The 54,764-nt window shown below is 59.9% G+C and carries 45 protein-coding genes; 14 read left to right on the top strand and 31 right to left on the bottom strand.

Going from position 1 to position 54,764, the window contains the following annotated elements:
- Window positions 1-181: 181 nt before the first annotated feature.
- The 8 genes from JNM42_RS00265 to JNM42_RS00230 all read right to left on the bottom strand — a co-directional run bounded on the left by JNM42_RS00265 (window position 182) and on the right by JNM42_RS00230 (window position 8,926).
- Entirely contained in the window at window positions 182-517 is a 336-nt protein-coding gene (locus JNM42_RS00265) for a hypothetical protein (protein ID WP_294264371.1), read from the bottom strand.
- On the bottom strand, window positions 514-3,141 hold the full coding sequence (alaS, locus tag JNM42_RS00260; RefSeq protein ID WP_294264369.1) for an alanine--tRNA ligase: 2,628 nt from the start codon (window positions 3,139-3,141) through the stop codon (window positions 514-516). Before alaS ends, JNM42_RS00265 begins: the two co-directional genes overlap by 4 nt.
- Window positions 3,142-3,525: 384 nt before the next feature.
- Window positions 3,526-4,827, bottom strand: coding sequence for a mechanosensitive ion channel domain-containing protein (locus JNM42_RS00255; protein WP_294264367.1), 1,302 nt, complete (start codon window positions 4,825-4,827; stop codon window positions 3,526-3,528).
- Window positions 4,824-6,104, bottom strand: a complete 1,281-nt coding sequence (locus JNM42_RS00250; RefSeq protein ID WP_294264365.1) for an RsmB/NOP family class I SAM-dependent RNA methyltransferase — start codon at window positions 6,102-6,104, stop codon at window positions 4,824-4,826. Before JNM42_RS00250 ends, JNM42_RS00255 begins: the two co-directional genes overlap by 4 nt.
- A complete protein-coding gene (locus JNM42_RS00245) occupies window positions 6,104-7,114 on the bottom strand; it encodes a DUF3108 domain-containing protein (protein WP_294264361.1) in 1,011 nt (336 codons plus the stop codon). The genes JNM42_RS00250 and JNM42_RS00245 overlap by 1 nt, the downstream gene beginning before the upstream one ends.
- Window positions 7,115-7,133: 19 nt before the next feature.
- Complete coding sequence (gene purN, locus JNM42_RS00240) at window positions 7,134-7,778, bottom strand: phosphoribosylglycinamide formyltransferase (protein ID WP_294264359.1); 645 nt, start codon at window positions 7,776-7,778, stop codon at window positions 7,134-7,136.
- On the bottom strand, window positions 7,775-8,491 hold the full coding sequence (locus tag JNM42_RS00235) for a hypothetical protein (protein WP_294264355.1): 717 nt from the start codon (window positions 8,489-8,491) through the stop codon (window positions 7,775-7,777). The genes purN and JNM42_RS00235 overlap by 4 nt, the downstream gene beginning before the upstream one ends.
- A gap of 165 nt (window positions 8,492-8,656) precedes the next feature.
- Entirely contained in the window at window positions 8,657-8,926 is a 270-nt protein-coding gene (locus tag JNM42_RS00230; RefSeq protein WP_294264352.1) for a hypothetical protein, read from the bottom strand.
- 15 nt (window positions 8,927-8,941) lie between these two features.
- On the opposite strand from JNM42_RS00230, the gene JNM42_RS00225 reads away from it, so the two are divergent.
- The 5 genes from JNM42_RS00225 (at window position 8,942) to JNM42_RS00205 (ending at window position 17,180) form a co-directional block, all read left to right on the top strand.
- Complete coding sequence (locus JNM42_RS00225) at window positions 8,942-9,871, top strand: carboxysome shell carbonic anhydrase domain-containg protein (protein WP_294264349.1); 930 nt, start codon at window positions 8,942-8,944, stop codon at window positions 9,869-9,871.
- Window positions 9,872-9,881: 10 nt separating this feature from the next.
- Complete coding sequence (locus tag JNM42_RS00220) at window positions 9,882-10,727, top strand: alpha/beta hydrolase (RefSeq protein WP_294264345.1); 846 nt, start codon at window positions 9,882-9,884, stop codon at window positions 10,725-10,727.
- A gap of 428 nt (window positions 10,728-11,155) precedes the next feature.
- Window positions 11,156-11,713 (top strand): hypothetical protein, encoded by a 558-nt coding sequence (locus JNM42_RS00215; RefSeq protein ID WP_294264343.1) that lies wholly within the window; start codon window positions 11,156-11,158, stop codon window positions 11,711-11,713.
- Between the two features lie 114 nt (window positions 11,714-11,827).
- Window positions 11,828-12,937, top strand: coding sequence for a BamA/TamA family outer membrane protein (locus tag JNM42_RS00210; RefSeq protein WP_294264341.1), 1,110 nt, complete (start codon window positions 11,828-11,830; stop codon window positions 12,935-12,937).
- Window positions 12,938-12,947: 10 nt separating this feature from the next.
- Window positions 12,948-17,180 (top strand): translocation/assembly module TamB domain-containing protein, encoded by a 4,233-nt coding sequence (locus JNM42_RS00205; protein WP_294264338.1) that lies wholly within the window; start codon window positions 12,948-12,950, stop codon window positions 17,178-17,180.
- A 153-nt stretch (window positions 17,181-17,333) separates the two neighbouring features.
- On the opposite strand, the gene JNM42_RS00200 is transcribed toward JNM42_RS00205, so the two are convergent.
- From JNM42_RS00200 to JNM42_RS00155, 10 genes are all read right to left on the bottom strand, one after another.
- Window positions 17,334-17,759, bottom strand: a complete 426-nt coding sequence (locus tag JNM42_RS00200) for a type II toxin-antitoxin system VapC family toxin (protein WP_294264335.1) — start codon at window positions 17,757-17,759, stop codon at window positions 17,334-17,336.
- Window positions 17,759-18,007: an AbrB/MazE/SpoVT family DNA-binding domain-containing protein gene (locus JNM42_RS00195; RefSeq protein ID WP_294264332.1), complete on the bottom strand. Its 249-nt coding sequence runs from the start codon at window positions 18,005-18,007 to the stop codon at window positions 17,759-17,761. The genes JNM42_RS00200 and JNM42_RS00195 overlap by 1 nt, the downstream gene beginning before the upstream one ends.
- 122 nt (window positions 18,008-18,129) lie before the next feature.
- Window positions 18,130-19,536 (bottom strand): methyltransferase, encoded by a 1,407-nt coding sequence (locus tag JNM42_RS00190; protein ID WP_294264329.1) that lies wholly within the window; start codon window positions 19,534-19,536, stop codon window positions 18,130-18,132.
- Window positions 19,533-19,871, bottom strand: a complete 339-nt coding sequence (locus tag JNM42_RS00185; protein WP_294264327.1) for a Nif11-like leader peptide family RiPP precursor — start codon at window positions 19,869-19,871, stop codon at window positions 19,533-19,535. The genes JNM42_RS00190 and JNM42_RS00185 overlap by 4 nt, the downstream gene beginning before the upstream one ends.
- Before the next feature lie 166 nt (window positions 19,872-20,037).
- Window positions 20,038-20,211 (bottom strand): hypothetical protein, encoded by a 174-nt coding sequence (locus JNM42_RS00180; protein ID WP_294264325.1) that lies wholly within the window; start codon window positions 20,209-20,211, stop codon window positions 20,038-20,040.
- A gap of 218 nt (window positions 20,212-20,429) precedes the next feature.
- Complete coding sequence (locus JNM42_RS00175) at window positions 20,430-20,603, bottom strand: helix-turn-helix domain-containing protein (protein ID WP_294264322.1); 174 nt, start codon at window positions 20,601-20,603, stop codon at window positions 20,430-20,432.
- A 132-nt stretch (window positions 20,604-20,735) separates the two neighbouring features.
- Complete coding sequence (locus tag JNM42_RS00170) at window positions 20,736-21,791, bottom strand: hypothetical protein (RefSeq protein ID WP_294264318.1); 1,056 nt, start codon at window positions 21,789-21,791, stop codon at window positions 20,736-20,738.
- A gap of 54 nt (window positions 21,792-21,845) precedes the next feature.
- Window positions 21,846-22,817, bottom strand: a complete 972-nt coding sequence (locus tag JNM42_RS00165) for a hypothetical protein (RefSeq protein WP_294264316.1) — start codon at window positions 22,815-22,817, stop codon at window positions 21,846-21,848.
- Window positions 22,818-22,934: 117 nt separating this feature from the next.
- Complete coding sequence (locus JNM42_RS00160) at window positions 22,935-23,132, bottom strand: hypothetical protein (RefSeq protein ID WP_294264314.1); 198 nt, start codon at window positions 23,130-23,132, stop codon at window positions 22,935-22,937.
- Between the two features lie 364 nt (window positions 23,133-23,496).
- On the bottom strand, window positions 23,497-24,138 hold the full coding sequence (locus tag JNM42_RS00155) for a Crp/Fnr family transcriptional regulator (RefSeq protein WP_294264311.1): 642 nt from the start codon (window positions 24,136-24,138) through the stop codon (window positions 23,497-23,499).
- Window positions 24,139-24,528: 390 nt separating this feature from the next.
- Here JNM42_RS00155 and JNM42_RS00150 point away from each other — a divergent pair, with 390 nt between their 5' ends.
- From JNM42_RS00150 to JNM42_RS00130, 5 genes are read left to right on the top strand one after another with little or no spacing between them, the layout of a single operon-like run.
- A complete protein-coding gene (locus JNM42_RS00150; RefSeq protein WP_294264309.1) occupies window positions 24,529-25,059 on the top strand; it encodes a cyclic nucleotide-binding domain-containing protein in 531 nt (176 codons plus the stop codon).
- A 12-nt stretch (window positions 25,060-25,071) separates the two neighbouring features.
- Window positions 25,072-26,685, top strand: coding sequence for a TolC family protein (locus JNM42_RS00145; protein ID WP_294264305.1), 1,614 nt, complete (start codon window positions 25,072-25,074; stop codon window positions 26,683-26,685).
- A gap of 12 nt (window positions 26,686-26,697) precedes the next feature.
- Complete coding sequence (locus JNM42_RS00140) at window positions 26,698-27,963, top strand: NHLP bacteriocin system secretion protein (RefSeq protein ID WP_294264303.1); 1,266 nt, start codon at window positions 26,698-26,700, stop codon at window positions 27,961-27,963.
- Entirely contained in the window at window positions 27,964-30,153 is a 2,190-nt protein-coding gene (locus JNM42_RS00135; protein ID WP_294264300.1) for an NHLP family bacteriocin export ABC transporter peptidase/permease/ATPase subunit, read from the top strand.
- The gene (locus JNM42_RS00130) at window positions 30,150-33,065 is read left to right on the top strand and encodes an NHLP bacteriocin export ABC transporter permease/ATPase subunit (protein ID WP_294264297.1); all 2,916 of its coding nucleotides are present in this window, start codon (window positions 30,150-30,152) and stop codon (window positions 33,063-33,065) included. Before JNM42_RS00135 ends, JNM42_RS00130 begins: the two co-directional genes overlap by 4 nt.
- Before the next feature lie 1,018 nt (window positions 33,066-34,083).
- Here JNM42_RS00130 and JNM42_RS00125 read toward each other — a convergent pair.
- Window positions 34,084-34,647, bottom strand: a complete 564-nt coding sequence (locus tag JNM42_RS00125) for a cob(I)yrinic acid a,c-diamide adenosyltransferase (RefSeq protein ID WP_294264294.1) — start codon at window positions 34,645-34,647, stop codon at window positions 34,084-34,086.
- 301 nt (window positions 34,648-34,948) lie between these two features.
- Here JNM42_RS00125 and JNM42_RS00120 point away from each other — a divergent pair, with 301 nt between their 5' ends.
- Window positions 34,949-35,716, top strand: coding sequence for a protein phosphatase 2C domain-containing protein (locus JNM42_RS00120; RefSeq protein ID WP_294264291.1), 768 nt, complete (start codon window positions 34,949-34,951; stop codon window positions 35,714-35,716).
- Window positions 35,717-35,733: 17 nt separating this feature from the next.
- Here the strand turns inward: JNM42_RS00120 and JNM42_RS00115 are convergent, their stop codons facing one another.
- From JNM42_RS00115 to yihA, 3 genes are all read right to left on the bottom strand, one after another.
- Window positions 35,734-37,194, bottom strand: coding sequence for a DEAD/DEAH box helicase (locus tag JNM42_RS00115; RefSeq protein WP_294264287.1), 1,461 nt, complete (start codon window positions 37,192-37,194; stop codon window positions 35,734-35,736).
- A gap of 196 nt (window positions 37,195-37,390) precedes the next feature.
- Complete coding sequence (gene hemB / locus JNM42_RS00110; protein ID WP_294264285.1) at window positions 37,391-38,401, bottom strand: porphobilinogen synthase; 1,011 nt, start codon at window positions 38,399-38,401, stop codon at window positions 37,391-37,393.
- Between the two features lie 158 nt (window positions 38,402-38,559).
- A complete protein-coding gene (gene yihA / locus JNM42_RS00105; protein WP_294264282.1) occupies window positions 38,560-39,300 on the bottom strand; it encodes a ribosome biogenesis GTP-binding protein YihA/YsxC in 741 nt (246 codons plus the stop codon).
- Here yihA and JNM42_RS00100 point away from each other — a divergent pair.
- A complete protein-coding gene (locus tag JNM42_RS00100) occupies window positions 39,300-40,046 on the top strand; it encodes a c-type cytochrome (protein ID WP_366504385.1) in 747 nt (248 codons plus the stop codon). The genes yihA and JNM42_RS00100 overlap by 1 nt on opposite strands.
- A gap of 66 nt (window positions 40,047-40,112) precedes the next feature.
- Window positions 40,113-40,538, top strand: coding sequence for a CBS domain-containing protein (locus tag JNM42_RS00095; protein ID WP_294264279.1), 426 nt, complete (start codon window positions 40,113-40,115; stop codon window positions 40,536-40,538).
- A gap of 117 nt (window positions 40,539-40,655) precedes the next feature.
- On the opposite strand, the gene gpmI is transcribed toward JNM42_RS00095, so the two are convergent.
- The 3 genes from gpmI to bioB form a co-directional block, all read right to left on the bottom strand.
- On the bottom strand, window positions 40,656-42,308 hold the full coding sequence (gpmI, locus tag JNM42_RS00090) for a 2,3-bisphosphoglycerate-independent phosphoglycerate mutase (protein ID WP_294264277.1): 1,653 nt from the start codon (window positions 42,306-42,308) through the stop codon (window positions 40,656-40,658).
- A gap of 74 nt (window positions 42,309-42,382) precedes the next feature.
- Window positions 42,383-43,279, bottom strand: coding sequence for a malonyl-ACP O-methyltransferase BioC (bioC, locus tag JNM42_RS00085; RefSeq protein WP_294264274.1), 897 nt, complete (start codon window positions 43,277-43,279; stop codon window positions 42,383-42,385).
- A gap of 6 nt (window positions 43,280-43,285) precedes the next feature.
- Complete coding sequence (gene bioB / locus JNM42_RS00080; protein ID WP_294264271.1) at window positions 43,286-44,275, bottom strand: biotin synthase BioB; 990 nt, start codon at window positions 44,273-44,275, stop codon at window positions 43,286-43,288.
- A gap of 82 nt (window positions 44,276-44,357) precedes the next feature.
- On the opposite strand from bioB, the gene JNM42_RS00075 reads away from it, so the two are divergent.
- Entirely contained in the window at window positions 44,358-45,089 is a 732-nt protein-coding gene (locus JNM42_RS00075; protein ID WP_294264266.1) for a ComF family protein, read from the top strand.
- 238 nt (window positions 45,090-45,327) lie between these two features.
- Here the strand turns inward: JNM42_RS00075 and JNM42_RS00070 are convergent, their stop codons facing one another.
- The 6 genes from JNM42_RS00070 to JNM42_RS00045 form a co-directional block, all read right to left on the bottom strand.
- A complete protein-coding gene (locus tag JNM42_RS00070) occupies window positions 45,328-50,001 on the bottom strand; it encodes an NAD-glutamate dehydrogenase (protein WP_294264263.1) in 4,674 nt (1,557 codons plus the stop codon).
- Between the two features lie 171 nt (window positions 50,002-50,172).
- Entirely contained in the window at window positions 50,173-51,369 is a 1,197-nt protein-coding gene (locus tag JNM42_RS00065; protein WP_294264260.1) for a tetratricopeptide repeat protein, read from the bottom strand.
- Between the two features lie 30 nt (window positions 51,370-51,399).
- The gene (locus tag JNM42_RS00060) at window positions 51,400-52,233 is read right to left on the bottom strand and encodes an AAA family ATPase (RefSeq protein WP_294264257.1); all 834 of its coding nucleotides are present in this window, start codon (window positions 52,231-52,233) and stop codon (window positions 51,400-51,402) included.
- Between the two features lie 25 nt (window positions 52,234-52,258).
- The gene (locus tag JNM42_RS00055; RefSeq protein ID WP_294264254.1) at window positions 52,259-54,013 is read right to left on the bottom strand and encodes a secretin N-terminal domain-containing protein; all 1,755 of its coding nucleotides are present in this window, start codon (window positions 54,011-54,013) and stop codon (window positions 52,259-52,261) included.
- Complete coding sequence (locus JNM42_RS00050; RefSeq protein ID WP_294264251.1) at window positions 54,010-54,408, bottom strand: hypothetical protein; 399 nt, start codon at window positions 54,406-54,408, stop codon at window positions 54,010-54,012. Before JNM42_RS00050 ends, JNM42_RS00055 begins: the two co-directional genes overlap by 4 nt.
- Window positions 54,393-54,764: hypothetical protein (locus JNM42_RS00045; RefSeq protein WP_294264249.1), on the bottom strand; the 372-nt coding region annotated here is incomplete at its 5' end. The genes JNM42_RS00045 and JNM42_RS00050, both read right to left, overlap by 16 nt.

Genomic DNA, 54,764 nt, shown 5'->3' with positions numbered 1-54,764 from the left:
GGCAACACCCGATTAACAACCAAGGGCAACGACGCCTACGGCGTCCGCGCTATCCATCCCCGACCAAACTCGACGGCTTCGCCTAACGGTTGCTTCGCAACCAGATCGTTTGGACGAGGCTTTTCGCGCATTTGGGTAATCGGCTTCTGATCTGAATACTCAAAACCACTCGGCACCCGCCTCAGCGCCCCTTGCCGCTCATTGAGCCGCGGTTGTAATCCTTGTCGCCCGGCATGATCGTGCGGCCAATGCCAAACAGCCCGCCCTGCGCTTCAGCGGGTCGGGGCTTGTTTTCCGGATACTGCGCGGCTTGCTCGCTGGCTTTCGCGGCTTTAATGGCGTCGACATACTCCCAACGCCCGTTGGGGTAGAGACGAACCTTGTCGCCCTCAACGGTGATGGCGTCGATCGGTTCGCGCTTCAATTCATCTGCCGCGTGCGCGCCAGTGCACAACAGTGCTGCCGCGCAGCACAAGGGCATCAAATATCGTGCAACAACATTCAGCGCATGCTTCATAGTTTCTGCTCCACCCACGCCTTGACCGAGGCCAGCGCCGCCGGCAGGTTTTCCGGCTGCGTGCCGCCCGCCTGCGCCATGTCCGGCCGGCCGCCGCCCTTGCCGCCGACCTGCTGGGCGACCATGTTGACCAGTTCACCGGCCTTGACCCTGGCCGTCAGGTCGGGCGTCACGCCGGCAATCAGCGTCACCTTGCCCGCCGCCGTCGAGGCCAGGACCACGGCAGCGCTCCCGAGCTTGTCGCGCAGCTTGTCCATCGTTTCGCGCAGGGCGTTGATGTCGGCGCCCTCGATGCTCACCGCAAGCACCCGGGTGGCCAGAGTCGTGCCCTGCACCGCCAGCGCCTGGCTGACCAGATCGTCGCCCTGCGAAGCGGCCAGCCGGCTTTTCAGCGCCGCCAGTTCGCGCTCAAGACGGCGAACCTGATCGAGTATCGCGTTGACGCGCTCATGCACTTCGGCGGGTTGCACCTTGAGCGTGCCGGCGACACCGCCGAGTGCGGTTTCCATTCCCTGCATGTAGGTCAGCGCGTTATCGCCGGTCACCGCTTCGACCCGGCGCACCCCGGCCGCCACGCCGCCCTCGGCGACGATGCTGAAGACGCCGATGTCGCCGGTGCGCTGCACATGCGTTCCGCCGCACAGTTCGCGCGAGGAGCCGATGTCGATGACGCGCACCTCGTCACCGTACTTCTCGCCGAACAGCATCACGGCCCCGAGTTTCTGCGCTTCGGCAATCGGCAGCACGCGGCACTGGCACTCGACATTGGCCAGGATTTCAGCATTGACCAGGTGCTCGACGCGGCGGATTTCTTCGTTGGACATCGGCTTGCTGTGTACGAAGTCGAAGCGGGTCTTGTCCGGATCGACCTGCGAACCCTTCTGCTGCACATGCTCGCCGAGCACTTCGCGCAAGGCCTTGTGCATCAGGTGCGTCGCCGAGTGGTTGCGCATGGTGCGGCGGCGCGCCAGCAGATCGACTCTGGCGTTGACCGCATCGCCGACCTGCAGGCGCCCGGTCTTGAGCACGCCCTGATGGCCGAAGACCGAGGCCTGTATCTTCTGCGTATCCTCGACGGCGAAAATGCCCTGCGCCGACTGTACGCTGCCGCGGTCGCCGACCTGGCCGCCGGATTCTGCGTAGAACGGCGTCTCGTCGAGCACGACGACACCCGCATCGCCTTCCTTAAATTCATCGACCGGGCTGCCTTCCCGGTACAGCGCCAGCACCTTGCCCTTGAATTCGAGCGTCTCGTAACCATGGAAGCCGGTCGCCGGGCCGCTGTACTCCAGCGCCGTCGCCATCCTGAACTTGCCGGCGGCACGCGCCTGATCCTTCTGCCGGTTCATCGCCACGTCGAAGCCGGCGCTATCGACGCTCACGCCGCGTTCGCGGCAGATGTCGGCGGTCAGATCGAGCGGGAAACCGAAGGTGTCGTGCAGCTTGAACGCCGTTTCACCGTTGAATGTTCCCTGGCCTCCCATGGCGGCGAGTTCGCCTTCAAGAATCGCCATGCCGTGTTCGATGGTCGTGAAGAAGCGCTCCTCTTCCTGGCGCAGAACGTCGATGATGCGTTTCTCGCTGGCTACCAGCTCGGGATACGCGCTGCCCATCTCGGCGACCAGATCGGGAACCATGCGGTGAAAGAAGGCTGCACGCGCACCGAGCTTGTAGCCGTGGCGGATGGCGCGCCGGATGATGCGGCGCAGGACGTAGCCGCGCCCTTCGTTGCCAGGGATGACGCCATCGGCCAGCAGGAAGGAACAGGCGCGGATGTGGTCGGCCAGCACGCGCAGCGAGGGGCTGTCCAGGTTAGCAGCGCTGGTCTCGCGTGCCGCCGCGCTGATCAGGCTCTGGAAAAGATCGATCTCGTAATTGCTGTGCACGTGCTGCAGCACGGCCGCGACGCGCTCAAGCCCCATGCCGGTGTCGACCGAGGGCTTGGGCAGCAGGTGCATGACACCGTTCTCGTCGCGGTTGAACTGCATGAAAACATTGTTCCAGATCTCGATGTAGCGGTCGCCGTCCTCATCGGGCGATCCCGGCGGGCCGCCCGCAATGTGCTCGCCGTGATCGTAGAAAATCTCGGTGCACGGGCCGCAGGGGCCGGTATCGCCCATCATCCAGAAGTTGTCGGAGGCGTAGCGCGCCCCCTTGTTGTCGCCGATGCGCACGATGCGCCCGGCCGGGATACCGATCACCTGATTCCAGATGTCATAGGCCTCGTTGTCCTCGGCATAGACCGAAACCCACAGGCGATCCTTCGGCAGTTTGTAGACCTCGGTCAGCAGCTCCCAGGCGTACTTGATCGCATCGAGCTTGAAGTAGTCGCCGAAGGAGAAATTGCCGAGCATCTCGAAGAAGGTGTGATGGCGCGCGGTATAGCCGACGTTCTCCAGATCGTTGTGCTTGCCGCCGGCTCGCACGCACTTCTGCGAAGTCGTTGCGCGTTCGTAAGGCCGCTTGTCGAAGCCGAGGAAGACATCCTTGAACTGGTTCATCCCGGCGTTGGTAAACAGCAGCGTCGGGTCATCGTGCGGAACGAGCGAACTCGAAGCCACGATCTGGTGGCCCTTGGATTCGAAGAATTTGAGGAATTTCTCGCGGATTTCGGCACTTTTCATCGGTCATCGTCCCTGAAGCAGCGTATGGCAAAGGGGGTTGATTTTAGCACCGAATCGGGCACAGGCAGACGGCTCGCAAGACCGTGACAAGGCCTGGCAAGGCAAACTGGCCAGGCCGCACATCCTCCTTCCGGAAAATCCGGCGCATTCGATCCGCGTACGGTGCACCGCTGACGCTTACTGCCGGAGAACGGGCAGTTACATAGCGTCACGCAATCGCCGCACAGGCACAACAGACACACAATCGGCTAATCCCTACCATGAGCACGTTGCTTCAGCTTCCCCAGCTGGCAATGTTTGACCCTCCCTGACCCATCGCCAATGATGGGCCTTTCAATCCCGCGCCGAACCGGTGCGGGATTTTTTTTGCTGCAGATCGTGCGATCAGGCTGAAGCGGGTGCCTCGCCAATCATGCGTACCTCGCGCTGCGGGAAGGGAATCTCGATGCCGTGTTCGCGGAACGACTTCCAGATCGCCAGGTTGATTTGCGAGCGTACATTGCCCGTTCCTTCTTCCGGATCGGCTAGCCAGAAGCCGAGTTCCAGATTGATGCCGCTGTCGGCAAAGTCGGTCAGCAAGACGCCGGGCGCCGGCTCGACCAGCACCCTGGGCTGCTGCCGTGCCGCCTCGACCATCAGGCGCATGGCCTGGTCAAGATCCGTGCTGTAGGCAACCTGGATGGGCAAGGCGACCCGCGCGCGCGTATCGGTAAACGATTGGTTGCGAATGATATTGCTTACCAGATACTCGTTGGGAATAATCACCTCGGTACCGGTCAGGGTACGCAGGACGGTATAGCGCGTAGTTATCTGCGTCACCGTTCCCGAAGTCCTGTCATCGATGTTCACCAGATTGCCCAGGCGGATCGAACGGTCGAGCAGAATGATGAAGCCGCTGACATAATTGCTGGCGATTTTCTGCAAGCCGAGGCCAAGACCCACGGCCAGGGCACCACTGAATACCGAGAGCGTCGTCACGTCGATGCCGACCAGCGAAAGACTGCTGAGCAGCGCAATCACCAGCAGTATCGCCTTGGCCAGCCGCCCCAGGACCACGCGCACATTGGCATCCAGATGCTCGGCCGCCATCAGGCGGCTCTCGATCAGACTGGCGACCCACAGCGCGATCAGCAGCGTGATGCCAACCGTCACCGCGCCATGCATCAGCATCCACAGATTGATCGTCTGCTTGCCGAAACTGAAGCTCACCTGTTCAAAAAGTTCGATCAACGGATCGTCAAGCCCGGTGATGCCAAGCACCATCCAACCCCAGATGGCCGAAGTGATCACCCGCTCGAAGGTTTTGAGGAAGCCACCCTCGGAAAAGACGCAGCGCAGCAGGTAGACCAGGATTCTGACCAGCGCCCATGTGACGAGCAAGGGTCCCGCCAGATAGAGCAGGCTGAGGTGCTCCCAGTGCAAGGCGACAAGTATCTTGCGCAGAATCAGCACGAAGATCAACGCCACCAGGGGAAAAGCAATTCGCTTCAGACTGCCGATGCCGAAGGAGCGTAGCGCACTTTGCCCGGAATGCTGATACTTGTGCTCCTGGCCACGTAGACGGTAAGAAAACCACGCGGAAAAGGCCAGAATCAGCACCAGCGCCAGCGCCACCCAGAAAAACTGGGCGTGTTGCAAATCGCCCCAGATCTGGGTGAGCAGGGCAAACATCTGTTTCTCGGTCATCGACGCTCCATTACGGCGGCAAAAAAGCCATCGGTACCCTGACGATGCGGCAATAGGCGCAAACGCTCACCGCCCTCCCCGTCAGCTGCTTCAGCACCACCCATTTCGATCCCCTGTTTAAGCAGAACCTCGGCCGCGGACTGCGAAACGAACTCCGGATGGGTCGCCAGGAAGGCCGATACGAGCGACTCGTTTTCCGCTTCAAGCAAACTGCATGTGGCATAGACCAGCCTGCCGCCCTGCTTCACCAGAGTCGACGCAGCGTGAAGAATCGCAGCCTGCTTGACGCTCAGTTCGGCGACATTTTCCGGGCTCTGACGCCATTTCAGATCGGGATTTCGGCGCAGCGTTCCCAGCCCGGAGCACGGCGCGTCAACCAGCACGCGATCCAGCTTGCCGGCCAGCCGCTTGATCTTGATGTCCTTCTCGGACTCGATACGTGCCGGATGCACATTCGACAGCCCGGAACGCGCCAGACGCGGCTTCAGCTTGGCCAGCCGCTTTTCGGCGACATCGAAGGCGTAGAGGCGGCCTTGCGAGCGCATCAGGGCACCGAGCAGGAGCGTTTTGCCGCCGGCTCCGGCACAGAAATCGGCGACCATTTCGCCGCGTTTCGGCTGCAATAGAAAGCCGAGCAACTGGCTGCCCTCGTCCTGCACTTCAAAACTGCCGTCGAGAAACAGGGGGTGGCGTGAAATCGAGGGCTTGCCCGCCAGACGGATGCCGAGCGGCGAATATCGGCAAGGCTCTGCCGCCAGCCCGTCGGCGTTGAGCCGGGCCAGCACCTCGGCACGCCCGGCCTTGAGCGGATTGACGCGCAGGTCGAGGGGCGCCGGCTGGCTGAGGCCGCCAGCCAGCGCCTCCAGCTCCGGTGCCGCGTAGTGCGCGCTCAGCGCCTCATACAACCAGTCCGGCAGATCGAGGCGAACGGCCGGCGGCAGATCGTCCAGCCTGACCGCCTTGGCCTGCGCCAGCCACTTGCCCTCGGCTTCGCTCAGCACCGCATCCAGCTCGCGCCGGTTCAAGCCCTGCACGCAGGCCAGCGAAGCGAGCAACAGACGCCGCGATGTCACGTCATCAAAGCAGCGTGCCGATAACGAGCGCTTGCGGCGCAGGACAGAATAAACGCTTTCGGCAACAAAGCCGCGTTCGCTGTGACCGAGTTCGCGATGCTGACGGAAATAGCGCGAGACAACCAGATCGGCGGGGAAGGTCGAGCGTAGCAGCTCGGCCAGCAGTGCTTCGGTATGCTTGAACAGCGTGGGTGTAAAGCGCATCAGGGTGGACTCACTTGAATTTGGGTGGCGACCTGGACGAAACTGTCGCCCTTGCTGTCAACGTGGCGGATTTTAACCGGCAGCAGCAGATAATCGTAAGCCAGCCAGAGTTCGGTCGTATTCACTCCGGGAGCGCGCAGATGAAGCGTACGCATCACACCGGCCGGCACCTCGATTTCCTCGTCGCCCAGCACCTCGATCCGGTATACCCCGTACTTCCTGCCGGTGGCGATGTGCATGGTGCTGCCGGCCTCGGGATGCGCCAGATAGCCGAGCTGGAAATTGAATGACAGCAGATCCTGCGCGCCTAAGGTGAGCGCCTGCTCGGCACGATCGCCGACGCGCACTGTCATGTTTTCCCAATCGAACACAGCCTTCTCCCTGGTCTCCTGGCCATTGCGTCGTATGACAAAGCTTTCCGGCCGCAAACCTTCGGCGGTCAACCAGCCACGGCTTTCCATTTCGATACGATAGGCTTTGATCAGCCACACCAGACCGCTCGTTTCGACCAGCGAAGTCAGGCGGTAGCGGCCATCGGCGATCTCCCATTCGTGCCGGGAAACGCCGATCTCGAAATTCGAATCGCCGCGATCGACGCGGTAGCGAATCAACCCGTGAGGCGGAAGTCGCGATTCAATGGCTGCCGACGGCGCCGAGGCGAGCGGCGGCGCCGCTCCGCTCGCCGGCGCATCTGGCGCAGCCGCTGCGGTCGCTGCCGCCGCCCCCACCGCCGACGCCTCGGGGATGCTCAGCACCGGCGAGGCACTGGCTACTTTTTCCACCTTGCGCGGGGGTTTTGGAGGTTTTGGGGGTTTGGGCGCTTTCGCCGTTACCGGTTGTTGCGGCTGGGCCAGCACATCGGGCGGCGCTTTCGGCATCGGCATCGGCTTCAGTTCGGCCAGCAGCGGAACGCTTTCCGGCTCGGTCGACAGATCGATCTCCGGCCCGAAGAGCGCTGCAACGTGAAGGCTGAGTGAAGCGGCAAGCGCCATCAGCAATGCGAAGGGCATAATAACCTCAGCCTGTGGTTCATGCCGGCGGCGAGATCAGCGCCGTGGCGCCGTCCTGCGGCGCCGAACACAGCACCCGCCCACCGACCATGTGCAGCCGCTCTTCGGCGAGCCAGCGCACGGCCAGCGGATAGACCCGATGCTCCTGCGCCAGCACCCGTGCCGCCAGGCTGGCCTCGTCGTCGCCGTCGAGCACCGGCACTGCCGCCTGCACGATGATCGGGCCATGATCGAGCGTCGGCGTCACAAAATGAACCGTGCAGCCATGCACCCGCACACCCTCGGCCAGCGCACGCCGGTGGGTGTGCAGGCCGGGGAAGGCCGGCAGCAATGAAGGATGGATATTGATCAGACGCCCGGCGAAATGCTGCACGAAGCCGTCACTCAGTATCCGCATGAAACCGGCGAGCAGCACCAGATCCGGCGCAAGGGAATCGATCACACCGGCCAGGGCCGCATCGAAAGCCTCGCGACTGGCAAAAGCGCGGTGATCGACAATGTGCGTGGCAACCCCCCGTGCGGCGGCGGTTGCCAGCCCCGGCGCGTCGCCACGATTGGAGAGCACCGCCGCCACGCGCACCGGCAGTGTCCCTGCCGCGACGGCGTCGAGCAGCGAGCGCATGTTGCTGCCGCGACCGGAGATGAGGATGACGATCGATTTCATTTGATTCCCAGCGCGCCGACCGGCAGGAATATCGCCGTCGCCATGCTTTGCGTAAAACGCGTGATCGCCCGGCCCTGCTTGTCGGCGACCACCTTGGACAGAAAATCCAGCAGGCCGATAACGCGGCCGAACTCACGCTCGAAACTCAGATTGGGGTTATTCGGGTCCAGTTCATTGGTAATCAGCAGCGGCTCGCCGCCGGCATTCTTCGTCGACGACATCTTCCAGATGGCGATCTCGATGTTGCGGGCGCAATTGTAGAGCTTCTGCTCGTTCAGGTCGTCAAGAACGTAAAAATCGTCCTTGTGCTCGAAGGCGGCATAGACCATGCCGAGCAGCCCGGCCATCACGGCCAGCACGCGATCACCCTGATAATTGGAGCTGAAGGCATAGAGCGCTGCCGCACCCTCGCGCCGGCCCTCCAGTTCGGGAAAATCCAGATTACCGGCAAACAGCCGATCAAGAGCGGCCTCCATGCTCGGCTGCCCGGACTTCTTCCACTCCTTGGGGTTGCGCTTGTAGAGTTTCTCGGCGATGCGGTGCATGCCGACCATGACTTCACCCCGATCTGTATCGATCACCCGGTCGATTTCGGTCTTGGCCAGATAACGCGGATCAAAACGGTTTTCCTTCTTCCCGTCAGGACCGAAGCGGGTAGCGCAGGCGGCGAGCATGAGCAGTACCAGCAGCGAAGTGATGAAGCGTTCAAGCATGCGCAATGATAACGCACTGGCCACTTTAAATTCGCTGGTCGAGTCAGTCCGTAGGTCGGGTTAGTTGTTCGTATGTCGGGTTAGCCCAAAGGGCGTCCCGCAAGGGGATTTCCTTCGGGGCATAACCCGACGCCGGTTTACTAGCCATCCTCCGGAGTTTTCGGGTCAGGAGTTCTGAACGTGCAACGCCGCAATCGCCGACCCGACCTTCTCGATCTTGTGCTCACCCGCTCCCGGCATGTTCGACATCAATCCCCTACCCGATGGTATATTCATCGCTGTCTTCATCATGCACAGTGACTTTTCGCCATGGACATCCACAGCAAACCCATCGAACAACGCATCGACTGGCTGCTCGACCTCGCCCGCCGCCACGGCGAGTCGTTCAGGAGCCCCGAAGCCTGGCTCGCCCGCGAGCGCTATCTGGCCGAGCATCCGACGGCCATCGCGGTGCTCAAATGCATGGACGGGCGCATCAACATTCCGTTCGCCACCAACACCCCGACCGGTATCCTGATGCCCTTCCGCAACCTCGGCGGCATGTTCGATCTCGGCTGGCCGCACCTTGGCGAGGTACTCGCGCACCACGTCCAGCGCATGGTCAGCGAGGGCCGGCGCGTGCTGTTCCTGATTACCTACCACTGGTCGAAGGGCGATCCGGCGCGCGGCTGTGCCGGCTTCGCCTACAACACGCAGGCGGCAATCGAGCACACGCAGGAAATCCGCGGCCAGGTCGAACATATTTTCGGCAGCGGCCACGGCACCGTCTACCCGCTGGTCTGCGGCTTCGAAACCGACGAGGACGCCCTGGTCATCCACGGCGTCGACGGCCGCACGCTCGACCTCTCGACGCTCGGCGCGTGGGACGTCACCACGCTCGAACCGAGGCTGGCCGCCCTGCTGCCGGACATGTCGGCGCAGATGCGCGCCGACCTGCTGCCCCTGCTGGCCGGCAATCTGGAACATATCGCCCAGGTCCGCGAACAGGTTCGTCGCCACGAACGCACACTCGACATCGAGCACCGCGAATGGATGATCTGTCTCGGCCGTGGCTTCGACTTCCTGCATACCCCCAACCTGGCGCTGATCATCGGCCCCTACAGCCCGGATCTGGCCGACCCGATCCGCAAGGCGGCCGGCATCATCGAAGACAATATGAAAACCGAGCGTATTCCGGCCGACGGCTTCCTGCTGCTGGCCTCGGTACCCTACGACGAGATCGGTGTCGACCGCGCGCGTGCCGAACTCAAGTCGCGCTTCCTTTCCTGCTTCGCCGCCAACGTCATCCGCGCCGAGTACCCGACGCTCGCCGGGCGCATGGCGATGCATACGGCGGTGCTCGACTGGCGCTCGCGCAACCTGGAATTGCTGGCGGAATGAAGAGCGGATAATGCAGCACGAAACGATAAGCGCCGACGACGGCGAACAACTGCACATCCGCCTTTCCGGCAGCGGAACGCCGATCCTGCTGCTGCACGGCTGGACGTCCAGCCATGCCGCCTGGGCACCGCTGATCAAGCCGCTGGCCGGTCAGCATCGCCTCCTGCGCCCGGATGCGCGCGGTCACGGCGGCCATCCGCTGAGCGCCACGCGGGCGCCGGACGTCAGGCGTCTGGCGCGCGACGTCATCAACCTGCTCGACCACTACGAAATCGGGCGCGTCGTCGCCGTCGGCCACTCGATGGGCGCACTGACGCTGTGGCAGTGCATCCGTGATTTCGGCTGCGAACGCTTTTCGCACCTGGCTTTCATCGACCAGTCGCCGAAGCTGCTCACCGACGACATCTGGAGCGGCGGCATCTACGGCGACTTCGACAGCGCGCACGCGCAGCGCCTGATCGATGAATTTGAAAGCGAGGGTAATTTCGTCGAAGCCGTGCTGCGCTTGATCGCCCTCGGTCTCAACGACAAGGCGCGCGCCACCTACCTGCGCAACACCATCGGTTGGCGTGTGACACGCGAAGCACTACGTAGCATCGACCCGCTGCCGGCCATCGCCATCTGGAAATCGCTGGTCGCCGCCGACTACCGCGACGTGCTGCCGGCCATCGAGGTGCCGACCCTGCTCGCCTACGGCAGCGAGAGCAATTTCTACACGCGGGCGACCGCCAATTACGTCGCGCAACACACGCCGCAGGCGCGGCTCAGCCTCTACGGTGGCGCCGACCACTGCCCGCACCTGTGGCAGCCGGAGCGCTTCGCCGCCGAACTTTCGGAGCTGATCGATGGCACCTGAACTTTCCGGCAGGCGGCAATAAGACTTACGCTTTAAAACAAGGTAAATTTTTTCTTACGCTAACTCATATTTTTACGGTCATTCCGGGCCTGACCCGGAATCCAGGTTTTTGGAGCACCAACAGGGTCCCGGCTTTTGCCGGGACGACGGTTTCTGGACAGGAAAGGCTCTGCGGAGCCTCGTAAAAAATGACCGATGCATTCATGCGATTGCCTAGGGGTTTTGGCCTTTTCTTGATCGGCTGCTTCAGGGTGCCGATATAATTGCAGGCTTGTTATTGGCTCAGGCGGTGGTCTGGTCGGGTGCATCGGCAACTTCCAGCTTCACCTGATTCTCCCGCTGGCGCACCGTGAGGCGGCAGCCAGGGCTGTCGTCGGCCGTTTGCGCAGCGCCCCTTTACAAGATTCCCGGAGTATTTTTTGTTTGTTATGCGTACGTGCCGACTGCTTTGCGCTTTATGTATTGCAGCGACCTTCAGCCTTGCCCTGCCGGCGGCTGCCGCAGCGCAGTTGGTGGCGCCAAAGCCGGTGCGCGATCTGCTGTTGCGCCATCTGTCACTGCCCTCGCCCGGAAGTGAGCCGGAGGACGCTACGGCGCGCGCTTCACTTGAGCGCCGACTGCGCAGGGAGGCCGGCGATTTGCTCGCTACCGAAGGCTATTTCTCCCCGCAAGTCGAACTGCTCGACAGCGACGATGGCCTGGTCCTGCACGTCGAGCCGGGGCCGCAGGCGCACATTGGTCGCGTGCATATCGAGCTACGCGGCGCGCTGACCGGCGAACGCCGCCAGCAGTTGATCGACGAGTGGTCGCTGCCGACGGCGGCGGTCTTCCGGCAGTCCGACTGGGATAACGCCAAGCAGGGTCTGCTGCGTGAACTGATGGCGGTCGATCATGCCGGCGCGCGCCTGCTGTCGAGCCAGGCCGAAGTGGATGTCGATGCGGCGCGGGTCGACCTGCATCTGGACTATGAAGCCGGCCCGCGCTAACCCTAAGGTGAGATTCGCAATATAGGCCAGCAACCCTATCCGGCAACGCTCGTCGAACGATTCAACGAACACATTCGCCCAGGCAAGCCCTACCGCCACGAGGATCTGCTGGCCGTGCAGGCGGCGCTGCAGAATACCCCCTTCTTTTCATCGGCCGGCGTCGAACTGGAGCGCAGCGCAGCGACAGAAAATCAGGGGGTTGAAGAGGAGATGGTGGTGCTGGAGGCGGAGGGGGTGCTCGAAAAAACACAGGAAGAAGCACTACAGGTGCCGGTGATCATCCGCTTGCACGAGCGCGCGCCTTACAACATCGCGCTCGGTGCCGGCTACAGCTCCAATACCGGTGCGCGTGTCGAGGGCAATTTTCGCAATGCCGATTTCCTCGGCCGGGCGTGGGAGCTCGATACCGGCGCACGCATCGAGCAGTTGCGCCAGAGCGTCTATGCCGACATCTTTTTCCCGCCGGATGGCCAGCGCCACCGCGACAGTGTCGGCGCCGTTGCTCAGCATTCGGACATTCAGGGGCTGGAGATTCAGCGGGTTGCCCTGGCCGCTTCACGCGTACAGTTACGCGGCAGCATCGAGCAGCGCCTGGGGATCAACTGGCAGTATGAGCGACAGACACCGAATGGTCAGCCAACAAGCACGAACCAGGCACTGACGGCGACGGTGGGCTGGACCTGGCGTCACGCCGACGACCTGCTCGATGCCAGCGAGGGTATCGTCGCCCATTTACAATTGGCTGGCGCGACGAAAGCGTTACTCTCCGACCAGAATTTTGTCCGCACCTATTTCCGCTACAGCCAGGGGATCCCCCTCGGCAAGTCGGACGCCCTGCTGCTGCGCGGCGAACTCGGCGCCACCGCAGCGAAGTCTTCGCAGGGCATCCCGCAGGACTATCTGTTCCGCGCCGGCGGAACAAATTCGGTGCGCGGCTATGCCTACCAGAGCCTCGGCATTCAGGAGGGTTCGGCAACGCTGGGCGCCCAGTATCTGATTACCGTGAGCGCCGAATACACGCACTGGTTCGACGCCCGGTGGGGAATGGCCCTCTTTGCCGATGCCGGCCAGGCCGCCGACACTCGGGACGTTTTCAAGCTGGCTCCAGGCTACGGTGTCGGCGCGCGCTACAAGAGCCCGGTCGGCCCGCTGGCCATCGATGTGGCGTGGGGCCAGCTCGACCATACATTTCGCATGAGCTTCTCGTTGGCTGTGCCTTTCTGAAAAACCGGACATGCAAGACGACGCCATGACGACTCACAAGAGCGCAGCGCAGCCTGGACCAGAACCCATTGCAGCGCCCGCCGCAACGCCCAGCGTATCTCCCAGGTTTCGGCTCACTCTGAGCTGGCTGCTGGCTGTCGGCGGCGTGTTGCTGGCCGTGCTCGGCTGGCTGGGAGGCAGCGAAGGCGGGCTGCGTTTCCTGTGTGCACAATTGGTGCAGTTCAGCGCCGGTCGCCTGCAGATCGAAGCCCCGGGCGGGCGTCTGCTCGGCGACTGGCACGCGGACTCGGTGCTCTGGCTCGACGCCACACAGGAGGTGGAGGTACAACAACTGACATTGAGCTGGACGCCGCGCGAACTGCTGCGTGGCCAATTGGTTTTTGAACGCATCGAAGCCGCCAGCCTGAACTTTTTCCATACCGCGAGCGCCGGGCCGACGCCGCGTCCGCTCAGCCTGCAATTGCCGCTGGCCCTGCGGATCGGGCACGTGCTGCTCGGCCGCGCAACGTTTGGCGAACGCACCCAATACGGCAATATTCCGTTGCTGCTGGCTGAAGGAATCGACGCCGGGTTCGCCAGCGACGGGCGAACGCATCGCCTTGAACGCGTGCAGGCGCAGCTTGGGAAACTTGCGCTGACCGCCAGCGCCAGGCTCGCTGGCGAGCCGCCGTTTGCGCTGACGGCGCAGGCCGTGCTGAGCGGCGCGGCACTCGGCCAGCCGGTGCTGCTGAACCTGCTTGGCAGCGGCTCGCTTGAGCACGTGCAGATCGATGGCCAGCTCGCCAGCGGAGCAGCCGACACCATCCCGATGGAACCCACGCTGGCGCAGCCAGCGCAAGCAGGCAAGGCAGCCGCAGACTCGGCAACCCCTGCTCTGGCGACCGGTGAACTGCATGCGCTGTTGACCCCTTTTGCCGCGCATTCACTGGCTTCCCTGCGTCTTCGGATGAGCGAGCTCGACCCCTCCCTTTTCTCCGCTGGCGCACCGCAGGCGCGGCTTGACGTTGATGCCCGGATCGAATCGCAAACGAGCGCGCAGGGCGAAGTGCTTGCCAGCGGTCACCTGAGTATTTTCAATCGCAGCAGCGGAGCGCTCGATCGCAATCTATTGCCGCTGGCCTCGCTGAACGCGCAAATCAAGTGGCAGGGCGATCGCCTGGCCTTCGACGATCTCAACCTGGAGCTGAGCGGCGGTGGCCGCCTCAAGGGACAGGGCCATTTTGCCGGTGGACGACTCGAGCTTGATCTGCTCGCCCGGAACGTCGACGCGCACGCGCTGCATGACCGTCTGCTGCCGACGCGGCTGGCCGGGCCCGTGCGCGCCCGTTTCGGCGGCGACAGCCAGAACCTCGATCTCGATTTACATGATTCACAATTCGCCTTGAACGCACGCGCCAGCCTGACTCCGGAGGTGCTCGAAGTGAGCCGCCTGCAAGTGGCCAGCGGCGAGGCCCGCCTAACCGCGCAGGGACTGTTGGCGCTGAGCGGCGAGGGGCGATTCACGGCGCAGGGCAGCGTGCAGAATTTTGATCCGGCGCGCTTCCTGCACCGCGATGCGGCCGTCCGCAGCATGCTCAACGCCGGCTTCGAAGCCAGAGGGGCGTTGCGTCCGGCGCTCGAACTCGGCCTGCACTTCGAGCTGCGCAACAGCCGCATCGGCACGCAACTACTGGCCGGGAAAGGCGATGTCGATTTGCTCGGCAGCCGTCTGCGCAAGGTCGATATCAATCTCGACGCCGCCGGAAATCGGCTGAGCGCCCTCGGGGCCTTCGGCAAGGCCGGCGATACGCTACGGCTGACGGTGCAGGCACCGAGACTTGAGGCGCTTGGCTGGCCTGACCTTGCCGGCGATGCCCGTGCTGATTTTGTGCTCGGCGGCAGTCTGACCAGCCCGGTGTTTTCCGGGGAATTACAGGCGACACGGCTGCGTCTGGCCAGGCAACTTGATGTGCAGGGGCTGTCCTTCAATGGGCAACTCGGCGCCGGTACCCAAGGCGTGCTGGGCGGCCTGCTGCGCTGCACCGCCTGCGCGCTGCCGACCTACGGCATTCCGGCACTGGCGCTGGAGGCAAGAGCCGAGGGGCTGCGCCAGCGGCATCGTCTGGAGCTGCGTGCCGGCATGCCGGACAAACGCGAAATACGCGTGGCTCTCGACGGCGGCTTGCACGAGGAGGCTGCCCGCCGGTCAGGCGCGGCAACCTCCTCTGTCGGCAGTTCGCCGATGCTGTTCTGGGGCGGTATGCTGAGCGAGTTGCGGGTGGGAACACGGCCCGTGGAAACCTTGGAAAAGGCCAGGGCCGACGCAGCCAGGATCGACGCGGCCAATGCGGCGCCCCTGCTCCGGCTCACGGCACCGGCGCCGCTGCGCGTGAGCCGTACGGCACTTGCTTTCGGTCCGGCCTTGATCGACGGGCTGATCGGTAACTTGCGCATCGAGCGACTGGGCCATGAGCAGGGCCGCTGGCAGAGCGCCGGGCGCTGGCAGAATTTCCGCCCGCAGGACGTGCTGGCCGAGTTCCCCACGATAGAGGCGCAGCTTGATGCCTTTGACCGGGCCAATCCGCAAGCGCTGGTGCTCGGCGGTGAGTGGGATTTTGCGCTGATCAGCGCCGCGCGACCTGCCGGTCGCGCCGCGCTGTGGCGCGAGGGCGGCGATCTGGTACTCGGCAAGCTGCCGCTCGGCCTTGGCGAGGCCCGTCTGCAGGCGAGCCTGGACGCAGGGCGCCTGGCGGTGAAAGGACAGGTGCACGGCAGCCGGCTGGGCGACATCAGCGCGGAGTGGAATGCACAGAGCGCACTCGGGGCGGGCGGCGCCATGCAGTCCCTGATCGATCGGCAGGCGCCGTGGCAGGGTCGCCTGCAGGCGCGGTTGCCCGATCTGTCGTGGTTTGGCCCGCTGCTCGGCGAAGGCTGGAAGTTGGCCGGCCAGGTGGATGGCGAACTGCGTCTGGCGGGAAGCGCCGCACGACCCCAATTGAGCGGCGAGTGGCGCGGTGCAGAGCTGGCACTGCGCACGCTGGATCGGGGCATGCGGCTGGAGCGCGGACAGGCTCTGCTCGAAATCACCCCGGAGCGCCTGATCCTGCATCGGCTGAGTTTCGAGAGTGATTTTCAGCCCTTGCCGCGCGCGTTGAAACTCGAGCCGAACATCGACGCCGCGCGGCTGACCGGAGCCCCCGGAAGTTTCGAGGCGAGCGGCGAACTGCCGCTGACCGGCGTGACGCCGGGGAGCGCGGCGCGGCTGAAACTGCGCCTGGATCGGGTCGGTGTCCTGCAGCGTCCGGATCAGTGGGTCGCCGTCTCCGGCGAGGGCGAGTTGCGCGTCGGCGAACGCGTGCTCGATGTCATGGGCAAACTGCGTGTCGATGCCGGTTTCTGGTCGCTGACCGATGCCGGCCGTCCGCGACTGTCCGATGATGTGGTGATTCTGCAGGCGCAGTCGGAGGGTAACCGAAGCCGTGTTCGCCGGATTCTGCACCTCGACCTCGAGGCCGATCTCGGGCGCTGTTTCCACTTCCGCGGCGCCGGCGTCGAGAGCCGCCTGGACGGACAAGTACGCATCCGCTCCAACGATGCCGGCCTGCCGCGGGCGAGCGGCAGCATCAGCACGGTGGATGGGCGTTTTGACGCCTACGGGCAGAAACTCGACATCGAACGCGGCATCATCAACTTCCAGGGAGCAATCGATAACCCCGGGCTCAATATTCTTGCCGTACGCAGAAACCTGGCGGTCGAAGCCGGTGTCGAGGTCAGCGGCACGGCGCAGCGGCCACTGGTCCGCCTGGTGTCGACGCCCAATGTGCCGGATAGCGAAAAACTGTCCTGGCTGGTCCTCGGTCGCTCGCCCGATCAGCAGGGCGGCAGGGACAGCGCCTTGCTGCTCGCGGCAGCGCAGACCATCCTTGGCGGGCAGGACGGCGGTGCTTTGCGCCAGCTGCAGCGGGGACTGGGGATCGACGAGTTCGGCGTGAGCAGCGGCCAGTTGGGCGGCGTTGATCGTCTGCCAACCAGCCGCGTCGCCGGCTCCTCGGGTTTTGGCAACAGCCAAACGGTAAACGGGCAGATCGTCAGCGTCGGCAAGCGCCTCTCGGCAAACACCCTGCTCAGTTACGAGCAGTCGCTGGACACTATGGAGAGCATCGTCAAGCTGACGCATAACCTGAGCCGCCATGTATCGCTCGTCGGCCGTGCCGGTTCGGATAATGCGCTCGATATATTCTGGAACTACAGCTTTGGGCGCTAGCCGCCTGTCGGACTTGGCCAAGTCGTCCACCAGACTGCTGGTAATGGCATCAAGAACAGTCCGAGCGCTGATCTCGCATCGTCCTGTGCAAGGGTTGAACGGGTGAATGCAAGCGGTAAATGAGAACGGATCGGGTCGTGAACCGAGAGACAGTCAAGCGATCCGGCTTAGCGCCAACCCCTTCGCTTTCGCGTTCTTCGCCAGCGTTTCGTCTACCGTCGCCATCCCGCTGGCGCCTGCTTCAAGCGCCATCGCCAGGTGCAAGGCATCACCGGAGCGCAAGCCGCTTGCCGCATTCCGCGCCATCCCGGCAGCCTCTGCAAAGGCTTTTCGACTCACCGGCAACAAGCGCAATCCAGACTTGCAGAACGCGTCGAAGTCCTTCCATGCCGCCTGTGCCTGCCTGGCACTGATCTCGCCTTTCCGAACCTTGATCGACAAGGCGCTCGAAAATTCCGTCACCATCCAGTCTGACGATACCAGGGGTTCGGCGCAGGACTCAAACCAGGCTTCGATTGCCGGGCTCGCCGGTTCGGGGACAAACATCGGAACCGCTGCGCTGGTGTCCAGATAGATCATCAATAGCGATCCTCCTGACGCATCATCTGAACACTCGTCGTCGTCATCGGCATGCTTGCCCGCAGCTTGCGCAGATGCTTGATGAACGCCGATTTGTCGAACGGCTGCGCCGGTGTCAACTTGATCTCGCCGAGCGGCGTCACTTCCGCCTCGACGGTATCGCCCTCGCGCAACCCGGCAGCGCGCGTGCATTCCACCGGCAGACGAACTGCCAGACTGTTGCCCCATTTTGCCAATTGCAGCTTCATGACCACCTCGCCTGTCGATACGTGTAGATACATGCTAGCACGATGGCAGCCGTAGACCAAGTGGCATTTCTCAGGGGCTGTGAAAGTGAATCTCTGCGGCTGCGCCAGCTATCTCTTCGTCATCAGGAATCTGTAGCTGGAACGATCAGCCCAGCTTCGAGCAGTTTGCGCAGCAAAGCAGGCAGCGCACCAATGATCGTCTCGGCTGCAAGCCCACGCGCCTGCGCGAACGCCGTAGCGGCTTCGGCTGCGCTGCGCGACCCGTCCATCCAGCCGAGCAAGTCGGCGGCGAGCGGATCGACCCGCATGGCGATCCGCAGGCCGTCGGCCGCTCGCAGATCGACACGCTCGACGCACCAGCCGCTCGCTCCGGGGCGACGGCGTTCGATCGCTTCAAGCCCGGCAAGCGGGGCCAGTCTCAGTTCGATCAGCGCTGCGTCGTCGCTGCGTGCAGCCAGGTCGCGTGCGGCGAGAATGCGATCAAGCGACTCGCCGCGCCGTCCGCCGCCGGGCGGCAACTCGCGTATCTCGATCCACGGCTCGCGGCCTGGCGCGTGGCTGAGCAGCACGAAGCCGCAGTGCAGCATGGTGATGTCGGCGGCGTTATATGCGGCAAGCCAGCTATTGATCGCCTCGGTCGGAACGATGTCGCCATATTCCTGCGCCAGCCACACGCGGGCGTAGTCATCGGGGAGCAGGTGATCGGTGGCCAGCACCCATACATCGCAACCCGATGACTCGAACCAATGCGCGAGTTCGCCCTGCCAGGATCGTCCACGATGCTCGGGCCAGCTTGCGGCGAGCATCAGGCAGCCGCCGGCAGTGAGCAGTGCGGGTGCCTGGCGGGCAATACGCTCGCAGATGCCGGCGCCACCGTCCCGATAGCGGTAGGTCGACGCCGGCGAGATGACATACGGAGCATTGGAGACAATGACATCGAAGCGCCGAGCGTGCACGGGAGCGAACAGATCACCAAGGGCCGTTTCGATATGCGGGAAGCCGTTCAGCTCGGCGTTGAAGCGGGTGAAAGCGAGCGCGCGCGGATTGATGTCGACGGCCATCACCGCAGACGCCAGCGGCGCACTGAGCACCGCGAGTACGCCACAGCCGCAGCCAAGGTCGAGTACCGAACTACCCGGTCGTAGCGGCATCATTTCGGCGAAGTTCCGAGTGGCAAACCCCACTCCGAGAACGAAGTCGGCAAAGCGGTCCCGATGCAACTCGGGGCGATCGCTGGTGAAGTAACAGCCAGCGTAGTATTGCAGTCGGACCGTCGCCGAAACCTGTTGGCCATCGACCGCGACCATGTTGGCGGCGATCAATGCGTTCAGTGCATCACCGATAGCTTCGCTCACCGTTACGGTCGACAGCGCGTAGCCGTCCGTGAAGAGTATGCCCAGGGTCGAGCTTCGTCCACACTGCCGTGCAGCCTCAAGCGCTGCAAAGACCCTGTCGCGAGTCGAGCGGTCCGGAAAGCTGGGAGCCGGGAGCGAGTGCTTCTTGGGCAGTGCGCTGCCCTCAGCGGTCACTGGGGCTTGAATATCAGTACACCTCCCGGTTGAAACGACATATTTTGGAAATCGCCTTTAATGGTAAACGCTGAACCGCCGGCTGCGCCCAGTTTCTGTGTGCCAAGCCTGGTGGAACCGGGATCAAAGGAATAACCACCAGCGACCACGTCCAGATCCTTTTCGGACAACTCGTTGCTAACGTCCTGCGCGGCAAAGCTGAAGCCATGCTGGGCGGCTACGTCGGCTAGCGCTTCGATCGTCATTCCGTCAGGATTGGCTTGCTTCAGTTCGTTGCGCAGCATTTCATCGGCATTGATTTTAGCCATGAAGGCATTGAATGATTCCAGGCTCATGATTGGACTCCTCTAGGGTTGGGCTGGGGCACCCCACGCCAGCCATGGATAGAAAATTCAAGGGTGCTAACAAGATATTGCGGCTGTTGTTGGTGCGGGTCAATGGGCTGCTTCGAGTTCATTGCGAAGCTCTCTTTGATTGTCAGGCTGCGCTTGCAGATGGGCATCAGCCGACGTAAACATCGTCCTCTGTCTGCGTTCCCGGACCCCTCGCCAATCGCTTAAGTCCGCCAGACACCTGGTCAAGCGCGTCATCGGAAAGTTCGCTCTCCGGCGTTGTCTCGATTTCCTGGGTTTTTTCAGGCGTTTCCTGTGCCGATGGCTTGCTGGTATTCGTCATGATGATCTCCTTGGTGTGCGGCATCGCGCTACGGAATCGCAACGCTTGAACAGACTATAGATGATTATTCAGAGCGTAGCCATTGACCTGCGGCACAGCCGGGATGTGACTTATTCACCCCGGTTGACAGGATTCATGTCCGCTCACAGATTGGTCTTCAGCATTGGCCGCGAGAATACGCTGAGCACCAGTCTCAATAGATGACACGCTGGTTCAATTCACCAGGCGGTCGGCAGACGACGTCTGATCTCGATGCGCTGGCGTGTCACGGTCAGATAACCGCCGGCCACCAGGTCCTTGAAGATGCGGCTGATCATTTCCCGCGACGAACCGATGCGGCAGGCCATTTCCTGCTGTGTAAGTGTGCGGCTTCGACGTATAGGTTTGCCCATGAGGGGGAGTACGAAATTCGGGCGACCTTTCAGGAACTCGTGAAACTATTCGATCCGCACGTCGGTAAAGTGCGAGGCATCAGCGTCATCACCGACACGGAACGCGAGCCCGATCCCGGCAATAATAAACAACTATTTCAGCGAAATCATCCCAAAATTCGCTTTTCCCCAATTCCATTCAACTTTCGCTTTAGCTCTTTCATTTTCATACCACGCCTGCACAGCTTTCTGCACCCGCCTGATTTCCCTCTGTGATGATGAAGGGATATCGGCGGACCCTAGCACCTGCATGATTTCGATACCCGTGCCATTGTCAGCACTGACCAGTACTTTCCCTACTGGAAAATCTGATCTATCGGGGAAAAGGCTGACCAACTCGAAGTTAAACAATCGCACAAACTCAATTTTGAGCATTGCTTTGAAATCGCAAGCCTCTGCAATTTTTCGAGTAAGGGCAGGCAAGTCATCTCCAGGGTGCTTCCGCAAAATTTCCGTGGCAAGCTCGGTCAACTGGGCTGGCAGGCTGATTCGTGAAACCGGGATGGATCCGAGTGCATTCGGGGAGAAATCAATGCTCGCCACCTCAATGGATGAAGCGAGATGACGTTCTACAGCACGGCTTCGCATGCCATCTTCGATGAAAGTCCGGAAGCGCTCAATAGTCAGACCTCTTTGACCTAACCAAGCAGCGATCTCAACCCCGCCTGTAATACCTCTTGATGCAAAATAGTTGCTTGTCGCGGTGTCCAATTGCTCCTTGGAAACGGGCACATCGAAATGCTTTGCCTGCGCTGCCAACAAGCCGTAATCGACCAAGTCCGTGAACAGATTACCCTTACTCAGGACAAGATCCACATAGGTAATTGCTTGCACAACGGTTAGTGGATTTCCATTCACCTTAACAAGGATATTGGAGTCAAGCCGAACCCCGCCCCTTAATGACCATGGCAGAACGCCGTTTTGCGTGGCACTAAGAGACAGCGTCCCACTATCGCTGGTAACCAACAGGCAGTAGCAATACAGGCCTGATGCATCATCGAGTTCCCACACCAGATCCAAAGCACAGTCCGGGAAATCGCCCTTTAAGTGCTTCAAGTTGTTTAGCGCCTCTTCAGGAAGTAGGTTCTGGCGGCTGAGGTCCGCAATGAAAGACAAGAGGATTTGTGATTGATCAGTTAATGCATTCATCGACAATCCTTTGCCTGATTTTCTGATGCGTTTGGTTCTACTCCATAATAGCGCCTACACATGATCGACGAGCATTCTAACGATCCGCTGGCTGATCGGTAAGCCGGTCATGCCTTCAATCCAGCCAAACTGGCCCGCAGGATTGATCTCAAGGAAAAAATAATCTCCAGCGGGAGTCAATATGAGGTCGATAGCCCCATAAAGCAGTCCCATCGCAACGACAAGCTTCCTGCACAACTGTTCAATCTCTTCAGGTAATTGGTGAACGAAGTGTGGCGTATTGCCGTCGTCGTAATGTCGCCAGTCAGTTTTCGTTCTGTTGGTTGACTGTGAATGAATCTCTGCTGCAAAAACATCTGGCCCGACTACAGTTACCCTGATCTCAACTTTCTTCTCAACGTAGTGTTGTGCGATGAAAGGGCACAAGCGGACATCCTGAAAATACAATAGATCTCGAGGCTGTACCAGATTCGCATAACCAAATACAACCTCACGAAAAATCGGATTGGGTAGTGCGACGGCAGGTTTGGTAATGACGCGGGTTTGTGCGGCGTTGAAAAAATCCAGAAATGCTTCAGGGTCGTTCGTAACCAACGTTTCAGGGATATGAAATCCCAGTTTGGCTGCCAGCGTCAATTGGGGTAGTTTCAACTTCGCACGCCGCATCGTATGACGCGAACATGGGAAATGCAGACAGTCGAGATCATCAAAAATACCGTAGACGACTTCCGCCGATGCTTCCTCGATATGCGTTACCAGTGCAACATCCGTCAGATCCGGGCTGGCTTTTGGTAACTCTGGCCTCCACCAGAAAATGGAACTGATTTTTTCCAGAGGAATTGCACAGCCTTTCGCCTGGTTATAAACAACACTTGAGCCATGCTTGGCAGAATGGCGAAATGCAAGCGTATCGTGAGCGGGGAAACATTCAAGATCAACAAGTACCGAATTTTGTTTCTGCTGCTGAAGCAATTCGTTAATCAAAATCGCAGTGGGTTCATTATGCTTGGCTATGATCAGAATCATTTCGCAGCAGCACCCTAAATAAGAGGGCGGGAAAAGGATTATGCTCCGCCCGCCCTCAAAAACATACAGTACTTGTTTCGCACTGTGTTCAATTTAAGCAGGATTGACCTGCTTGATTCAGAACCCTACATCCGTGTCATAGGTAGGCCTGGTCGTATCCAGTCCATTAATGGTCTTGGATTTTGCGCTGGTGCCGCCGCCCGACATCATCATTCCCCCGGCGACCTTGGCGAGATCCTCTTCGTTCAATTCCATATCGGTGTTCGTAACGACAACAACGTTATCGCCCTCTGGCTTCTTGTAAGCATCTGACATGATCACTACCTCCAAATTAGACAACAAAGCCCGAAACATGCAGGACGCCCCTGGGCTTAAGGTTGGGCATCCATTTAAGCTACTATTTATGGCTGCGTGTAAAAATGACAATTACATTCTCTGAAAATCCGAAATCCAAAGCCCGAGGCTTAGAATCGCAATAAATTGTTTATTTGTATACGCATTGTCAGACCAACACTCGTTATGACTTCTTGTATCAAAGAATAACCCGACCCGATAAGTCGGTAAAGCGACCTAATTAACAACGAACAGTGTGACATATTCACAAGTACAAACAGGAATTGTCGCCAGTCTTTAACAATTCCCAATCAGCAATTCCTCATCAATTTTGCTGCTGGCGCGCTCACCATGCAGTTGGCAAGCGACGCCTGATCTCGATGCGCTGGCGCGACACGGTCAGGTAACCGCCGGCCACCAGGTCCTTGAAGATACGGCTGATCATTTCCCGCGACGAACCGATGCGGCTGGCCATTTCCTGCTGTGTCAGGGGTTCGTCGATCAACCAGGTCTCTCCCTGCTGACGAGCCAGTTCGTGCAGAAGCTGGGCCAGGCGTCCATAGACGTCGAGCAGGGCCAGACTCTTGACATTGCGCGCCAGGGTGCGGCTTCGACGTATCAGTTTTCCCATCAGGGCGAGGACGAAATCCGGGTGACTTTTCAGGAACTCGCGAAACTCTTCGATCCGCACGAGGGCAAAGCGCGAGGCCTCTAGCGTCATCACCGACGCGGAACGTGAGCCGGGTTCGAGCAGCATTTCTCCGAAATAGTCACCCGGCCCGAGCTGACCGATGACAACCTCGCGCCCCTGGTCGTTCGATAGGAAGACCTTGACCTTGCCCTGGATGACGAAATAAACACTGTCGCCTTGGTCTCCCTCGTTGATGATGACTGAATTTTTCGGATACGAGCGCAGCACGGCTCGCTCCAGAAGGGCAGCAAGCTCGGAGGCGGTGAGATCAGGGAATTCCGGAAGTGTATCCATCATGGGCCTGGAGAAACAGACTCTTGATACCTTACAGCACCTTGACCAAAGAGAAAAGCAGATTACAGAGGATGGCGAAATGGTTCTCCCCAGGTTTGCCAACGATCATCAAGAGAGTTCTGCGATCACTGGCCACCAGACAATTCTTCACGAGCAATGGGGAGTTGAGCTTGCACCGCCCGAAAAGCTGCTTCGGAGAACCGCTGAATGCATTTCACATTTTTCTGGCGCACCGGTTCGGATCGGTTGCTGTTCCCTGACCAACTAATCTGGCGGAGAGAATCTGCTTGCTGTTATTATTTACAGTGACATGTTCGCTTCACACGAGACATAAGAGTTCGCGCATTTGCGCAGTCACTCGATAACCACCGGAAGCGTCATCGGGAGGGGTATATGCGCAAGGTCTTGTACATTCTCGGGCAACTGACAGACCAGGATACTGACTGGCTGGCGGTAGTCGGCAAACGGCTGCATGTCAAATCCGGCGAACTGCTGGTTCGGCAGGGCGAACACCTTGAACAGTTATTCATTGTTCTCGATGGCGAGCTCAAGGTCCTTGCCGCTCAAGGCCAGGAAATTGCCAGAGTGGGGGTGGGCGATATCCTGGGAGAAATGTCCTTCGTTGACGACAGTCCCACGTCGGCTTCCGTGCAGACCATCAGCGAGGTACTGGTACTTGCGGTAGAACATCGTCTGATCAGCCAGAGAATGGCCGCCGATGCCGCTTTTGCGGCCCGCTTCTACAAGTCGATTGCGATCTTTCTGGCCGATCGCATGCGCAATGTTCTCGCCCGTTTCGGTTATGGCGAGTCAGCAGGCGACGTCGATGAGATGCAGCTTGGCGAACTTGACGGTCACGTGCTGGATACCTTGCATCTGGCAGGAAGTCGATTCGATCGCATGCTCAAGAAGCTCATCGGTTAACCTGGAACAGGATTGAGCCTGAAGCGCGTGACCCCTGGCATGATTGACTACGCAACGTCCATCGGCAACTGCCGACGTCATCCGCACAGCGTGCTTGCTGCATTGGCGGCGGTAATGTGGATTGGCTGCACGACTCCGGCGCTTGCCCAGACGGTCAGCGGCCTGTCGCTTAACGATGCCATTCTTGTGACCCTGCATGGCAATCGCGACGTGCAGATCAGCGAAGCCCAGGTGCAGATTGCAGATGCTCTTGTGCAGCAGGCACTGGGGACCTTCGATCCCTTGCTGACAGTCGAAGCTCGTCGGAATGAGGACCGGCGCCCCCTGACCCAGGCAGAGCAATTTGTCACGCCGGTTCTTACCGACCTGAGCGGCAGTGGATCCGGTCTTGATGCGAGCGTGGAGAAGCGCCTGCGCTCGGGGCCGACGCTCCTCGGTAGCGCTGCGTCCACCTACCTGCAGAACAGCACATCGAGGGTTTTGGGGCTTCCCTCCCAGACCACCCGGTCGATTGCTTTCGGACTGCGTGTTCCCTTGGCCAGGGGTGCCGGCGAAGGCAATTCGGCAAACTCGACGCTGAAGGCCGGCGAGCAGGATTTGGCGGCGGCGAGCGCAGAAAGGCGCTATGCCGTCTCTCTGGCCCTGCGCGATGCGGCGATTGCCTATTGGGAATACAGCAGCCGATGGCGACAACTGGAAATCACGCGCAGCGGTGAAGAGCGGACGCTGGGTCTGCTCCAGGAACTGCGCAAACTGGTCGCTGCGGATGAGGTTCCGGCGGCCGACATCGACCTGGCCCAGGCCAACCACTTCGAACGGATCAATAGCCGCATCATTGCCGAGCAAGCCTTGCTGGAAGCCCAGCAAGCACTTGGCAGAAGGATGGGGCTGACCTCGCAACTGCAAAGGGAAATCGGCCAGCCGCTTACCCCGCCACCGGCGCCTGAGGCAGTCACCAACCTGCCCGCAGTGAACCTTTTGCTGGAGCGGGCGCTGCTCCGGCGCGGTGACTGGCAGGCGATCGAGCGACGCGTCCTGGCGCTGGGCGAACGTCTGGCCGGCAGCAGGGATCTGACCCGGCCGCAGATTGATTTGACCCTGCTCGTCAGTTCCAACAGCCTGCAGGAAGGCGCCGGCATCTCCGGTGTGGTGAACCCCGTAGGCGGCAATGCTGCAGGGCCATCGGTCGCGGCCATTCTCAATTTTCAGCTTCCGGTCGGCAACAATACCGCCACCGGACAGATGCGGCAGGCCTCCGCCCTGCTCAGCGAAGCCGAGATTCGTCGTGAGCCTCTGCGCGCCGACATCGGTGCGGCCGTGGAAGCCTCGTCGGCGCTGGTCCGCCGCTCGGCCGATGCTTTGCGCGGTTCCGCGCAGATCGTCGAGCGCTATGCCAAAACGCTTGAGCATGAACGCACCAGGCGCCGTCTTGGCGTGGCCACGCTGATCGACGTCATCAACGTTGAAGATCGCTATTTCCGTGCCCTGCTCGACGAAGTGCAACGCCGTAGCACTTATGCCATCAGCGTGGTCAGGCTCGGGCATGAAGTCGATGCCCTGGTGGGAACCGCGGGCGATCAGTTCGAAGTCAATCTCGCCAGCTTCATGCGCTTTGCCTTGCCCTGAGGACGGATACTCATGTCAGAACGAAAAAACATCTTCCGTCAGGTTTCGCTTGATCGGCTGTCCTCGCCGGAACAACTGGATCGACTGGTGCATGTCATCACTCCGCGCGGATGGTTGCTGTGGGCACCGCTCGCCGGACTCGTATTCGGTGCCCTGGTGTGGGGCTTCCTCGGCTCGGTGCCGACGGTGGTCTCGGGCCGCGCCATTCTGCTTCAGCGGGGCGGCCTGGCCGAGGTCAGTTCGGCGGCCCAGGGGCGAGTCATGGATCTGCTGGTCAGCATCGGCGGCCATGTGAATCGCGGCCAGACCATCGCGCGCATATCCCAGCCGGAGCTGACTGAAAGGCAACGCCAGGCGGCAGATCGACTGGCCGAACTACGGCGCCAAGAAGCGCGGATCAACGCGCTGCTCGAGCAAGGCGAAAACATCAGCGAGGCATCGATCAAGCAACAGCAGACGATGTTTAACCAGCAGCAAAAAGCCGCCGAGGAGCGTAGCCGCCTTCTGGGCGAACGAGTCGCCGCGCAGACCATCCTGCTCGAACAGGGACTGATTACGCGCCAGACATTGCTCGCCACCCAGATGGAGCTTACCAGCGCCCGACTTGAGTCCGAGAACATTCGCGTTCAGACAAGGCAACTGGCGCTCAAGCAACTGGATACTAGAAAACAGGCCGAGGCCGAATTAAGCCAGATCAAGTCGCAGGTCGCCGAGGCGCAACGTGCGGTCGAAGGTCTGGCGCAGACCGAACGCCTGACGACCCTCGTCGAAAGCCCGTATGCCGGGCGGGTTGTCGAGGTACGCGTGGCGCCAGGCGCGCTGGTTTCACCTGGCACGCCCCTGGTAACGGTCGAGCCGGAGGGCGAAGTCGCCGACGGGCTGGAGGTGGCGATCTATCTTGCCGCCAGCGATGGCAAGAAGGTCAGCAAGGGAATGGCGGTGCATGTAGTGCCGGCCAATGTGCGACGTGAGGAATACGGTTATCTGATCGGCGAGGTGATTTATGTCTCAGACTATCCAGCCACGCAGCAAAGCATGCGCAGTACATTGCAGAACGAAGAACTGGTCCGTGAACTTTCAGGCAGTTTGTCGCCCATCGAACTTCGCGCGAAACTGATTCGCGCCGCTACCCTCAGCGGCTACCAGTGGTCTTCGCAACAGGGGCCCCCGGTGAAGATTTCTGCCGGTACTCCAGCGCAGGCCGAGATCGTTGTCCGACGGCAACCACCTATTTCCTTGCTCATTCCGGCGTTGCGCAATGCCCTGGGGGGGCTGTAGATGGATCAGGCCGTCACCTCGGCACCGGAGGGTTTTCGTCTGCGTCAGGTCAAGACGCCGGTTATACTGCAAATGGAGGCCGTGGAATGCGGCGCGGCGGCTCTGGCCAGCATTCTGGCCTATTACGGGTGCTGGGTACCCCTCAATGAGCTGCGTCTCGAGTGCGGTGTTTCGCGCGATGGCAGCAAGGCCAGCAACATCATCAAGGCGGCCAGGGCCTACGGCTTGAACGCCCGCGGCTTCCGCAAGGAGCTGGCCGCTCTGTCGGATTTGCCCTTGCCGATGATCGTATTCTGGAACTTCAATCACTTCCTGGTCGTCGAGGGGTTCTCTGCTGAGGGGGTGTCTCTCAATGACCCTGCCGGCGGATGCCGGATTGCCTCCTGGGAGGAGTTCGACCAGTCGTTCACCGGCGTTGCCCTGACCTTCGAGACGACCCCGGAGTTCCGTCCACAGGGCGAACCGCCCAGTGTCGTCAAGGCCTTGCTGGCCAGGGTCTCCGGCTACAAGTCGGCATTTTCTTTCGTCTCCCTGGTCGGCCTGACCCTGGTCATTCCCGGACTGGCCATCCCGGCCTTCTCCAGAATCTTCGTTGATGATTTCATGATCGGCGGACAGCACTCGTGGCTGTTGCCTGTCGTTGTGGGCATGCTTGTCACTGCCCTGCTGCGCGGCGGACTGCTGGCCATCGAGAAGCATTTTCTGCTGCGCATGGAGTCATCAATCGCCGTAGCGACCGCGAGCAAGCTGTTCTGGCATATGTTGCACCTGCCCATCGAGTTTTATACCCAGCGCTATGCCGGTGAGATCGGATCGCGCCTGACCATCAGCGATCGCGTCGCCCAGATGGTCTCAAGCGGGCTTCCGGCCGCTGGCCTCAATCTGTTCACTGCCCTGTTCTTTCTGGCGGTCATGTTCAGCTATGACATCGTGCTGTCGCTGGTCAGTTTATTCTTTGCCGTGGCCAATATCGGGCTGCTGCAATCGGTGGCCGGTCGGCGCAAGGCCGCGAATCAACGGCTGGCGATCGATGGCGGGAAGGTTGTCGGGACCTCGATGAACGGCCTGATGTTGATGGAAACCATCAAGGCCTCCGGTGCGGAATCCGATTTTTTCGAGAAGTGGGCGGGTTACCAGGCACGCTGGCTGATGTCGACCCAGGAACAGGCACGCTCATCCTTGCTGCTGAATACGCTGCCGATGACCCTGGCGGCAGTCGAGGCTTCGCTGATCGTCGGTCTCGGTGGCTTGCGGGTGATGGACGGGGCGATGAGCGTTGGCATGCTGGTGGCCTTTCAGAGCCTGGCCCAGAGTTTTTCCGGACCGGTACAGTCGCTGGTCAACCTGGGCGCACAGATCCAGCAGCTTCAGGGCGACATGGACCGCCTTGACGATGTCCAGCGCGTCACCCCGGAAACCGCTAGCGGCTTGTCAGCGCCCTCGGCTCTGCCACAAGGCAACGCCAGGCTCCAGGGCCGCATCGAGCTGCGCGGCGTGACCTTCGGTTACAACCGGGCCGCAGCACCGCTGATCAGCAGCTTTTCCCTCACCGTAGAGCCGGGACAACGCATTGCCCTGGTCGGCCCCTCGGGGTGCGGGAAGTCGACCGTATCGCGACTGTTGATGGGCATTTATCAACCCTGGTCCGGCGAGGTGCTGCTCGATGGTAAGCCCCGGCAGTCCTGGGACCGCGATCTGCTGGCTCTGTCCCTGGCGGTTGTTGACCAGGAGATCGTGTTGTTCGAGGGGAGCATTCGCGACAATCTCACCCTCTGGGATGGAACGGTCTCCGATTCGGCCTTGGTACGGGCGGCTACCGACGCCTGCATGCATGAAGCCATAGTGAACCGGCCCGGAGGTTACGATGGGCAGGTCGACCAGGGGGGGCGAAATTTCAGTGGTGGACAGTGCCAACGACTCGAACTTGCACGCGCGCTGGTCAATGACCCGCGCATGCTGGTGCTTGACGAGGCGACCAGCGCGCTCGACCCCGTGGTCGAGATGGAGATCGATCTGAATCTGCGGCGACGCGGATGCACCTGTGTTATTGTCGCCCACCGTCTGAGTACCGTACGCGACTGCGACCGAATCTACGTTCTGCAGGAAGGTAGGATCGTCGAGGCCGGAACGCATGACGAACTGCTCGCCATACCGGAGGGTAATTACCGGCGTCTGGCGGTGGCCGAATGACTCGGGACAGCAACTGGACATCGTGGCTGGCGGCACAGGAATCGATCGCCGTGCCGGCAGTGGATTTTTTTCGTGAAGGCTCGCCTCGTGCCGCCCTGGTTATCGAGGGGGCGGTTGATCTGTTCCTGACCGAGATCAAGCAGACGGAAACCGCCCAGGCTTTGCGGGCGGTATACCGGATTACTGCGGGCAACTTCCTGGTCTGGAGCGAACTGCCGGAACAACTTGCGGCTTACCAGGTGCGCTTTGTAGCGCTGCCGGGAACCCGCTTGCTGCCGCTTGACTCGCTGATGTCCGGTGCCCCGCTGCCACCTGGAGATGAACTGGAAGTGAGTGTCGCCGAATGGATCGGTGGCTTGGTGCGCGCCGGACGATCCGGTCTGGTGCCTTCGCAGTACAGGGAACCCGAGCCGACAGAGCCCTTCCCGTTCGGCAATGCCGAGGTGTGCGCGGTAGCGTCCGCAATGCGCTGGGTGGAAATCATTGAAGGCCAAGTCACCCTGATGGGCAACGAGGAGCTGCTTTTCCAGGCAGGATCGGTGGTTTGCCTGCATGCCGACGCCTGGATTGCCGGCTGCGGTGAAGCGCGGCTGCAGGTGCTCGATTTCAGACAGATCATCATCGACCGGCGCCTGCTGTCGTCGCTGGTAAATATGCAGACGGTATTGATGCAGGCGTTTATCGTGAAACTCGGCGCCGACGACGTGGCCGATGCACAACGCCTGCAAGCCAGGCGCGAAGAGATGGGACGGCAGATGGAGGGCGGGTTGCGTCGGCTTGCTGGCCTCCTCGATCCCGGATTGCCCGAAGCCACCTGGCAGGGTGGCATTGATCCCGTGCTGTCCGCCTGCCGGATCGTCGGCGCCGCACTGGACATCAGCTTCCCTGACCTGCCGTCGAACGCCTTGCACCTGCCCGCTGACGAGCGCCTGGCGGTCCTCGCGGATATGGCGCGCGTGCAGAAACGCCGGGTGGCCTTGCGTGGGTGCTGGTGGGCGGAGGATGCCGGCCCGATGGTCGGCTTTACCATGGAAAGCGGAGAACCCGTCGCCCTGTTGCCGGACCGGGCAGGCGGCTATAGCGCGGTCTCCCCGCACACCGGGGAGCAGCAGAAAGTGGATTCGGTGCTGGCCGCAACGCTTGCCCATTTTGCCTACGGTTTCTTCCGCAGTCTGCCGGCCAGGCCCATCGCCATTATTGACCTGGTTCGCCTTGGCCTCAGCGGTCGCCGCCGGGAAGCGGGAATGGTCCTGTCCATGGCCATGCTTCTGGGCATCCTCGGCACCCTGGCCCCGCTGGCCATGGGCTATCTGTTCGACCATGTGATACCGGAGGCGAACCGGAACCAGCTCCTGCAAATGGTGATTGCCCTCCTTGGAGCGGCGTTTGCCGCTTTGCTCTTCTCATTGTTTCGCTCCGAAGTCCTGCTGCGCCTGGAAACCAGTACCGAGTCGGCGCTCCAGGCAGCGATCTGGGACCGGGTATTGAAACTTCCAGTCCGCTTTTTCCGGAATTACTCCGCAGGCGATCTCGAGCAGCGCATCAACGCCGTTAACCTCATCTACCAGCACCTCTCGGGAACAACGATCAGTGGTCTTCTCGGTGGCCTGTTCTCATTCCTGAATCTCGCCCTGCTCTTCTATCTCTCGCCAATGCTCGCGCTAGTCGCGCTTGGCCTGGTGGTCGTCGCGATCGCCGGCAATGGAATTCTGGCTTACCTCATTCTGCGCAAGGAGCGTCAGAACGTCGCACTGCAGGGCAAACTCAGCAGCCGCGTACTCGACTATCTCAATGGCATCGCCAAGCTGCGCGTCGCTGCGGCTGAAGGACGGGCATTCGCCCGCTGGGCGGAGACCTTTGCCCAAGAAAAATCCTTGCACATCGACGCCCAGATTTTGCGCAATGCCGCAGACGTTTTCGTCTCGACATTTTCGGTCATCGCCAGTGCCGTAATTTTTTACCTGGTAGCGCAACCGCTCGCGGGAGGAAATTCAGCCGGCGCCGGCAACCTGCTCAGTACCGGTACCTTTGTTGCCTTCACGGGAACGTTTGCCAATTTCTTTCTGCAATTCATCGGCTTCAGCAACACATTGCTTTCGCTTCTGCACCTCCTGCCCCAACTGGAACGCGCCCGGCCTATCCTGGAAGCCCAGCCGGAAGCCGATCCGGTCAGAACGCGGGTGCATGAACTGAGAGGAAACATTTCAGCATCCAATCTGGTCTTTCGCTACCGGCAGGACGGCCCACCCATTCTCGACGGCGTCTCGTTTTCCGCCAGGGAAGGCGAGTTCCTGGCCGTAGTCGGACCTTCGGGTTCCGGGAAGTCGACGCTGATGCGCCTGTTGCTGGGCTTTGAGCGCGCCGAGTCCGGCTCGATCTACTTCGATGGCAAGGATCTGGAAGACCTGGATTTGCAATCGTTAAGGAAGCACATGGGGGTAGTGCTTCAATCCGGGCAACTGATGCCTGGCGACATCTACACCAACATTGTCGGAGCCCTCAACCTGACTGTCGATGACGCCTGGGTGGCTGCGCGCCTGTGTGGGCTGGATGCCGATATTGAAGCCATGCCGATGGGCATGCACACCATGCTGGCCGAGGGCGCTTCAACCTTCTCCGGCGGCCAGAAGCAGCGCATCATGATCGCCCGCGCCATTGTCAGACACCCCCGCGTGTTGCTGTTCGATGAAGCCACCAGCGCGCTGGACAACCGTACCCAGGCCCTGGTGAGTCATTCGGTGGAACGTTTGAAGGCGACCCGCATCGTTATCGCCCACCGTTTGAGTACGATCATCAATGCCGATCGAATACTCGTGATGGACCGTGGCCGGATTGTTCAGTCCGGTACCTACAGCGAACTAATGGAACAGCCCGGGCTTTTCCGCGAACTGGCGGAACGGCAATTGGCATGATGACCGGGCGGGAATCGGGTTGAGTAAGTAACGGAGAGCCGTATTCCGTATTTTATATGCAGAGGTCATTTCGCATTGCCGCATTTAGCGGCGATTCATGACGAGCTTTTTGTTTGTTTATTGTCTGAGTTCGAGCCCATTGCAGTCACACATTCCGCGCGAAAGGGGAAGGTCAGCTGTTCGTCTCCACCGCCTTGGAGGAGGCGGCATTGTGCAGACAATCGCATGGACGTTGATGCCATCAACGTGCCTATCATCCCATGACGATAGCCTGTGGAGCCACTCGTCTGTAGACGGTCTGCCATGGCAAGACCGCCCGACAATGAATTTACAGACCCCAAGCTGTCGGAATCCGGGGTAGCCTTGTCGTGCAGTAACATTGTCGATATTTTTTACACTTCGATTCTCCTTTGTCACCACTCGTCTCTAACCGTTTGTTTGTTTAAGAATTTCTTTTTAGGCATGTTTCGTGCTGAGCATGCGTCGTTCGAGCATTTCTGGATTAAGGGATTGTTGCGGAAGCTGAATGTTTCTCCTGCTGAATAATCGTAAATAGATCGAAGAAGGGGCTTTCTTATGAAGATTTTGAAGAATCTCGTCACCAAATTCACTGCTCTCTTCGCCATGTCAGTGGCGATGGACCCACAAGCTCAAGCGATCGCTTTCAACTTTGGCTGGCAAGGGAATGCTGGCTAGCTGGTCAAGACGGAAAGCAAAGTAGGATCAACCTGACAAATACAGAGAGCAACCCGCATCAGCAGGTTTCAGTTTTGGACGGAATGTCTGCAGTTGGCCGAACTGGAACAGCTTATAGAGTATCCCTGCAACATTATGCATCGCACAAGCGCAAATAAATCACCGATTCTGATTGCCCATTTAATCCTACGCCACTCTTTGTCTGCAAAGAAGTACGCGCTCCAGATCGTCTGATAGCATTATTTGAGGCTGCGAAAGCCACCAATCCAAGGCCTCGCATCCCAATTCAGACGGTCAGGAGTACGGCTTTTCTCTTCGCCGCCTATGACGTCTTGCCGAGATTCTTGCCATGTACCCACAGGACATCACCACGAGCACCGGCCTTGTTCAGGGCGCGGCCGAGTACGAACAGCAGATCGGACAGGCGATTGAGGTATTTGCGGGCAAAGTCGGAAACGTTTTCATGGTTCGAGAGGTGTACTACGCGACGTTCGGCACGGCGACAGATCGTGCGTGAGAGGTGTGCTAGGGCCGCCGCGGGGGTCCCGCCAGGCAGGATGAACTCCTTGAGCGGGCTGAGATTTTTGTTGAATTGTTTGACCAGTTCTTCAAGGCGAACGATGTGTGCCTCGCCGATGATTTTCGAGTCGGGTATGCAGAGTTCGCCGCCGAGGTCGAACAGATCGTGCTGGACACCGAGCAGAGCGTCGCGGATGGCTTCCGGAACTTGTTCGGTGAGCAGGACGCCCAGGCTTGAGTTGAGTTCATCAACATCACCCATGGCCTCGATGCGCAAGCAGTCCTTGGCGACCCTTGACCCATCGCCAAGGCCTGTGGTGCCGGCATCGCCGGTGCGGGTGACGATTTTAGAGAGGCGGTTGCCCATGAATGGTTTCCTGTTGAGTAATGAAGGTGAGTGCTTGATTATATCTGAAGACTTTTGCAAGCTTTGCTTTGCTGTAAAGCCGGTATGTGTTGGCGGACCCAGTGCATGGTGAGCCGTGATCAATTTCAAGGCGCGATCTACATACAGGATGCAAAACCACCCGGCGTCTGCACGGCAGGTTCGCAGTTCAGGAAGAAGGTGAAACAGATTTTAACCTGCACGGTTAAATGCAAACGTCACACACAGTGTAGTGGCGAGGGCCAAACGTGATATTCTCGATTCTCCATGGAGATTCAGTGTAATGCCTTTAATCATTGATGCCTGCGTTGCCCAGCATCAGGGTGACCGCAAGGAACAGCAGGATCGTGTTGCCCTTTTTCCCCATCCCAGGGGTGGTGGGGTTGCGCTCGCCGTCGTTGCCGATGGCATGGGCGGACATACCGGCGGGGTGCTGGCGGCGCAGCAGGTGATTCACACGGCCTGCAACAATCTTGAGCAGTTCTCGGCGCGTAGCGAGTCGCCACAGATCATGCTGGAATCGAGTCTCCAAGAGGCGCACATGCTGATCAAGGCATCGCGTTTCATCAACGAGAAGGATCCGCACAGTACGGCCGTGATCCTGATCCTGCAGCCGGGCAAGGTGAGCTGGGCACACTGCGGTGACAGCCGTCTCTACCAGTTCCGTGGTGACCAGCCTTTTTTTCGCACGACCGACCATTCTTACGTTGAACAACTGGTGGCCAAGGGAAAAATCACGCCGGAACAGGCGCTGGTTCATCCCAATCGCAACATCCTGATCACTTCACTCGGCGGCAACGAAGTACCCCGAATCGATTTTGGTGAAGCAGAAGACCTGCAGGCCGGCGATTCTTTTCTTTTGTGCTCTGACGGTCTCTGGGGATACTTCAGTGATGCCGAACTGGCCGGCGTGATCGCCGCCTATTCTGCACGTGAAGCCTCGGAAATGCTGATTAGTCGGGCGCGTACGCGAGCTCAGGGTGAGGGCGACAATGTTTCGCTGGCTATCCTGAAACTCGTCGATGCGCCGGCAAAAAAGCCGGCAAACTAATCGCCGATGGCGGGAAGCTAGACCTTTTTCCGACCCAGACCGCCAAGTAGCGCCGCGACCAGCCGGCGTGGCTTGTGCGGATGCTCCATGTGGGCAACAATCTGCGCGGTTTCGGCGTCGGCAGGTGCAGCCATCGGCTGCGGTTCGGCGCTCTCATACGGCTTGCTGAAATCGAAACCGTCGGCAGCGATCTGAGTTCTGCGCCGGCTGCTGACCGGAGTGCTTCCCGAGGAATGCTCACGGCGTGGCCTGGCCACCGGGGCGGCTACCGCCGACGGTGCCGGCGGGCGACGGTGATGCGCTTTCCGGCCCGTGGGCGGATATTCGTAATCGTATTCCGGATCGAAACCTGGAACGATGACCTGCTCGACCTTTATCTTGATCAGTTTTTCAATGTCGACCAGATACTGGACTTCGTGGGCCGAAACCAGAGAAATCGCCGTGCCCTGCTTGCCGGCACGACCGGTACGGCCAATGCGGTGGATGTAGTCTTCCGGTGTATGCGGAAGCTCGAAGTTGATGACGTGCGGCAGATCGTCAATATCCAGGCCGCGTGCCGCAACGTCGGTGGCCACCAGCACCAGCACCGTGCCATCCTTGAAAGCTTCGAGGGCTTTCAGTCGATCCTGCTGGCTCTTGTCGCCATGAATCGAATCGGCGGCAATTCCGGCACGCTGCAGTTCCCGGGCGAGCTTGTTGGTTTCGATCTTGGTGCGGGTAAACACCAGAACCTGATTGAATTCCGATGACCTGAGCAATTTGACCAGCAGCGCCCGCTTGGCGTCAGCCGCCACCGGGTGCACGCGGTGCGTGATGGTGTCGACTACTGTGTTGCGCTTGGCCACTTCGATCAGCACCGGCGACTTGAGCATTTTGTCGGCCAGCTTCTTGATCTCTTCCGAGAAAGTTGCCGAGAAAAGCAGGCTCTGCCGCTGCTGTGGCAGCAGGTTGATGATGCGGGTGACATCCGGGACAAAGCCCATGTCCAGCATGCGGTCGGCTTCGTCGAGCACGAGCGCCTGCACACTGCCGAAGTTGAGACATTTCTGTTCAACGAGGTCGAGCAAGCGCCCTGGGGTAGCCACCAGCACCTCGACACCGAGGCGGATCTCGGCGATCTGCGGCTTGATATCGACGCCGCCGTAAGTGCATAGGCTCCTGATCGGAATGTATTTGCTGTAGGTCTTGACCGACTCATAGACCTGGATCGCCAGTTCGCGGGTCGGCGCCAGCATCAGAACGCGTACCGGGTGGCGAGCGGGTGACGGGCTCGGGCTGGCAAAAGGCAGGATGCGCTGAAGCAGCGGCAGGGTGAACGCAGCGGTTTTGCCGGTACCCGTCTGGGCACCGCCCATCAGGTCGTTACCGGCAAGAACAATCGGAATAGCTTGCGCCTGAATCGGCGTTGGATCCGTGTAACCCTGTTCGGAAATGGCTCTTAGCAGCTCAGGCGCGAGGCCGAGTTCGTCAAAACGCATCGGCAGCGCCTATAAATAAATCTGGAATCAATGGCATAGGGCTGGGATTATACACGAACTGTGTGCTCTTCAGAGCGCCGAACAAGGTCTGGGACAGGGTAATCGCTGTAAATTCCAGTCCACACAATCGTCGATCCAGCGTAACCGGCACACGATCACCCTGCCGTTACGCGCTCTCATGAGTGATTGGTTCGAGTCAGCCCTTGAGCCAAGCTGCGGCGTCCAGGGCGAAATAGGTCAGGATGCCATCCGCTCCCGCCCGCTTGAAGGCGAGCAGACTCTCCAGCACGCAGGATTTTTCGTCCAGCCAGCCGTTCTGTGCGGCCGCCTTGAGCATGGCGTACTCGCCGCTGACCTGATAGACATAGGTCGGCACCTTGAACTCGTCCTTGACGCGGCGGACGATGTCAAGGTAAGGCATGCCCGGCTTGACCATCACCATGTCGGCGCCTTCCGCAAGGTCGAGTGCCACTTCGCGCAAAGCTTCGTCGCTGTTCGCCGGGTCCATCTGGTAAGTGGTCTTGTTGCCCTTGCCGAGGCTGGTGGCCGAGCCGACGGCATCACGGAATGGCCCGTAGAAGCTTGAGGCGTACTTGGCCGAATAGGCCAGAATACGCGTATGAATCTGCTTTGCAGCATCCAGTTCGGCCCGGATACGCGCCACGCGACCGTCCATCATGTCCGAGGGGGCGACCACATCGGCACCGGCCAGTGAGTGGGTGAGCGCCTGTTTGGCCAGCACGTCGAGCGTCTCGTCGTTGAGCACGTAGCCCTGCGGGTCGTCGGCATCGATCAGGCCGTCCTGGCCGTGGCTGGTGTAGGGGTCGAGCGCCACGTCGGTAATGATTCCCAGTTCTGGAAACTCTTGCTTCAGTGCCGCCACCACGCGTGGCACGAGGCCATCCGGGTTCCAGGCCTCTTCGGCACCCGGCGTTTTCAAGCCTGTATCAATCACCGGAAACAGCGCCAGCGCAGGAACGCCCAGCCCGAGCGCCCGTTCGGCAGTCCTTAGCAGACGGTCAAGGCTCTGCCGCTCGACGCCGGGCATCGAGGCAACCGCCTCGGCACGCCTGCTGCCCTCAAGGACAAATACCGGGTAGATGAAATCGTCGGCCTTCAGCGCCGACTCGCGCATCAGGCGGCGGGAAAAATCGTCACGGCGCATGCGGCGCATGCGCACAGCAGGGAATCTGGCATTGAAACTCATGGCGCTCACGTCACTTTCGTATCTGAACTGAAAAAAATTCCGCAATCGGGAACTAATCAATACACGTTCAACTCTTAATCAACAGATGGCTCACGCCGTCTCCCGCTTCATCTCCCTGAGCGGGTGCCTTACATCTAGGTGAGGCATTTCGCCCCCGGTCATCCCTTTGCCGGGGGCTTTTTATTTTCTGCGCTTTTTACCCCGCCTTGCGCCGTTCTTGCACTCCAGCCCATGGCCTTTCGGTTCTTCGGCCTTGCGACTTTCTCGGAACGCAAGCCGACTGGTGGCAATGCGACCTGTTTTGACTCCATGCCGAGCCAGCCACCCAGAACCGCCTCGGCCTCGGCAACACCCCTTTTTTTCAGGCTGGAGAACAGTTGCAGCGTACAGTGATCGCCTATTTTAGTCAGTACCGTCTGTACCTCGCGTAGAGCCTGCGTCTGCTCCTGACGGCTCAGCTTGTCCGCCTTGGAGAGCAGGATATGCATCGGCTTGCCAGTCTGCGCAAACCAGTCAAGCATCTGAAAATCAAGCTCGGTTAAAAGATGCCGGCTATCCATGATCAGTACCAGACCGACCAGTGGCTCGCGATAGCGCAGATAGGGCGCCAGCAAACCTTCCCATTGGGAACGGATTTCCTCCGGTGCTTTGGCAAACCCGTAGCCAGGCAAATCAACTAGGTATCTCCCCTCGTCGAGAGTGAAATAATTGAGGTGCTGCGTCCGCCCCGGTGTCTTGGAAACAAAGGCAAGGCGCGTGTGATTGGCCAGCGTGTTGATGGCCGATGACTTTCCGGCGTTCGAGCGACCGGCAAAAGCGATCTCACGCTGAGAGTCGGGAGGCAAATCACTTAAATTGGCGACGGTAGTGAAAAAAACCGCCTTCTGAAAAAGAGGCATTGGCAAACCGAAGAGGTTGGGGGCTAGGTAAACAAGTCCTGAATTGCGATAGAATATCAGGTTTGGAAATATGCTTCGCTGAACTCGGATTCATCAAAAGGAGTTTGTACATGATTCGCACCACAGCACTCGCGGTTCTCATGACCGTCGGCTTCTCCGTAAACGCGGCAGAAGAAATGAAAATCAAACCAGATCTTGCAAAAGCCAAGAAGACCGCTGAAACCGTATGCATAGCCTGTCATGGTGCGGACGGCAACAGCCCGACGTCGGCCAACCCGATTCTTGCGGGTCAGGGTTCGGAGTATCTGTTCAAGCAATTGATGAACTTCAAGTCCGTTGACGGCAAACCGGCTTTACGCAACAACGCCATCATGGGCGGCATGACAGCTGCATTGAGCACCGAAGACATGCAGGGCCTTGCGCTCTACTTCTCGCAGCAGAAGCAGAAACCGTCGACCGCGACTGACGAAAAGCTGGTTGCGGCAGGCCAGAGCCTCTGGCGCAAGGGCGACTTTGAGCGTGGCATTCCTGCCTGTGCCGGTTGTCACGGACCAGCGGGAGCCGGCGTTCCGGCGCAGTTCCCGAGCCTCGCCGGACAATACGCAGACTACACTGAAGCCCAGTTGAAAAATTTCCGCAGCGAAGAACGCGCAAATGATCCGGAAAAAATGATGCGCAGCATTGCCGAAAAACTCTCGGACAAGCATATCAAGGCACTTGCAGAGTACACTGCCGGCCTGCGCTGATGAGAACCAGAATAAAAATCCGCCACAGGATTGAACCTCGTCATCCCCACCTTACAAGGAGGCCCCATGAAAACATTAAAACAGCTCGTTGAGGGCAAGGAACTCAACACCGTCTCTCCCAAACAATCTGTGCTTCATGCACTCAAAATCATGGCTGAATATGATGTCGGGGCACTGGTTGTCCTTGATGGACAGCGTCTAGCCGGCATGTTCTCGGAGCGCGACTATGCGCGCAAGGTGATTTTGCAGGGTAAGGTCTCGGTGTATACCAAAGTCAGCGAAGTCATGACCGACAAGGTCGTTTCGGTGACGATGGATCACACGATAGAACAATGCATGGCGATCATGTCAGAAAATAACTTCCGTCACTTGCCGGTTCTCGACGAGAAAGGTCTTGCCGTGGGCATCATTTCTATTCGTGACATACTCAACGAAATGGTCAGCCAGCAGAAGTTCATCATCGGCCAACTGGAAAATTACATCGCCAGTTGATTGGCAATCGACGAAAAGCAGGTTTAAGCTGCTTTTATTTCAGCCGCAGAGAAAAACCGGATCGAATAAGGCCACTCGCTCGCTCCAGCTTTTCTGCGTTCTTTTTCCTTTTGGCGATTACTTGATCTCCAGCAGGCTCTCGTCCCATTTATCATGCTTCTCCAGGCCGAGAAGGTTGGCCGTGGTCGCCGCAAGGTTGGACAGCCCGGCGGTCGGGGTCTGCTTGAGACCGAGTTTGCCACCTGAAACGTTGTCGTAAAGGATCAGCGGAACCGGATTCAGGGTGTGCGCGGTTTTTGCCTTGAACGAACCATCCTTGTTCTGCGACGGCTGTTTGGTCTTTTTGTCCAGTTCGTACATCTCGTCGGCGTTGCCGTGGTCGGCGGTAATCAGCGCGACACCGCCCATCGCGTCAATCACCGGAAGGATGCGCGCGAGTTGCAGATCGACGGCCTCGACCGACATTGTCGCCGCACGGAAATTCCCGGTGTGCCCGACCATGTCGCCATTGGCGAAATTGCAGCGCAGCGTCCGGTACTTGCCGCTGTTCAGTGCCTCGATCATGGCATCGGCAATTTCAGCGGCCTTCATCCACGGGCGCTGTTCAAACGGAACCACGTCGCTCGGCACTTCCTGATAGGTTTCGCCCTCGAACTTGCCGGAACGGTTGCCGTTCCAGAAGTAGGTCACGTGCCCGAATTTTTGCGTCTCTGAGCAGGCAAACTGGGTAATGCCGCCCTTGGAGAACCACTCGCCCGAAGTGTCAAGAATGGCCGGTGGATTGACCAGAAAACGCTTGGGCAGCTTGAGGTCGCCGTCGTACTGCAGCATGCCGGCGTAGGTCACCTTAGGCACACGCACGCGATCGAATTTACCGAAATTTTCTTCCTCGAATGCACGCGTGATTTCAATGGCACGGTCACCGCGGAAGTTGTAGAAGACCACGGAATCACCGTCCTCGACGGTCCCGACCGGCTTGCCGTCCCTGGCGATCACGAAAGGCGGAAGATCCTGGTCGATGGTTCCAGGGAACTTGATACGCAATTCCTTTACCGCCACCGAGGCGCTGGCGAACTGCTCGCCTTCGCCCAATACATGGGTGTGCCAGCCTTTATCGACCATGTTCCAGTTGGCGTCATAGCGATCCATGGTGATGTTCATGCGACCACCGCCCGAAGCAATCTGTGCATCGAAGCCGCCCGCATTCACCTCGGCGAGGAAAGCTTCGAAAGGCTCGACGTAGTCCAGCGCACTGGTCTCCGGCACATCGCGGCCGTCGAGCAGCGCGTGGATACGAACCGTCTTGACGCCCTCTTCCCTGGCGCGCAGCACCATCGCTTTCAGGTGATCAATGTGGCTATGCACGTTGCCGTCGGAGAACAGGCCGATGAAATGAATGACGCCCGGTTTTCCGTTGGCGCCGGCCTTGGCGCCTGCAACGATCTGCTGCCAGGCCTCACCCTGCCAGATGGCGCCGGTCGCAATGGCGTCGGCGACCAGCGATGCGCCCTGGCTGTAAACCTGGCCGGCGCCAATGGCGTTATGGCCAACCTCGGAGTTGCCCATATCATCGTCAGACGGCATGCCGACCGCCGTTCCGTGTGCACGCAGTGCGATATTCGGATAGCTGGCGAACAGCCGGTCGAGGGTAGGCTTCCTCGCCGCAGCGATAGCGCTGCCCGCTTCGGACTTTGGAATACCGTAGCCGTCCATGATAATCGTGACTACCGGGCCTTTGATTCCGGCGAAAGAGGCAAGTTTTTTCAGCATGATATGTTCCTGCAAGGAATTGGAAAATCAGAAAAGAAGCGGGGAGAACGGTTAATCATAGCAAATTCATCCCGTTAGCGAAGCCGTTGCTTGGGATCAAAGCGGACAATTGTGGCGCCGTCTGCGGTCTTTCGGGCCTGTGCTTTCCAGGCATGACCATAGACAACCTCGAAGGTTGCCGGCAAGCGCCCTTGCGAAAGGTGTTTCTCGTATTCGGCGCGCGCCGCATGCCAGGCCGAACGCCCCATCAACCCGTGACGACGTGCCTGCATGGCACAAGCAGCGCCGCTTTGACGCAAGTCGCGGAACAGGTCGTCGATACTGGAATAGGTCATGGTCAGCACGTCCACATCCATCACCGGATCGGCGAAGCCGCAGGCAAGCAACATGTCGCCGAAGTCGTGCATGTCGGCAAAGCGCTGGGTATGCACATAGCCGTCGGAAAAACTGGCACGCAATTCCTTCAACGTATCCGGACCAAAAGTGGAAAACATCAACAGCCCGCCAACGTTAAGCACGCGATGCATCTCACGAAAAGCCGGAACGGGATCGTCCAGCCAGTGCAGCATCAGGTTAGACCAGATCAGTCCCACCGAACCCGAGGTGAAGGGCAAGGCAAGCGTATCGGCAGCGACCAGTGCGCTTGACTTCCTGCTCGCGCGCAGAAAGGGAAGCAGCCAGCGCAGGCGTGAACGTTCTTTACGCCCGGCTTGCAGCATGGCTTCGCTGACATCGGCGCCCAGCACCTGCGACTTTGCGTAGCGCTCGCTCAGCGCGCCAAGGCTGGCACCGGTTCCACAACCCAGATCCAGCACACGCCCGGGTTCGATCTTCACATAGTCGAGCCGTTCAAGCATTCGGCTGCCAACCTCACGCTGCAAGACCGCAACTGCATCGTAACCGCTTGCCGCCGCACGCGCAAAATTGCGCCGCACCTGGCGCGAATCAACGAACGGCGCCGGTGCGCTCATGGACTATCAGATTGGACGCAAACCGAGTTTGTCGAACAAGGACTGGTCGCGATCAATCCCCGGGTTGCTTGTGGTCAGCAGTTTGTCGCAATAGAAGATCGAATTGGCACCGGCAAAGAAACACAGCGCCTGCATTTCTTCCGTCATCGCCTCGCGACCGGCAGAGAGGCGGACGAAACTGCCTGGCATGGTGATGCGTGCTGCGGCAATGGTCCTGACAAACTCGAAATTGTCGATCTGCTCGCTTGTTGCCAGCGGCGTACCGGGAATTGCAACCAGATTGTTGATCGGCACGGATTCCGGGGGTGGATTCAGGTTGGCCAGTTGGGCCACCATTGCCGCCCGGTTCCGGCGTGTCTCGCCCAGGCCCAGAATGCCCCCTGAGCAAACCTTGATCCCGGCCTGGCGCACTTGCGAAATCGTATCGACGCGATCCGCGTGCTTATGCGTGGTAATCACCTGGTCGTAGAACTCGGAGTCGGTATCCAGATTGTGGTTGTAATAGTCCAGTCCGGCTTCCTTGAGCTGACTGGCCTGCCCGTCCTTGAGCATGCCCAGGGTAACGCAGGTTTCCAGACCAAGCGCCTTGACCTCGCGGATCATCTGCGTGACCACCTCAAGTTCCTTTTCCTTGGGTCCGCGCCAAGCGGCTCCCATGCAGAAGCGTGAAGCGCCCTTGGCCTTGGCATCGCGGGCCGCCGCCAGCACGTCCTCAACCTGCATCAGCGCTTCGCGCTCGGTTTCGGTCTTGTAGCGCGCCGACTGCGAGCAATAGCTGCAATCCTCCGAACAGCCGCCCGTCTTGATCGAAATCAGCGTCGAACGTTGCACTTCGTTCGCATTAAAGTTTTCGCGGTGCACCTGCTGGGCACGGAAAAGCAGATCCATCAAGGGCATCTGGTAAAGCGCCTCGACCTGGGAAACCGTCCATTTCGCAGAGCGGACTGGCGCAGAAGAATCGGGAGTCAGCGCAAGGACTGGAGCAATTGTATTCATGAGCGAAACCTAACAGAAAAAAAAGAAGACACGCAGGGAACATGCAGGCACAATCAGTGAACCGCTCAGGGACGGTTCTGGAATGTCGATTTTAACCCAAAACAAGGGCTTGAAGACCGGCCCGATACGCGAAATAGCGATCAACATCGGCAAGCTGCTAACGCAGGATTGCCTGCTTTGCGCTGCCGCCAGTGAAGATAACATCGTGTGCGCAGCCTGTGCAGCCGATCTGCCACAACTTCAAAAACCTTGCTGCCCTCGATGCGCCCTGCCAACACCGAACGGCGAAATCTGCGGTCGTTGCCTGGCCAAACCGCCACACTACGAAGCCACGCTTGCCGCATACCGCTATGACTTCCCGCTTGACAAACTGGTTCAATCTTTCAAATACGCTCATCGTCTGGCACTCGGCGCCTACTTCGGCCGGCAACTGGCCTCACTAAGCACGAACCTTGTTGCCGACCTCATCATCCCCCTGCCGCTCCACACCGAACGTTTGCGCGAAAGAGGCTTCAATCAGGCGCTTGAACTTGCGCGCCCGGTCAGTAGCGTTTTGCAGTTGCCGATCGACACCGCCCACTGCAGCCGCACGCGCAACACACCAGCCCAGGCCATCCTGCCCTGGCGCGAAAGGATAAAGAACATCCGTGGCGCTTATTGCTGTTCGGCTGATTTCACCGGGAAACGGGTCATTCTCGTTGATGACGTGATGACTACCGGCGCTTCGCTTGACGAGTGTGCACGCACCCTCAAACTGCACGGTGCTGCCGAGGTCACCGTGCTGGTCGTTGCCCGGGCTATGGCGAAGCCCTGATGCACTTGGCGACCTGCTGGTCTAACCATCATGGCGATTGATTTGCCACCCCGGAACATGAAAAAATGGGGCATCGGAAACCTCCACTGTTGTTAGAGGCACCAGGGGTGGTGCTTGGCAGAGTGGTGGCACACCGGTTCGCTCTTTGACTGCACATCGTGCCATTCTGGCCGCGAGGGTTTTTTGTTGCCTGTCAGCCATACTTTTTCACGGTAACCGTTGAAGCTGACCTACAACGTCAGCCGGCGAGCACTCGCCTGATTTCGGCAAGACCCGCCGACAGCATGGCCAGATCCTGTGGAGCGTCGCGCTTCAGTTCGTCGACCACGCTGCTGGCCTCGCTGACTTCAGCCTGGGACTCTCCGGGGCTGCGCTGTAATAGCTTCTGCCGCAGCTTGCGCAATTCTCTGGCGAGTTGCGCTCGGGCGCGTGCTTGCCAGCGGTTGCCGGCCGGCAGCCGGGCAATGGCATTTCCAAACCAGGCCAGATCAAGTCTCGCTTCAAGAAGTGCGCAAGCGCTCGTAACCTCGTCGATGGGCTTGTCGCTGGCGCGCGCCAGATCGACGAGCTCAAAGACGCCAACGATGGCGGCACGTGATTCGAGCAGCGCAGTGACGGCCAGGCCTCCCGTTTCAGTTTGGCGGGCAATAGCGATCGCTTGATTGACCGCAGCGCGGTAGATATCGACGATGGCGGTGATGCCCACGCCGACCGGTTGCGCGGCGATCACCTGGCGGGTGGCGGCACCGACCATCTCGCGCAGCGCAGCCATCTGTGCCATCTGCCGGGTAGCCGGGATCTTCAAATCGAGCGCCTCAATCTCGCACCACGCGGCTTCGGCGCCAAGCAGATCGCTCACCGCGAACCAGGCCGCCGCAACCTGAGCCGGACTGGCTCCGGTCTCGTCGCCGATCTGCATCACGAAGCTTGTTCCCATCCGGTTAACCAGGCGATTCACCAGTTGCGTCGTCACGATCTCCCGCTTCAGCGGATGCGTGGCGAGTTGACCTCCACACTGGCGCAGGAGCGCCGCCGGAAAGTAATCAACAAGCAACTGCTGCAGTTCCTCCGCATCAGGCAGCGGCGAGGCAAGTATCGACTCCTTCAGCGTAATCTTGGCGTAGGCGAGAAGAACGGCAATTTCTGGCGAGGTCAGGCCGCGGCTCATCTGCGCGCGTTCGGCAAGAGCCTTGTCATTAGGCAGGAACTCGATACGACGATCGAGCGCGCCTTTTGCCTCAAGGCTGCGGATCAATTGCGCGTGCGCGTTGAGCAGCTCGTGGCCCGCGGCGACCTCGAGCGCGATCGCCTGGGTCTGCTGATAATTATCGGCGAGCACGAGGTCGCCGACATCATCGGTCATCGACGCCAGCAGAGCATCGCGCTGCTTGCCGGTCATGTCACCGCAGGCGACAAGGCCAGCGAGCAGGATTTTGATGTTAACTTCGTGGTCCGAGCAGTCAACGCCGGCGGAGTTGTCGATGGCATCGGTGAAAATACGGCCGCCAGCGAGCGCAAACTCGATCCGCGCCGGCTGCGTCAGGCCGAGGTTGCCGCCCTCACCAACGACCCTGGCACGCAGTTCGCTCGCGTCAACACGCAACGCATCATTGCCACGGTCATTGGCATCCTGGTGACTCTGGCTGCTGGCCTTGACATAGGTGCCGATACCGCCGTTGTACAGGAGGTCGGTCGGCGCCTTGAGGATCTGGTTGATCAGTTCGGTCGGCGCCATCTGTTCGACATCAACACCCAGCCATTCGCGTATTTGCGGTGACAGCGGGACACTTTTCGCGCTACGCGGCCAGACTCCACCGCCGACCGAAATCAGCGATTTGTCGTAATCGTCCCAGGACGAACGCGGCAGCGCGAACATCCTTTGTCGCTCGGTGAAGCTGCGTGCGCTGTCTGGGTTCGGATCGAGAAAGATGTGCCGGTGGTCGAATGCGGCGAGCAGACAGATCTGGTCGGACAGCAGCATGCCGTTGCCAAACACGTCGCCGGTCATGTCGCCGATGCCGACGACGGTGATTGGCTCTCGCTGCGTATCGCGACCCATCTCGCGGAAGTGTCGTTTCACTGCCTCCCACGCGCCGCGTGCGGTGATGCCCATCTTCTTGTGGTCGTAGCCGACCGAGCCGCCGGAAGCGAAGGCGTCGCCGAGCCAGAAGCCGTAGTCGATGGCTATGCCGTTGGCAATATCTGAGAAGGTCGCCGTACCCTTGTCGGCAGCAACGACGAGGTAGGGATCGTCTCCGTCGCGGCGGCGGACATCCTGTGGCGGTACGATCTTGCCGTCGACGAGATTGTCGGTGAGGTCGAGGAGACCGCGAATCAGAGTCGAGTAACAGGCGATGCCTTCGCTCTGGAAGGCCTCACGCTCGCTGGCCGACGGCAGGCGCTTGCCGACGAAGCCGCCCTTCGAGCCGAGCGGGACGATGACAGCGTTCTTGACCATCTGGGCCTTGACCAGGCCGAGCACCTCGGTACGAAAGTCCTCCATGCGATCGGACCAGCGCAGACCGCCACGGGCGACGCGCGAACCGCGCAGATGAATGCCTTCCATGCGTGGGCTGTACACGAAGATTTCGTAGAGCGGCACCGGCTTTGGCAAGAAAGGTATCTGCTTCGAGGCTATCTTGAACGACAGGTACCCCTTCGGCTTGCCGTCTGCTCCGCTCTGGTAGGCGTTGGTTCGCAGCGTCGCCTCGATGGCGGTGCGAAAAGCGGAGAGGATGTGGTCGTCGTCGAGGCTGCTGACTTCGGACAGCGCGACAAAAAGTTCTTTGGCGATGGCCTCGGCGCGTGCGTCGTCGCCCGGCGGTGAAAGACGCGCCGCGAAGAAATCGACGAGTAGTCGGGCGATGTGCGGATAGGTGGCCAGGCAGCGTTCGATATAGACCTGGCTATAGTGCAGTCCGGCCTGGCGCAAGTAGCGAGCATAGGCACGCAGGATGGTGATGCGCGGGCCGTCGAGTCCGGCGAGAAGTGCAAGTCGATTGAAACCGTCGTTCTCGGCCTCGTCGCGCAGCAACTTTTCGAGCAGTTCGACAAAGGCGTGCCGTGTTGGCTCGGCGTCGAGCGCTTCGGCGCGTGGTAGCTTGATGGCAAAATCGGCGATATGCAGATTACTGCCGGTCAGATTGAAGGGCTGTTCGGAGAGCACCGTCAGTCCCATGTTCTCAAACACCGGCAGCACCACCGAAAGTGGTCGCGGACTGCCCTTCAGGAACAGTTTGAGGTGCTGGTGCGAACCATCGTCGCCGTAGGGCGCATTGAGCTTGACCTCAATTTTCCCGCTTTGTTCGGCGGCTTCAAGACGTTCGAGATCGGACACCGCCGAGGTCGGCGGCACCTGATCCTGATAGGCAAGCGGCAGCGCCAGCGCATAGCGGCGCAGCAAGGCATTGCCGCGCTCCTCGCCGCAGTGCTCGATCAGGTTCTGCTGCAATTCGTCGTGCCAGCCACGAACGATGCGCGCGACTTCGCGCTCTAAGCTGTCGGCATCGTAGGCAGGACGTGTGCCGTCCGGCGTCCACGCAATCAATTGCAGGCGGGCCAGACGCGACTCACCGACCAGCAGGAAAAAATCAATGCTATTTGCATTTAGCGTATCACTGAGCAGGGTGCTTATGCGCCTGCGTATGGTCGTATCGAAGCGGTCGCGCGGCATGAAGATCATCGCCGAGACATAACGCCCCCAGGTGTCGTGGCGCAGGAATACGCGGACGCGCGGATGCTCTTGCAGCATCACGATGCCGCCGGCAATGCGCTGCAGATCGATATCGGTGCTTTCGATCAGTTCGTCGCGCGGATAGGTTTCGAGGACATTGAGCAGCGTCTTGTCCTTGTGACTTCCCGGTGCAAAACCGCAGTTGGCACGAACCTTGGCAACCTTGCCGCGAACGACCGGGATCTCGGTCGTCGATACGTGATAGAAGTGGCTGGAATAGAGGCCGACGAAGACATGCTCGCCGACGATATTGCCCGCGGCATTGCGGTGAACCACGCCGACAAAGTCAAGATACGCCGGTCGGTGGACGGTCGAACGAACATCGGCCTTGACCAGCGTCAGCGCCGAAGGCATGCGCTCGATTTCAGCCCGTTGGCCGGGTATGCCGGCAAGACAACGAGCGAAGCGCGGGTGGTCGATCCGCCGCAGCAGGCCGAGGCCACCGTCGGGTGCACGCTTCAACTCACGGTCGCCGGTAGCGACGTGATAGTGCGTGTAGCCGAGAAAGACGAAATTGCCGGTCGCAATCCAGCGCAGATATTCCGCTATTTCTTCTGTTTCGGCGTTCGGTGCCAAGTCAAGGTCGGCGATCGCCGAGCCGATGCGTTGCCGCATCGCAGCAACATCCTCGACGGCGGCACGGATGTCGGCGAGAACCTCGACGATCTCGTTACGCAATGCCTCGATCTGGTGAACATCGCTGACCCGGTCGATCTCGAGGTGAATCCAGGACTCGGTTCGTGTTCCAGCGGATCCGAGCTCGTCGCTGCGCAACAGCTCGCCGCTCGCATCACGCTCGACGCCAAGCAGCGGGTGCATCAGGCGGTGGATGGTGAGACCCTGATGATAGATGAGCATGGTGATCGAATCGATGAGGAAGGGCATGTCGTCGGTAACGATGTCGACGATGGTATGCGCCGAATGCCACCCGTGCCGGTCGAAATCCGGCGTGTAAAAGGCGATCACGGCCTGACCGGGGAGACGTGATTTACCGAGACGATGGTGCTGGATCGCCGCGCCATGCAGTTCTTCGGGACTCGCTTCGCTGATGCCGGCAACGTCGGCATTGGCAAAATACTGCTCGAGATGGCTAGCGAGGTCGGTCGAGATCTTCTGGCGTGTGGAAATCTCGCGCAGGTTGCGCAGAAGGCTGTTGTCGGCGTCCAATACGAGTGTCATGTCCATCACCTCCGTTCTGACATCAATCCGATTGAATTCAGTTTGCTATGTATACACGCTTTCCGCAAAAGGCGCCGGGTGGCAAATAAATTTTATGACCATGCCGCGTTGGTTTCCGGAAGAATACCCTGGCCTGCCCGGAAATGAGCTGGGTGAAAAGCGTGTATTTCCCTAGCGCAGCTTCTGCTCGACCAGCGCGCTCAATTCAGTGCCGAGATTGCCGCTTTGTCGGGCACGCAGAAACGCTTCCCTGGCTTCGCTGACACGCCCTTCCTCCTCCAGCGCCAAGCCTAGGCCGAGCCACCAGCGGCCATCGCCAGGCGACAGCCGGGTCGCCGCCTGGTAGTGTTCGGCCGCTTCCTTGTGGCGCCCGAGACGGTGCAGGACATGCGCCATAAAGCCTTGATAATCGGCATTGCTGCCGGCTGCCGGCAACGAATAATTGAGTGTCTGCCAAGCTCCCGTGAAGTCCTTGCGATCAACCTGCAAGCGGGCCAGGCTCATCGCCCAGCCAATCTGTGCCGGCTGCCCCTGCAGGCCTTCCTGCAAAACCTGGGCGGCTTCATCCGTCCGTTTGGCCTCAAGCAACAGCTTGACCAGCAACTGCCGGGAAGCAATATGCAAAGGCTCCTGACGCAGCGCGTTATGCAATCCGTCTACGGCTTCGCCAATCCGCCCCTGATTGACGGCGGCAATGGCCTTGCGATACTCGGTCTCGGCACGCTCACGGGACGAACCAGGGGCATCGGTTCTCTCGATCATCGGGTTCGTCGCGGCCGTCGGTGGCATTGAATCTCTGACCGATTTTCCTGACCCCTGCAGCGTCAAACCAGCCGCTGCGGATGTCTTTGTTTCAGCTACTTTCGCCAGGCTGCGCTCATCGTCAGTTTTTCTATTGGCAAGAACAGGCTTCCCGGAAGCCGCATACACCGTATCTGGTTTGGCTCCAGCCAATTTCTCTGCCGGCGGCTTTATTTTTTCAGCCATCCGCTGACTCCCACCTGTTTCCTGCATTGTCGCAGGGGTCGAAGGTACCTGCACTGCTCGTTTCGGCTGGATTGAAACGATTTTATCCGGCTCAGGCGCAGGCAATCCAAGGGACGGCGGCATGGCTGATGGAACTTGCAAGGGTATTACAAGGGTCGGCACAGCAGGCGGTACGGGCGGCACTGCCTGCTGCCTCGTCTCCCACATAAACAAGGCAAGCCCGCCAGCCAGAACAAGCAGGACAAGGACGCCGACAATAATCGGGAGTGGCGATGCCTGCGGCTTCGGCAGAGGACGAACAGCGTTGGGCAACCGGCTACCGACGCCATGCGCTGCCTGTCGCGCATCGAGATCCTGCAGCATCTGATTGATCAGACTCATGGCTTTCCCATCGACACAATCGTCACAACATCATCCCCAGAACCACCCGACATTACTCGCGCCTTCCGTATCCTTGCGCGCCAGTCTGACATGGCGCACTTTGGCCATCTGGCGACCTTCGCCAAAAACCGACAGCAATGACTTGTGCGCCAGAATGTTGATCAGGCGTGGCGTTCCGCCGCTGGCCCGATGCAGCGCACGCAGTGCGGCCGGGGTGAACAGTCCATCTCCCCGGTAGCCGGCAACGCGCAGGCGGTGCGCAATATAGTTTCCGGTTTCGCTCTTCCTCAAGCCGTCCAGGCGATAGTGAAAGGCGATGCGCTGCAACAACTGCCGAACTTCAGGACGGTGCAGCTTTTCATCCAGTTCAGGCTGACCGAAAAGGACAATCTGCAACAGCTTGCGTTTCTCGGTTTCCAGGTTGGACAACAGGCGCAAGGCCTCCAGCGTTTCGACCGGCATCGCCTGCGCTTCGTCGATGCAGACGACTACCCGCCTTTTCGCCTGGGCATGCTCAAGCAGCACATGATTGATGCGCCGCACCAGATGATACTGATCCAGTCCGTTGGCATCCATAATGCCCAACTCCTCGGCCAGAGCCAGAAAAAGCGTATCTGCGTTGAGGTTGGGATTGGGCAGATAGGCACTGACCCAGCCATCGTCCAGCGTTTGCAGCAGGCGGCGGCAGAGCAGTGTCTTTCCGGTACCGACTTCGCCGCTGATCTTGACGAAGCCCTCTCCTTCGTCGAGCGCCAGCAACAGGGTATTGAGCGCTTCCTGGTGATACTGGATGGAATAGATAAAGCTGGTGTCCGGCGTGATGCCAAAGGGCAGTTCGGTGAGGCCGAAATGGTTCAGATACAACGCAGACACCTCATTGGGAAAACCATCACTGCCCGGCTTGCGGCCGTGCCAGGCGCGGATCAAGCTGTTGAACCCGGCCCTGGGTCTCGATCAGGTCGTCCTTCCAGCTCGACTCGTTGCGGATGATTGTCGGTTTGATGAGGATGACGATTTCGCGCTTTCTGAGATAGCTATTGCGCGTTCCGAACAACAATCCCCAGACCGATGAAGTTGTCGTTCCCGGAAAACCGTTGGCATCCGACGACTGCTCCTGCTTCATCAGGCCGCCGATGGCGACGATGTTGCCGTCCTGAACACGTACCACGCTGTCTGTTTCATTGACCGCACTGTTGGCCAGCGGCAGGGTAAACTGACCGAGCGTACCGAGATCGATGACCGTCTGTTTCGCCTTGACCAGGCTGATCGACGGGTGAACATGCAGAACGATATTGTTCTCGCCATCGATCTGCGGCGTCACATCGAGGGCAATGCCTGAAAAGAAGGGCTGCAGGGTAATCGACGGTGTCGTTACGTTATTGTTTCCGGACGAGGTCACCGTTGAACTCACGTTGGTCACGAAGAACTCGTCAACACCGACTTTGAGCACGGCCATCTGATTGTTGATGCTGGCAATTCTCGGGCTCGACAAGACCTGGACATTGCCTTGGGTTTCCAGGAAGTTCAGCAGGGCCGCAAAGTTGGCGCTCTGAAATGCCAGCCCGAAAAACCCGCTGCCCAGCCTGGTTGCTGTTGTAACTCCGCCGACACCCGGCAATACGCCGACACCCGGCCCGATTATTGCGCCGGCTCCGCTTTGCGCTACACCCGACGCATCGAATCCGGATCGGTTCGTCGTATTCAGCACCGTTCCCGGCTGCGCCGGACCATAGGCAAAACGATTATTCGTTCCGCCAAAGTGGTTCCAGTTAACGCCGGCCTGAAACTCTTCGTTCAACTCCACCTCGATGATCTTGGCTTCCAGCATCACCTGCCGTTCGACGATCAACTGGGTAATGCGCAAGTAGTTCTCGACGGCCCGGATATCCGCGGGAAAAGCCTTGACCAGCACCACCCCGGGACCCGGGTTGACGATCACCGCCCGCCCGTCCTGGGTGCCAATAATGCTGGTCAATGCGGTGGTCAGGTCGCGCCAGAAATCACTGGTTGAGGTGGTCGTCACCTGGCTGCTCGGCGGGCCTTGCGGTGTCACTCCACCTGTTGTGGTGGGCGAAAAAGGCCCTGAGGCAGACGAACCTGGTGTCGCTGGCTGAGCCGAGTTATTGGTGTTCGATGTCACCCTCACCTCGGACTGCGCCTTGCGCTTCCCGTCCAGATAGTTGAGCTGGAAGATACGCGTCTGCATCGTATTCGGCTGAATATAGATACGCGTGCCCTGGAACTTGAATTCGTAGCCATACAGTTCGCGCAAAGCCTCCAGCGCTTCACGCACCGTCACGCTTTTCAGATTGACCGTTACGTTACCTGAAACTTCGGGCGCCACCAGCATGCTGTAACGCGTTCCGCTGACCAGCGCCATGAATACCTGGGTCGCCGGCGCATTGCTCACGGCCAGATCGAAGCGTGGCTCAACGTTTTTTGCAGAATCGGGCAGATCAAGTTGCAAGGGGGGCAACATGGCCTGGCTAAGCGCCTCGTCCGCACCCTTCGTCCGTGCGCCCAATGCACCCTTCATCTCCTGTCCGATCAGGTCGAAGGTGGATCCAGGTGCTTTTTGCTGCATGGCGCACCCGGCGACAAAAAACGGCATCAGCGTGACCAACAGAAGCAATCTGAACTTCATGGCTTACCCCCACTCTGCGCTCGTTTGGCCGCAGGCGATTTTGTAATGATGTTTGTCTTCTCGATACCCGGCGTCAGCATGAGACGTTCGGTCCCGGCCGGCCCCTGCAGAACGGCTTCACGCTCAGTCAGCCTGATCAGTCGGCTATCCCCGTAAAGTTCACCCAGCCTGACCTGTTGCCCACCGATTACAGCAACCGGTTTGCCCTTCTTCGGAATTTTGACCGACTGTAACACTGGGCCTGCAAGCGGTCCGGCATCGGGCGTTGGCGACGAAAAGGCAAGCGGTGGGCGGGTCGGATCCGTCAGCGCCGTTTGCGCCCGCACGCCAAGCGCCAGCGTGCTTAGCGCCAGTAAAAGTGTCGCCCGGAAAACCGGCATCAGACGATCAGCCATGCGCGATCCAGACTCAAGGTATAGACGGTCAGCGTCAGCACCAGTTTGGGATGCTGCTCAGCAGCAAGGCTGGCACTGCTCCACAGTAGTTTCGATTTCGCTTGCTCAAGGCGTTCAAGGTAAGCGGTCAACTCCTGATAACTTCCTTCCAGCCTGATCTCGACACCATGCTTGAACAGTCCAGCCGAGGTATTGGCCGGTTTATCCACTGATTTTTCCGCCCCCGACGCTTCGGCACCCGCTTTCTTCTCAAGCAGGGGCGAGACCGGCAGGGTTTTCAGGCTGAGAAGTCGCAGACCGGACTTGCGTCCGATCATATCCTCCAGCAAAGCGGACATGCGTTCCGGGGGAACCAG

The organism is Propionivibrio sp., assembly GCF_016790145.1.
GTDB lineage: Bacteria > Pseudomonadota > Gammaproteobacteria > Burkholderiales > Rhodocyclaceae > Propionivibrio.
Note: the sequence above shows the minus strand (reverse complement) of the source record. Positions and strands in the feature narration are given on the sequence as shown.

Excerpts from the sequence above, each read along its gene's own strand:
- JNM42_RS00265 (WP_294264371.1), bottom strand. The coding sequence starts at position 517 with ATGAAGCATGCGCTGAATGTTGTTGCACGATATTTGATGCCCTTGTGC.
- alaS (WP_294264369.1), bottom strand. The coding sequence starts at position 3,141 with ATGAAAAGTGCCGAAATCCGCGAGAAATTCCTCAAATTCTTCGAATCC.
- JNM42_RS00255 (WP_294264367.1), bottom strand. The coding sequence starts at position 4,827 with ATGACCGAGAAACAGATGTTTGCCCTGCTCACCCAGATCTGGGGCGAT.
- JNM42_RS00250 (WP_294264365.1), bottom strand. The coding sequence starts at position 6,104 with ATGCGCTTTACACCCACGCTGTTCAAGCATACCGAAGCACTGCTGGCC.
- JNM42_RS00245 (WP_294264361.1), bottom strand. The coding sequence starts at position 7,114 with ATGCCCTTCGCATTGCTGATGGCGCTTGCCGCTTCACTCAGCCTTCAC.
- purN (WP_294264359.1), bottom strand. The coding sequence starts at position 7,778 with ATGAAATCGATCGTCATCCTCATCTCCGGTCGCGGCAGCAACATGCGC.
- JNM42_RS00235 (WP_294264355.1), bottom strand. The coding sequence starts at position 8,491 with ATGCTTGAACGCTTCATCACTTCGCTGCTGGTACTGCTCATGCTCGCC.
- JNM42_RS00230 (WP_294264352.1), bottom strand. The coding sequence starts at position 8,926 with ATGCTCGGCCAGATAGCGCTCGCGGGCGAGCCAGGCTTCGGGGCTCCT.
- JNM42_RS00220 (WP_294264345.1), top strand. The coding sequence starts at position 9,882 with ATGCAGCACGAAACGATAAGCGCCGACGACGGCGAACAACTGCACATC.
- JNM42_RS00215 (WP_294264343.1), top strand. The coding sequence starts at position 11,156 with ATGCGTACGTGCCGACTGCTTTGCGCTTTATGTATTGCAGCGACCTTC.
- JNM42_RS00205 (WP_294264338.1), top strand. The coding sequence starts at position 12,948 with ATGCAAGACGACGCCATGACGACTCACAAGAGCGCAGCGCAGCCTGGA.
- JNM42_RS00200 (WP_294264335.1), bottom strand. The coding sequence starts at position 17,759 with ATGATCTATCTGGACACCAGCGCAGCGGTTCCGATGTTTGTCCCCGAA.
- JNM42_RS00195 (WP_294264332.1), bottom strand. The coding sequence starts at position 18,007 with ATGAAGCTGCAATTGGCAAAATGGGGCAACAGTCTGGCAGTTCGTCTG.
- JNM42_RS00185 (WP_294264327.1), bottom strand. The coding sequence starts at position 19,871 with ATGAGCCTGGAATCATTCAATGCCTTCATGGCTAAAATCAATGCCGAT.
- JNM42_RS00180 (WP_294264325.1), bottom strand. The coding sequence starts at position 20,211 with ATGACGAATACCAGCAAGCCATCGGCACAGGAAACGCCTGAAAAAACC.
- JNM42_RS00175 (WP_294264322.1), bottom strand. The coding sequence starts at position 20,603 with ATGGGCAAACCTATACGTCGAAGCCGCACACTTACACAGCAGGAAATG.
- JNM42_RS00170 (WP_294264318.1), bottom strand. The coding sequence starts at position 21,791 with ATGAATGCATTAACTGATCAATCACAAATCCTCTTGTCTTTCATTGCG.
- JNM42_RS00165 (WP_294264316.1), bottom strand. The coding sequence starts at position 22,817 with ATGATTCTGATCATAGCCAAGCATAATGAACCCACTGCGATTTTGATT.
- JNM42_RS00160 (WP_294264314.1), bottom strand. The coding sequence starts at position 23,132 with ATGTCAGATGCTTACAAGAAGCCAGAGGGCGATAACGTTGTTGTCGTT.
- JNM42_RS00155 (WP_294264311.1), bottom strand. The coding sequence starts at position 24,138 with ATGATGGATACACTTCCGGAATTCCCTGATCTCACCGCCTCCGAGCTT.
- JNM42_RS00150 (WP_294264309.1), top strand. The coding sequence starts at position 24,529 with ATGCGCAAGGTCTTGTACATTCTCGGGCAACTGACAGACCAGGATACT.
- JNM42_RS00140 (WP_294264303.1), top strand. The coding sequence starts at position 26,698 with ATGTCAGAACGAAAAAACATCTTCCGTCAGGTTTCGCTTGATCGGCTG.
- JNM42_RS00135 (WP_294264300.1), top strand. The coding sequence starts at position 27,964 with ATGGATCAGGCCGTCACCTCGGCACCGGAGGGTTTTCGTCTGCGTCAG.
- JNM42_RS00130 (WP_294264297.1), top strand. The coding sequence starts at position 30,150 with ATGACTCGGGACAGCAACTGGACATCGTGGCTGGCGGCACAGGAATCG.
- JNM42_RS00125 (WP_294264294.1), bottom strand. The coding sequence starts at position 34,647 with ATGGGCAACCGCCTCTCTAAAATCGTCACCCGCACCGGCGATGCCGGC.
- JNM42_RS00120 (WP_294264291.1), top strand. The coding sequence starts at position 34,949 with ATGCCTTTAATCATTGATGCCTGCGTTGCCCAGCATCAGGGTGACCGC.
- JNM42_RS00115 (WP_294264287.1), bottom strand. The coding sequence starts at position 37,194 with ATGCGTTTTGACGAACTCGGCCTCGCGCCTGAGCTGCTAAGAGCCATT.
- hemB (WP_294264285.1), bottom strand. The coding sequence starts at position 38,401 with ATGAGTTTCAATGCCAGATTCCCTGCTGTGCGCATGCGCCGCATGCGC.
- yihA (WP_294264282.1), bottom strand. The coding sequence starts at position 39,300 with ATGCCTCTTTTTCAGAAGGCGGTTTTTTTCACTACCGTCGCCAATTTA.
- JNM42_RS00095 (WP_294264279.1), top strand. The coding sequence starts at position 40,113 with ATGAAAACATTAAAACAGCTCGTTGAGGGCAAGGAACTCAACACCGTC.
- gpmI (WP_294264277.1), bottom strand. The coding sequence starts at position 42,308 with ATGCTGAAAAAACTTGCCTCTTTCGCCGGAATCAAAGGCCCGGTAGTC.
- bioC (WP_294264274.1), bottom strand. The coding sequence starts at position 43,279 with ATGAGCGCACCGGCGCCGTTCGTTGATTCGCGCCAGGTGCGGCGCAAT.
- bioB (WP_294264271.1), bottom strand. The coding sequence starts at position 44,275 with ATGAATACAATTGCTCCAGTCCTTGCGCTGACTCCCGATTCTTCTGCG.
- JNM42_RS00075 (WP_294264266.1), top strand. The coding sequence starts at position 44,358 with ATGTCGATTTTAACCCAAAACAAGGGCTTGAAGACCGGCCCGATACGC.
- JNM42_RS00070 (WP_294264263.1), bottom strand. The coding sequence starts at position 50,001 with ATGACACTCGTATTGGACGCCGACAACAGCCTTCTGCGCAACCTGCGC.
- JNM42_RS00065 (WP_294264260.1), bottom strand. The coding sequence starts at position 51,369 with ATGAGTCTGATCAATCAGATGCTGCAGGATCTCGATGCGCGACAGGCA.
- JNM42_RS00055 (WP_294264254.1), bottom strand. The coding sequence starts at position 54,013 with ATGAAGTTCAGATTGCTTCTGTTGGTCACGCTGATGCCGTTTTTTGTC.
- JNM42_RS00050 (WP_294264251.1), bottom strand. The coding sequence starts at position 54,408 with ATGGCTGATCGTCTGATGCCGGTTTTCCGGGCGACACTTTTACTGGCG.